The sequence below is a fragment of the Streptomyces sp. NPDC006197 genome, assembly GCF_040613865.1.
GTDB lineage: Bacteria > Actinomycetota > Actinomycetes > Streptomycetales > Streptomycetaceae > Streptomyces.
On record NZ_JBEXSZ010000061.1, the window covers coordinates 1 to 44,577 of the forward strand.

Here is a 44,577-nt window from a genome sequence, read left to right on the forward strand (position 1 = left end):
GCCGAGCGGTACTACACGGCCGAGCGCGACCTGGCCGACGCCATGCTCGCGGACATCGAGGAGTTGCCGTCGCCCAGGCCCGCGACGGGCGCGACCGCTGGACCGGCACCGCCGGCGAGCGGAAGGGCAACGACCGCTACCGGGTCGGCTCCATCACCAAGACGTTCACCGCCACCGTCCTCCTCCAGCTCCAGGCGGAGGGCCGCATCGACCTCGACGACCGGGTCGAGAAGTGGCTCCCCGGCGTAGTCCGGGGCAACGGCCACGACGGCCGGAAGATCACCGTCCGTCAGCTCCTCAACCACACCAGCGGCATCTACAGCTACACCGAGGACCCCGCCTTCCAGGAGGAGGTCTTCGGTCCCGGCTTCCTGGAGCACCGCTACGACACCTGGACCCCGCGGCAGCTCGTCTCCGTCGCCATGGCCCACGAGCCGGACTTCGCCCCCGGCGGCGGCTGGAACTACTCCAACACCAACTTCGTCCTCGCCGGCATGGTGATCGAGAAGGTCACCGGCCGCCCCTACGGCAAGGCCGTCGAGAACAGGATCATCAAGCCGCTGAAGCTCCGCGCCACCACCGTCCCCGGGACCCGCTCGGCCATGCCGGAGCCCAGCAGCCCGGCGTACTCCAAGCTCTCCCGGGACGTGAACGCCCCCGTCCACGACGTCTCCGACCTCAACCCGAGCATCGCGGGCGCGGCCGGCGAGATCATCTCCGACTCCCGCGACCTGCAGACCTTCTACAGCGCCCTGCTCAAGGGCCGGCTCCTCACGAAGGACGGCCTGAAGGAGATGACCACCACGGTCGCGATCTCCCCCGAGCTCCCGAACGTCGGCTACGGCCTCGGGCTCATGAAGGAGAAGCTCAGCTGCGGAGTGGAGGTCTGGGGCCACGGCGGCGGCATCCACGGCTCCGTCTCCCTGGCCCACGTGACCCGCGACGGCGAGCACTCCCTCGCCGGCAACTTCAACGCCGACTGGACGGGCGGCGGCCAGAAGGTCATCGAGGCCGAGTTCTGCGGCACCGCCCCGAAGGGGTAGCGCTCACCGGGGCAGGACGACGACGTACGCGGCGGGCTGCCGGTCCGCCGCGGCCATCAGGGCCGTACGGACCACGGTGGCCTGCTGGTCCATCGCCTCGCGCAGCTTGCGCGGGGTGAGGTGGACGACCGTGATGCCGAGCCGCTCCAGGTGCTCCCGCTTGCGGGTGTACTCGGTCCACAGCTCGTCGTCGTCCTGCCGCGGCGCCCGGGTGTCCAGCTCCACGGCGACCGCCTGGTCGGGCCAGTAGGCGTCCACCCCGCCCAGGTGCGGGCCGCCCGGCAGCCGCAGGTCCACGTTCCACAGCGGGTCCGGCAGCGCGAACTCCCGCACCATCTCGTAGAGCCGCTGCTCGGAGAGCGAGCGTCCCTCGGCGAGCAGCGAGTCCACCGCGTCCACCACGTGCGGCCGGGAGAGCAGCCGGGCCCGGCTCAACTCCCGTACCACCGCGCCCGGTTCGCAGTGGCCGCCGCGGACGGCCTCGGTGAGCAGCCGGCGTACTGTCTCCGCGTCCGCGAGGCCCGACACCGCGTCGGCGACGGCGCGGGCGACCGGGGCGACGGGGACGCCCGTGAGCTCCACCGGCTCCGGCGACTCGGGGGCGCGCACCACCCGCACCCAGCCGGTCGAGCGCAGCCGCCGGGTGCGCGGCACCAGGACGTCGATCCGGTCCAGGGCGGTGAGCGGGGGAGCGGAGGAGAAGCGGTGCAGGGTCAGCGCGGCGAGTCCGGTGATCATCGCGTCGGGCCCCTGCGGGGGCACGGCTCCGGTCCTGCGGGCGTAGAGCAGCGCGGCCTTCAGCCGGTCCTCGCTGGTGGGCGGCCCGGGCTGGAGCAGGAAGACGCCGGGGAGCAGCTGCTGCCAGCCGCCGGGCCGGCAGTGCGCGGCGACCTCGGCGGCGGGGACGCCCTGTGCCCTCAACTGGTCGGCGGACGCGAGGCGCTGCGCACGACCGGTGCGGGAGGAGAGGGGGAGGGGGCGGGGGGTGATGGGGGTGTTGTGGTTCATGCCGGGGGTCTTCCGCTTCCGAAGGCTCCCCTAACCCCTGTTACACGTTCGTCGACATTTAGGGACAACCTCGCCCTAAAGTACGCACGTTCGAGTGCCGATGGGGGCCGCGGGCCGAAGCCCGCGACCCCCACCGCGCCGAGGCGTCACGCCACGCGACCGTCACACGCCTGCCCCCGCAGCGCCCGCGCCAGGTCGTCGCGCGCCTCCAGGACGAGGCGGCGCAGCGCCGGCGGGGCCGACTCGTGCTCCGACAGCCAGGCGTCCGTCGCCGCGAGCGTCGTCTCGTCGTCCTGGAGCCCCGGGAACAGGCCCCGGACCACGTCGATGCCGATCTGGATCGACCGCTCCTCCCACAGCCGCTCGATCGCCGCGAAGTACTTCTCCGCGTACGGCGCGATCAGTTCGCGCTGCGAGGGCTGGACAAAGCCCGCGATGACCGCCTCGACCAGCGCGTTCGACAGGGTGTCCGACTCGACGACCTGCGCCCAGGCCTGCGCCTTGACCGCGGCCGAGGGCCGCGAGGCGAGCAGGCGGGTCTGGTGGCGCTTGCCCGTGGCCGTGTCGTCCCGCGCCAGCTCCTCGTCGATCCGGGCCTCGTCCGCGCGGCCGTGGACGGCCAGCGGGGAGAGCAGCGCCCAGCGCAGCTCCTGGTCGACGTCGAGGCCGTCGATCTTCGCCGTGCCGTCGAGCAGCCCCTCCAGGAGCTGGAAGTCGGCCTCGGCGGAGGCGGTCGCCGCGAAGAACCGCGCCCAGGTCAGCTGGTGCTCGCTGCCCGGCTCGGCCAGGCGCAGCTCGCGCAGTCCGCCCTCGGCGAGCAGACGGCCGCCCTCCTCGCGCCACGCGGGCGCCGCGTAGTGGGTGACGGCCGACTTCGTCCAGGCGTGCACCATCTGGAGGACGCCGATGTCGGTCTCGCGGCCGGCGAAGGCGAGCGCGACGGAGACGAAGTCCCGGGCGGGCATGAGCCCGTCGCGGGTCAGGTTCCACAGCGCCGACCAGCACAGGGCGCGGGCCAGGGGGTCGGTGATGTCGCCGAGGTGCGCCCGGAGGGTCGCGAGCGAGCCCTCGTCGAAGCGGATCTTGCAGTAGGTCAGGTCGTCGTCGTTGACCAGCACCAGGTCGGGCTTCTCCTCGCCCGCGAGCCCGTCGACGACGGTCCGGACGCCGGTGATGTCGGCCTCGGCCCGCGCGTACCGCACGAGCTCCCCGCCGGAGAGCCGGTAGAGGCCGACGGCGGCGCGGTGCGGGCGGAGCTCGTCGCCCTCCTGGAGGACGGCGAGCTCGGTGATCCGGCCCTCCGCGTCGTAGGTGACGGCCGGGGTCAGGCTGTTGACGCCGGAGGTCTGGAGCCAGGACTTCGCCCAGACCTTCATGTCCCGCCCGGAGGTCTCCTCCAGGATCGAGAGGAGGTCCGCCAGGCGCGTGTTCCCGTAGGCGTGGCGCTTGAAGTAGCGGCGCGCGCCCTCCAGGAACGCGTCCCGCCCGGCGTACGCGACGAGCTGCTTGAGCACCGAGGCGCCCTTGGCGTACGTGATGCCGTCGAAGTTGAGCTTGGCGTCCTCCAGGTCACGGATGTCGGCCGTGATCGGGTGCGTGGACGGCAGCTGGTCGGCGCGGTAGGCCCAGGACTTCCGGTTGTTGGCGAAGGTCACCCAGCTGTTGGTGAAGCGGGTGGCCTCGGCGTTCACGAACGAGCCCATGAAGTCCGCGAAGGACTCCTTCAGCCACAGGTCGTCCCACCACACCATGGTGACCAGGTCGCCGAACCACATGTGCGCCATCTCGTGCAGGATGACGTTGGCCCGGCTCTCGTACGCGGCCTGAGTGACCTTGCCCCGGTAGATGTACTCCTCGCGGAAGGTCACCAGGCCCGGGTTCTCCATCGCGCCGAGGTTGTACTCGGGGACGAAGGCCTGGTCGTACTTCCCGAAGGGGTACGGGTAGTCGAAGTTGTCGTGGAAGAAGTCGAAGCCCTGCTTGGTGATCAGGAAGACGTCGTCGGCGTCGAAGTGCTTCGCGAGCGACTTGCGGCACATCGCGCCGAGCGGGATCTCCAGCTCGCCGCGCGTGTAGCTGTCGGTCACGTAGTGGTAGGGACCCGCCACGACGCACGTGATGTACGTGGAGATCGGCGCCGTCTCCGCGAACCGCCAGACGCCCCCGGCGTCCTGCTCGCCCGCGCCGTTCGACCAGACCGTCCAGCCCTCCGGCGCGGTCACCGCGAAGCGGTACGGCGCCTTGAGGTCGGGCTGCTCGAAGTTGGCGTACACCCGGCGGGCGTCGGCCGGCTCGTACTGCGTGTAGAGGTAGACCTCGCCGTCCTCCGGGTCGACGAAGCGGTGCATGCCCTCGCCGGTGCGGCTGTAGGCGCACTGCGCGTCCACCACGAGCGTGTTCTCGTCGGCGAGGCCGTCGAGCGCGATCCGCGCGCCGTCGAAGACCACCGCGGGGTCGAGGGAGCGGCCGTTGAGCGTGACCGCGTTCACCGAGGGGGCGATCAGGTCGACGAACGTGCTCGTGCCCTCGCCGGTGCGGCGGAACCGGATCGTCGTCCGTGAGCGGAAGGTGCGCACCGCCTCGGCGGACTCGCCGACCGCCGACCGCAGGTCGAGGACGACCTCGTACCCGTCGACGGACAGCAGCGCGGCCCGCTCGTGGGCCTCGTCGCGGGACAGATTCTCACCGGGCACGGTCACTCCTTCGTGGCGCGTTCGAAACAGCACCGATCCTCCCATGTGCCACTGTCACGCGGCACACGGCGATCCCGACGTGGCGGGAATGGGACCGGGCCCCGGTGGCGTTGCCTCCTTTCGGCGCACCACCCGCATCACGGCCTTACCGAGGAGTGACATGTCCGAGAGCAGGACCACCGCCGACTTCTACTTCGACCCGCTGTGCCCGTGGGCCTGGATGACCTCCCGGTGGATGCTGGAGGTGGAGCAGGTGCGCCCGGTCGACGTGCGCTGGAAGGTCATGAGCCTGGCGGTGCTCAACGAGAACCGGCTCGACGAGCTCCCCGCCGAGTACCGCGACATGCTGGAGACCAAGGCCTGGGGCCCGGTCCGCGTGGTGATCGCCGCCCAGCAGCTGCACGGCGACGAGGTCGTCGGCAAGCTCTACACGGCGCTCGGCACCCGCTTCCACAACAACAACGAGGGCCCGACCCGCGAGGCGATCGTCGGCGCCCTGAAGGACGTCGGCCTGCCCGAGGACCTGGTGGACTTCGCCGACAAGGACACGTACGACACCGAGCTCCGCGCCTCCCACGAGGAGGGCATCGGGAAGGTCGGCCAGGACGTCGGCACCCCGGTCATCTCGGTGCCGGGCCCGACGGGCGACGAGGTCGCCTTCTTCGGCCCCGTCGTCACCCCGACCCCGCGCGGCGAGGCGGCGGCCCGGCTGTGGGACGGCACGCTGCTCGTGGCGTCGACGCCGGGCTTCTACGAGATCAAGCGCACCCGCACGGCGGCGCCGAGCTTCGAGTAGTCGCCCGCGTACGGCAGACGGCCCCCGCGATTCACGTCATCGCGGGGGCCGTCCTCTTTTCCGCCTGCCCGGTGAAGGTTGAGAAGACGATCACGAGCAGGAGCCGGGGGTCAGAAGGAGATCAGCGGAACGCTCGCCTTCGCCGACAGGTAGCGCCGGTGCACGTCCTGCCAGTTGACGACCTGCCACATGGCCTCGATGAAGTCGACCTTCTGGTTCTTGTACTGCAGGTAGAAGGCGTGCTCCCAGGCGTCGAAGACCAGGATCGGGACCGAGCCCTGGCCGACGTTGCCCTGGTGGTCGTAGACCTGCTCGACGATGAGCCGGCCGCTGATCGGCTCGTACGCGAGGACGCCCCAGCCGGAGCCCTGGGTGGTCGCGGAGGCCTTGGTCAGCTGGGCCTTGAACTTCGCGAAGGAGCCGAAGGACTCGGTGATCGCGTCCGCGAGCTCGCCGACGCCGTCGGCGGCGAGCGGCTCGCCGCCGCCCCCGTCCTTCGGGCTGTTCATGTTGTTCCAGTAGATGGAGTGGAGGATGTGCCCGGAGAGGTGGAACGCGAGGTTCTTCTCCAGGCCGTTGATCGCACCCCACTGGTCCTTGTCGCGCGCCTCTTCCAGCTGCTCCAGGGTGTCGTTCGCACCCTTGACGTAGGCGGCGTGGTGCTTGTCGTGGTGCAGCTCGATGATCTGCGGATTGATCACCGGCTCCAGCGCCGCGTAGTCGTACGGCAGCTCCGGAAGTGTGTAGATCGCCATGTGCCCGAGCCCTTCGACGGCTTATTGCAACCTCTATGCAAGTGCAGGCTAGCAGCAGGTGTGGGGGAAGTTGATCAGCCCTTCGTCCTAGGTCCCGCGCCCCGGCTTCCTCCGGGCATGACGAGACCCCCGGACCGAGCGGTGGTCCGGGGGTCTCGTCGTACGGGGGAGGGCTCAGGAAGCCCGGTCGGCCGCCGTCTTCTGGCGCACGAAGCCGACCACGGCCAGCAGCAGCGTCAGACCGCCCGTCCAGTACAGCTGCACCCGGGTGCCCTCCTCGCGCGCCATCAGGACGAAGATCGCCGCCATGCCGGCCAGCGCCACCCACGTCAGCGCCGGGAAGGCCCACATCCGCACGACCAGCTTCTCGGGCGCCTCGCGCTCGGTGCGGCGGCGCAGCACCAGCTGGGAGGCGGCGATGAAGAACCAGACGACCAGGATGATCGCGCCGATGGTGTTGAGCAGCCAGATGAACGCCTTGTCCGGCGACCAGTAGCTCAGCAGCACACAGCCGAAGCCGACGACGGAGGAGACGAGCACGGCCGGGCGCGGCACCCCGGCGTACAGCCTGCCCAGCGCCTTCGGGCCCTGGCCGCGCGCGACCAGCGAGCCGGCCATGCGGGAGGCGCCGTAGATGTTGGCGTTCATCGCCGAGAGCAGGGCGACGAGCACGACCACGTTCATGATCTGGCCGGCCGCCGGGATGCCCAGGTGGTCGAGGGTGGCGACGTACGGGCCCTTCTCGACGACCGCCTCGTCGCCCCACGGGACGAGGGTGACGATGACCGCCATGGAGCCGATGTAGAAGAGCGCGATCCGCCACATCGCCGTACGGACGGCCTTGGCGACGCCCTGCACCGGGTGCTCCGACTCGGCCGCCGCGATGGTGACCGTCTCCAGGCCGCCGTACGCGAAGACGGAGGCCAGCAGGCCCACGATCAGGCCCTCGGAGCCGTGCGGGAAGAAGCCGCCGTCGCCGCTGAGGTTCGCGGTGCCGGGCGCGTCCGTGCCGGGCAGGACGCCGACGATGGCGAGGACGCCGATGCCGAGGAAGAGGACGATCGCGCCGACCTTGAGCGCCGCGAACCAGAACTCGAACTCGCCGAAGTTCTTCACCGCCGCCAGGTTGGTGGCGCAGAAGACCACCATGAAGAGCGCGACCCAGGCCCACTCGGGACTGCCCGGGAACCAGCCCGTCATGATCTTCGCGGCGCCGATGCCCTCCAGGCCGACGGCGACGCAGAGCAGGAACCAGAAGGCCCAGCCCGAGGTGAAGCCCGCCCAGGAGCCGAAGGCCCGCTCGGCGTGGACGGAGAAGGAGCCGGAGGCCGGGTTCGCGGCCGACATCTCGCCGAGCATCCGCATCACGAGCATGACGAGCACGCCCGAGATCGCGTAGGCGATGACGATCGAGGGCCCGGCGGCGGCGATGCCCGCGCCGGAGCCGACGAAGAGCCCGGCGCCGATGACCCCGCCGAGGGCGATCATCGAGAGATGGCGCTGCTTGAGGCCGTGCGAGAGGCCCTCGGCAGCTGCGGTCGCGCCGTCCTTGCGGTCGGCCGGCGCGGGCGCGGTGGTCCGAGACATGGGCGAACCCTGTTCACTAGCTGAGACGGGGAGGAAGCCCACAGTGTGGGTGGGCGCGCCGCTCAGAGGGAACCGGAGTCCGCTATACGGGCACGACCTTCACACAAGGTGAAGATTCAGTTCCCGTTCGTGCGCAGCTCCCGCGCCCACGCCACGAGGAGGACGACCCCGGTCGCCCCCGCCGACCACAGCACCTGCGGCCGCGCCCCGTCGTCGAACAGCATCAGGACGACCACCGCGCCCATCGCGGCGAGCGCCACCCACGTCAGCCACGGGAAGCCCCACATCCGCAGGGACAGCGTCTCCGGCGCCTCCCGCTCGATCCGGCGCCGCAGCCGCAGCTCCGAGACCGCGATGAGCGCCCAGACGAAGAGGAGCACCGCCCCGACCGCGTTGAGCATGTACAGGAAGACGGAATCCGGCCACTTGAGATTCAGCAGGACGGAGACGAAGCCGAAGGCCACGGAGGCGAGCACCGCCCGGCGCGGCACGCCCCCGCGGTCCACCGTGAGCAGCCCCTTCGGCGCCTCCCCGCGCTCCGCCAGCGAGAACACCATCCGGGACGAGCCGTACAGGTTCGCGTTGAGCGCCGAGAGCAGCGCCACGAACACCACCACGTTCATGATCTGGCCCGCCGCCGGCACCCCGAGCGCGTCCAGGACCGCCACGTACGGCGACTCGCCCGGCTTCATCGAGGTCCACGGCAGCAGCGTCACGATGACCAGCATCGAGCCCACGTAGAAGAGCAGGATCCGCCAGACCGCGCTGCGCACCGCCCGCGCCACGTTCCGCGCCGGGTCGTCGGACTCGGCCGCCGCGATGGTGACGACCTCCAGGCCGCCGAAGGCGAAGACGACCGCCAGGACCCCGGAGACCACCCCCGACCAGCCGTTCGGCAGGAACCCGCCCTGGCCGGTCAGGTTCGCGAGCCCCACCGGATCCCCAGAGGAAATGGACGCCGCGGGCAGCCAGCCCGCGATCGCGAGCACGCCGAGCACCAGGAAGAGGACGATCGCGCCGACCTTGAGCGCCGCGAACCAGAACTCGAACTCGCCGAAGTTCTTCACCGCCGCCAGGTTGGCCAGGGTGAACACGATCATGAAGACCAGCACCCAGCCCCACTGCGGCACCCCCGGCACCCAGCCGTGCGCGATCCGCGCCGCGCCCGTCGCCTCCACGGCGAGGACGACGACCAGCAGGAACCAGTACAGCCAGCCCACCGAGAAGCCCGCCCAGCGGCCGAGCGCGCGCTCCGCGTGCACCGAGAACGCGCCCGAGGCGGGCATCGCCGCCGACATCTCGCCGAGCATCCGCATGACCAGCATCGCGAGCGCGCCGGCGATCAGGTACGAGACCACGATGCCGGGCCCGGCGACGGCGATGCCGGCGCCCGAGCCGACGAAGAGCCCGGCGCCGATCACACCGCCGAGCCCCAGCATCGTCAGATGACGCTGCTTCAGGCCGTGGGAGAGGGGCTCCGGTTCGGGAGCGAGGGGGTCGTGCATGTGGGGGCTCGTGCTCTCTGGCGGTTTATGGAGACCCCACAGTCTCTCCAGTGAACATCCCCCGGTGCAAAAGGGACCTCCGCGCACGAGTTCCAAGTGACAAGCGTCACGTGGCACGAGGTGTGATCGGCGCGGTTTGTTCGATCTCCACGAAGCGCTCGACCGACGCTTTGTCGGCGGCTGACGGTGATCGGCCGTTCACACCTGGCATACCGTCAACCTGTCCCTCCCACCCTCACCCTCCGCGGAGTACCGATGAGCACCGCCGCCGCCCCCGTCCGCACCCTCCGGGCGGGCACCGTCCTCGCCGACCTCGTCCCGGCGAGCCGCGCCCGCGACATCGCCCTGGTCGTCGGCGGCGCCGCCCTCACCGGCCTCGCCGCGCAGATCTCGGTCCCGGTCCCCGGCTCCCCGGTCCCGGTCTCCGGCCAGACCTTCGCCGCCCTGCTCGTCGGCACCGCGCTCGGCGCCCGCCGCGGCTTCCTCGCCCTCGCCCTGTACGCGGTCGCGGGCATGGCGGGCGTCCCGTGGTTCGCCGAGGCCTCCTCCGGCTACGCCATGCCGACCTTCGGCTACATCCTCGGCATGCTCCTCGCCTCGACCGTCGTCGGCGCCCTCGCCCGCCGCGGCGCCGACCGCTCCGTGCTGCGCACGGCCGGCGCCATGGTGCTGGGCTCCGCGATCATCTACGCGGTCGGCGTGCCGTACCTGGCCCTCGCCACCGGCATGACCCTCGGCAAGGCCGTCGCCCTCGGCCTCACCCCGTTCCTCGTCGGCGACGCCCTCAAGGCCGCGCTCGCCATGGGCGTCCTGCCGGCCGCCTGGAAGCTCGTCGGCCGCAAGGGCTGAACGACGGCCGACGTACGCGAAGGGCCCTGCCGCTCGGGGGAGCGGCAGGGCCCTTTCGTACGCCTGGGGGGAACTACACGCGCTCGAGCTCCTCGGCGCCGGTGTTCCTGCCGAGCCGCTGGCGGACCACGGCGATCGCCATCACGAGCGCGGCCACGAGCAGGGACAGCACGACCTGCTCGCGGTTGCTGCCGCCGTCGTAGACCATGTAGCCGAGGACGGCGACGATCATGGCGATGGTCGCCCAGGTCAGGTACGGGAAGAGCCACATCCGGACGACCAGCTTCTCCGGCGACTCCCGCAGGATGATCCCGCGCATCCGCAGCTGGGTCACGCAGATGACCAGCCAGACGAAGAGCGCGACGGCGCCGGAGGAGTTGAGCAGGAAGGCGAAGACGGTGTCCGGCCACTTGTAGTTGAAGAAGACCGCGACGAAGCCGAAGACCACCGAGGACAGGATCGCGGCCGTCGGCACGCCCCGCGCGTTGGTCTTCGCGAAGGCCTTCGGCGCGTCACCGCGCTGCCCGAGCGAGAAGGCCATGCGGGAGGCCGTGTAGAGGCCCGAGTTGAGGCAGGACAGGACGGCCGTCAGGACGATCACGTTCATGATCTGGCCGGCGTGCGGGATGCCGATGGAGTCGAGGGCGGCGACGTACGAGCCCTTGTCGACGATCGACTTGTCGTTCCACGGCAGCAGCGTCAGGACCACGAAGATCGAGCCCAGGTAGAAGACGCCGATCCGCCAGATCACGCTGTTGGTGGCCTTGGTCACGGCGCGCTGCGGGTCCTCGGACTCGCCGGCGGCCAGGGTGACGATCTCGCTGCCCATGAAGGAGAAGACGACCATCAGGACACCGGTGAGGACCGCGCCCGCGCCCATCGGGAAGAAGCCCCCGGCGTCCGTGAGGTGCGCGAATCCGGCACCCGGGTTGTCCGAGCCGGGCAGCACGCCGAAGACGGCGAGCAGGCCGATGACGACGAAGGCGGAGATGGCGACGACCTTGATGCCGGCGAACCAGAACTCGAACTCGCCGTACGAGGCGACGGAGCCCAGGTTGGTCGCGGTCAGCACCACCATCACGATGAGCGCCCAGCCCCACTGCGGCACGGCCGGGATCCAGCCCTCCAGGATCTTGGCGCCCGCGGTCGCCTCGACGGCGAGGACGACGACCCAGAAGAACCAGTACAGCCAGCCGATCGTGAAACCGGCCCAGCGGCCGAGCGCCCGGTCGGCGTAGGCCGAGAAGGAACCGGAGGACGGCCGGGCGGCGGCCATCTCGCCCAGCATCCGCATCACGAAGACGACCATGGCGCCGACGAGTGCGTACGAGAGGAGGATCGCGGGGCCGGCGGCGGCGATGCCGGAGCCGGAGCCGACGAAGAGGCCGGCGCCGATGACGCCGCCGATCGCGATCATCGACAGGTGGCGGTTCTTGAGCCCGGCCTTGAGGCCGTCGGAGGACTGCGAGGGCCCGGTGGTGCCGGTCTCCTGGCCGTCCTTCGGCAGGGTCGGTTGCGTGTTCATCGACGCTTCCTCGTGTGTGGGGGGTGCTCGGATCGCGAGCCCGAGCATTCAACCCCGTCAACAGGGATGATCGGAAGACCTCGTTCCGGATCGTTGTACGGGCGACCTCGCGAGAGTCGAAGGTCCGTACCGGGTCGGGTGAAGGTCCCGACCCCGCTGCCTGCTACCCGGCCCCTGACGTGCCACACTCGGCATCATGCGCGTCTATATCGGTTCCGACCACGCCGGCTTTGAACTAAAGAACCACCTCGTCGAGTGGCTCAAGGCCCACGGCCACGAGCCCGTCGACTGCGGCCCCCACATCTACGACGCCCTCGACGACTACCCGCCGTTCTGCCTGCGTGCCGCCGAGAAGACGGCCGCGGACCCGGACAGCCTGGGCATCGTCATCGGCGGCTCCGGCAACGGCGAGCAGATCGCCGCGAACAAGGTGAAGGGGGTGCGCGCCGCCCTCGCCTGGAGCGAGCAGACCGCCGCCCTCGGCCGCGAGCACAACAACGCCAACGTGATCTCCGTCGGCGGCCGGATGCACACCCGGGAAGAGGCGACCAAGTTCGTCGAGATCTTCCTGAACACGCCGTACTCGGGTGACGAGCGTCACACCCGCCGGATCGACATGCTCACCGCGTACGAGAACACCGGCGAGCTCCCCCCGATCCCGGCGCACCACCCGCAGGAGCCGACCGCCTGATGCCCGAAGGGCACACCATCCACCGGCTGGCCGCCGACCACCGCGAGCGGTTCGGCGGCCGGCCCGTGCGCGTCTCCAGCCCGCAGGGCAAGTTCGCCGACTCGGCGGCCCTGCTCGACGGCACCGTCCTGGAGACCGCCGAAGCCCACGGCAAGCACCTCTTCCTCGCCTTCGCGGGCGGGGAATGGATCCACATCCACCTGGGCCTCTTCGGCAAGGTGAACTTCGGCGACGCCCCGGCCCCGCCGCCCACGGACACGGTCCGCCTGCGCATCGCCGACGGGGACGGTTACGTCGATCTGCGCGGCCCGACGACCTGCGCGCTGATCACGGACGCCGAGAAGCAGGCGATACACGACCGGCTCGGCCCGGACCCGCTCCGGGAGGACGACGACCCGGCGAAGGCCTGGCACCGGATCTCGAAGTCCCGCACGACGATCGCCGCCCTCCTCATGGACCAGAAGGTCATCGCGGGCGTCGGCAACGTCTACCGCGCCGAGGTCCTCTTCCGGCACGGCATCGACCCGTACCGCGCGGGCAAGGACCTCACCGCGGGGGAGTGGGCCGTGATCTGGGAGGACCTGGCGGTCCTCATGCGCGAGGGCGTCCGCCTGAACCGCATCGACACGGTCCGCCCCGAACACACCCCCGAGGCCATGGGCCGCCCGCCCCGCGTGGACGACCACGGCGGCGAGGTCTACGTCTACCGCCGCGCGAACATGCCGTGCCACGTCTGCGGGGACGAGATCCGCACGGCGGACCTGGCCGCCCGCAACCTCTTCTGGTGCCCAGGCTGCCAAAAGGCCTAGTTGCGGGCCGCCGCCCGCTGATCCCGTTGTGGGCATACGTTCCGCCGGGGCGAGGGGGTCCCCCTGCTCGAGCGAAGCCGAGAGCTTGGGGGAGGGTGGGCACAACGCCCCAGGGCGCTGCCCGCCCCCGTCACGCCCACCCCCAGGACCCGCTCCTAGAACCCGTGCGGCAGCCAAGGCGCGACGGGAGACCCGAACGCGACGGACGCCTCCACGAGCGCCCCCTCCCGAAGCTCCCGCACCCTCCCGGCGGAGGCGAGGGACACCAACGAGGTCCCACCCAGATACGCGGCCCCCAACTCCCGCACGGACAGCGCGAGATCCGCAGGATCGGAGGTACGGACACAGGCCGCCCCCTTCGCGTCCCCCGTCAACCTCCACCGCCCCTCGTTCCAGGGACAGAACGCGTCCGCGACCTCGAACACCACGTCCACCGGCGCCTGGTACGTCCGCGCCTCCAGCGCCGCGCCCACCTCCACGAGCCGCACGTGCATGGCGTCCCGCAGCGTCGGCTCGCACCGCCGCACGTCGCTCACCAGGTGCTGCCAGCCGTCGTCCACGGGCCGGCTGCGGAGCCGTACCCGCGAGGTCAGGTCCACCGAGCAGAGGAACCGCCACAGCGCCGCCTCGGCCGCCGGGTCGAGTCCCATCAGCTGGTGCACGGTCACGGAACCCTCGGCCCCGGCGGGCGACCAGTCCGGCTTGATCGCGTAGTGCGCGAACCCCACGACCTCCCCGCCCCGCTCCGCGAGCACGCCGAGCAGCGGCGAAGCCCCCTCCCGCTCGTCCGGCGGGTCGAGCAGCGGCTTCCGCTCCCACTCCGGCCGCCGCGCGAGCATGCCGGGCCGCGCCGGCACCAGCTTCGCGTAGACCGCCTCGCACACCGCGGAGGACTCCGTCGGGTCGGCCGTGCGCAGGGAGACCCCGTCGGTGCCCTCCGGCACCGTGAGCCGCACCCGGGTCGTGTCGATCGTCGCGTGCACCGCGTACGCGCCGACGCCGTAACCGAACCGCCCGTAGATCTCCGGCTCCGACGCCGTCAGCACGGCCAGCGACTCGCCCGCCGCCCGCAGGTCGTCCAGCTGCCGCCGCATCATCGACGTCAGGATCCCGCGCCGCCGGTGCGTCCCGGCCACGCTCACCAGCGTCACCCCGCCCGCCGGGACCGACGCCCCGCCCGGCACCGTGAGCCGGAACGTGAACGCCCCCGCCGTCCCCACGCACAGGTCACCGTCCCAGGCACCCAGGAAACGGTCGAACTCGGTCAGATCGCGCCACAGCTGCCGCGCCTCCGGGGCCTCCGGCACACCCCCGAACGCGAGTTCAAACACCCCGAACCAGCGATCCCACTCCGACGGGTCGAGAACCCGCAGTTCAGTCGTCATATGCCATCGATATCAGCGCCGCACGCCCGGGGCGACCCGTTTTCAGGCACATTGTCACAGGGGTGCCCCTGCACGATGTCCGACGGGATGGATAGGGTCCAGGCCAATGGGACAGCGCGCCGGAATGAACACGTACGCGGCCCGGACACGCAGGCGCGTGCGCCGGGCCCGCGTCGCGCTGCGCAGATCCGCCGTCGACTACTTCCGCGGCGACGGCGCGGACTGGCTCGCCTTCGCCGGACTCCTCCTGATGATCCCCGCCATCGCCTGGGGAACCCTCGTCGACCCCGTCTGGTGCGCGCCCGCCGCGCTCGCCCTGCCCATCGTGGCCGGCGGCCTGCTGCTGCGCCCCGCCAGCCTGCTCGCCCTGTACGCGGCCGCCGCGGGCGCCCTCATCGTCGAGTCCGTCGTCCTCGGCCCGTACACCCAGGGCCCGGCCCGGGTCACCCCCGGCACCGTCCTGGTCGTCGCCGCCTGCGGACTCTTCGGGCTGCTCATCGCCCAGTTCCGCGCCCGGGTCGGCGTGCCCTGGCGGCGCGGCGGCACCATGCTCTTCGACCTGCGCGAGCGCATCCGCGTCCAGAGCGCGCTGCCCCGGCTCCCCCAGGGCTGGCACCGCGAGATGGCGCTGCGCCCGGCCGGCGGCCAGTCCTTCTCGGGCGACTTCGTCGTCGCCGCCCGCACCCACGGCGGGCGCACCCTGGAGGTCGTCCTCACCGACGTCTCCGGCAAGGGCATGGACGCGGCCTCCCGCTCCCTGCTGCTCTCCGGCGCCTTCGGCGGACTCCTCGGCTCGCTGCCGCCGCACGGCTTCCTCCCGGCGGCCAACGGCTACCTGCTCCGGCAGAACTGGGACGAGGGCTTCGCCACCTCGATCCACCTCGTCCTCGACCTGGAGTCCGGCGACTACGAGCTCTTCTCGGCCGGCCACCTGCCCGCCCTCCAGCTCCACGCCGGCAGCGGCCGCTGGGAGGAGAAGGCCGCCGACGGCCCCCTCCTCGGCGTGTACGACGGGGCCGAGTTCCACCCGGTCAAGGGCTCGCTGCGCCCCGGCGACGTCCTCATGCTCTTCACGGACGGGCTGGTCGAGGCCGCCGACCGGGACATCGCCGAGGGCATCGACCGCCTCACCGGCGAGGCCGACCGCTGTGTCGCCGAAGGCTTCGAGGGCGTCGCCTGGCACCTGATCGAGGCCGTCGCCAAGGACGTCAACGACGACCGGGCCCTGCTGCTCCTCTCCCGCCCCGCCTGACCGCCCGCCCGCCCGCTACGTGATCTTCTGCACGACGGTTCGTCACCGGGCAGCGAGGGCAAGGGGGTTGATGGCACGATGGAGACAGCGGGGGGTGTTCCGAGACAGGGGCTCCCTGGTGGGCAAGGCGGGACCGACCGAGGGTGTGATCAGTTGTGGCCATTTCACTGTCTGTGGTGTTGCTGTTGGCGATCATCATGGTGGTGCTGATCCGCGGGGGAAGCCTCAAGGGCGGACCGGCCGTGGTCGCGGTCCTCTTCGGCTTCTTCCTCGCCTCCACCGGCATGGCCGACGACATCCAGCGCTTCCTGGACTCGATAACGCAGACGGTGGCCTCCATCAAGTTCTGACCACCCGGGAAACGACTCAGGGCCGGTCCGGAGAAGCTCTCCGGACCGGCCCTGACCTGCGTGGAGCGGGTGACGGGAATCGAACCCGCGTAGCTAGTTTGGAAGACTAGTGCTCTACCATTGAGCTACACCCGCACAGCGTCGCGCCGCAGGTCACGAGGACCGCGGCACGAGGAGCATGGTAGCCGGTCGGGGGGCTTTCGCGCACACCCGGAAAACAGGGGGCGCCGCACAGTCTCCGTCCATGTACCCTACGTGTCGCACCGACGGGGTGTGGCGCAGCTTGGTAGCGCGTCCGCTTTGGGAGCGGAAGGCCGTGGGTTCAAATCCCGCCACCCCGACCATGACGATCACGCGCCCACCTCGCGCGTCCTTGATCACGTTGTGGGCGTCATCCCGCTTGCGGTTACTATGCAAGCTGCGTGCCCGTGTGTCTTTCTGACCGGGCCGACCTGCCGGTACCGCTGCACGCGGCCCCGGTGGATTCCAGGAATCAGCCACAAGGAGACCGAACCGTGAAGAGCGCCGTGGAGACCCTGAACCCGACCCGGGTTCGGCTCACTGTCGAGGTGCCCTTCGAGGAGCTCAAGGACAGCCTCGACGCGGCGTACAAGAAGATCAACCAGCAGGTCACGGTCAAGGGCTTCCGCAAGGGCAAGATCCCGGCTCGCGTGATCGACCAGCGGTTCGGCCGCGGCGCCGTGCTGGAGGAGGCCGTCAACGACGCGCTCCCGAAGTTCTACACCGAGGCCGTCAACGAGGCCGAGGTCAACCCGCTGGGCCAGCCCGAGGTCGACATCACCGAGCTGAAGGACGGCGAGCTGCTGGCCTTCACCGCCGAGGTCGACATCCGCCCGACGATCGAGATCCCGGACTACTCCGGCATCGAGGTCACCGTCGACGCGGTCGAGGTCACCGACGAGGACGTCGAGAAGTCCGTGGAGCAGCTCCGCGAGCGCTTCGCCTCGACCTCCCCGGTCGAGCGCGCCGCCCAGGACGGCGACGTCGTCACCATCGACCTCGAGGCCAAGGTCGACGGCGAGGTCCTGCCCGACGGTGTCGCCCAGGACGTCTCGTACACCATCGGCTCCGGCGAGCTGCTCGACGGCATCGACGAGGCCGTCAAGGGCCTGGAGGCCGGCGGCGAGGCCACCTTCACCTCCCAGCTGAAGGGCGGCTCCGCCGAGGGCAAGGACGCGGAGGTCACCGTCAAGGTCAAGACCGTCGCCGCCCGTGAGCTCCCCGAGCTCGACGACGAGTTCGCGCAGATGGCGTCGGAGTTCGACACCCTCGACGAGCTCAAGGCCGACAGCCGCAAGCGCCTCGAGAACATGAAGCAGTTCGACCAGGCCACCCAGGCCCAGGAGCGCGTCCTCGACGAGCTCCTCAAGCTGGTCGAGGTCCCGATGCCCGAGAAGCTTCTCGAGGACGAGATCAACACCCGCAAGCACAACCTGGAGCACCACCAGCTCGGCCAGATGGGCCTCGACCTCGCGAAGTACCTGGAGATCCAGGGCAAGACCGAGGAGGAGTTCCTGGCCGAGACCAAGGAGCAGGCCGAGAAGGGCATCAAGACGCAGTTCATCCTCGATGAGCTCGTCAACAAGGAGAAGCTCGACGTCTCCCGCGAGGAGCTCACCGAGCACCTGTTCCGCCGTGCCGCCTCCTCCGGCATGAGCCCCGACCAGTTCGCCCAGGCCGTGGCCCAGGGCGGCCAGGTGCCGATGCTCGTCGGCGAGGTCGCCCGCGGCAAGGCCCTCGCGGTCGTCGTCGAGGCCGCCAAGGTCGTCGACACCAACGGCGAGGTCGTCGACCTCTCCGACGACGAGGACGAGGTCGAGGCCGCCGCCGAGGCCGTCGAGGCCGTCACCGGCGAGGCCGAGGTCTCCGAGGACAAGTAAGGGCCCCCGCCCCCGGCGGACCCCGTTCCACGGGCCCGTACGCACAGCTGTGCGTACGGGCCCGTGGACGTACCCGGACCCGCTCACACGCCTCCAACTACCTTGCGCTCCCAGCGAACAGTTCGGGAACCGGGATGGCGTTGTCCGACCTGCGCGTTAGGGTCCATGAATACGAGGGCACTGCCCTCAGAACAAGACGCTGAGACGGCTTGGGGCCGTCGGAGACGAGCAGGTGGATACGTGACGAATCTGAAGCCTTACGCCGCGGGTGAGCCGTCCATCGGTGGCGGCCTCGGCGACCATGTCTACAACCGGCTGCTCGGCGAGCGGATCATCTTCCTCGGCCAGCAGGTCGACGACGACATCGCCAACAAGATCACCGCGCAGATGCTCCTCCTGGCCGCCGAGCCGGACAAGGACATCTTCCTGTACATCAACAGCCCCGGTGGCTCGGTGACGGCCGGCATGGCCGTCTACGACACCATGCAGTACATCCCGAACGACGTCGTCACCATCGGCATGGGCATGGCGGCCTCCATGGGCCAGTTCCTGCTCACCGGCGGCACCCCCGGCAAGCGCTTCGCGCTGCCGAACACCGACATCCTGATGCACCAGGGATCCGCCGGCATCGGCGGCACCGCCTCCGACATCAAGATCCAGGCCGAGTACCTGCTGCGCACCAAGAAGCGCATGGCCGAGATCACCGCGCACCACTCCGGCCAGACCGTCGAGGCGATCATCCGCGACGGCGACCGCGACCGCTGGTTCACCGCGGAGGAGGCCAAGGGCTACGGCCTCATCGACGACATCATCACGCACGCCGCGGGTGTTCCGGGCGGCGGCGGCACGGGCGCCTGAGCGCCGGCAGCCCGCCGAAGAGCCCCAGCCCCCCGCCGAACGCCACCAGGACGGTGAACCCCCAGATGCAGAACAACCTCTCCCCGAGCGGCCTCTACACCGGCGCGCCGATGGACAACCGCTACGTCGTGCCGCGCTTCGTCGAGCGGACCTCGCAGGGCGTGCGCGAGTACGACCCGTACGCGAAGCTCTTCGAGGAGCGCGTGATCTTCCTCGGCGTGCAGATCGACGACGCCTCCGCCAACGACGTCATGGCGCAGCTCCTGTGCCTGGAGTCGATGGACCCGGACCGCGACATCTCGATCTACATCAACAGCCCGGGCGGCTCCTTCACCGCCCTCACGGCCATCTACGACACGATGCAGTTCGTGAAGCCCGACATCCAGACGGTCTGCATGGGCCAGGCGGCCTCCGCCGCGGCCGTGCTGCTCGCCGCCGGCACCCCCGGCAAGCGGATGGCCCTGCCGAACGCCCGCGTGCTGATCCACCAGCCCTCCGGCGGCACCGGCCGTGAGCAGCTCTCCGACCTGGAGATCGCGGCCAACGAGATCCTGCGGATGCGCAGCCAGCTGGAGGAGATGCTGGCCAAGCACTCCTCGACGCCGATCGAGAAGATCCGCGACGACATCGAGCGCGACAAGATCCTGACGGCCGAGGACGCCCTGGCGTACGGGCTCGTCGACCAGATCGTCTCGACCCGCAAGAGCACGGCCTCCGCGGAGCGCTGACGCCCGACCTTCCCTCGGCACGGTCCGCGCGGTCCGATCGGCCCCTGTGGCCGAATCGCGACCATGTGAACCGTGCCAAGGGGGGCCCGAACGGGGGGCCCGGCAAGGTACCGTCGAATATGAGGCACCAGGAGTCGCTGAACCAAGCGCTCCCAGGCGAAGGGGAAGCACCTCGTGGCACGCATCGGTGATGGCGGCGATCTGCTCAAGTGCTCGTTCTGCGGAAAGAGCCAGAAGCAGGTGAAGAAGCTCATCGCGGGACCCGGTGTGTACATCTGCGACGAGTGCATCGACCTCTGCAACGAGATCATCGAGGAAGAACTCGCGGAGACGAGCGAGGTGCGCTGGGAGGAACTCCCCAAGCCCCGCGAGATCTACGAGTTCCTCGAGGGGTACGTCGTCGGGCAGGAGCCCGCGAAGAAGGCCCTCTCGGTCGCGGTGTACAACCACTACAAGCGCGTCCAGGCCGGCGAGAACGGCGGCGCGCAGGGCCGTGACGACGCCATCGAGCTGGCGAAGTCCAACATCCTGCTGCTCGGCCCCACGGGCTCGGGCAAGACGCTCCTGGCCCAGACCCTGGCCCGCATGCTCAACGTCCCGTTCGCCATCGCCGACGCGACGGCGCTGACGGAGGCCGGCTATGTCGGCGAGGACGTCGAGAACATCCTGCTCAAGCTGATCCAGGCGGCCGACTACGACGTCAAGAAGGCCGAGACCGGGATCATCTACATCGACGAGATCGACAAGGTCGCCCGTAAGAGCGAAAACCCGTCGATCACGCGTGACGTGAGCGGTGAGGGCGTCCAGCAGGCCCTCCTGAAGATCCTGGAGGGCACGACGGCCTCGGTCCCTCCCCAGGGCGGCCGGAAGCACCCGCACCAGGAGTTCATCCAGATCGACACGACGAACGTGCTCTTCATCGTGGGCGGCGCCTTCGCCGGCCTGGAGAAGATCATCGAGTCGCGGGCGGGCGCCAAGGGCATCGGCTTCGGGGCGACCATCCGCTCCAAGCGCGAGATCGAGGCGAGCGACCAGTTCCAGGAGGTCATGCCGGAGGACCTGGTGAAGTTCGGGATGATCCCCGAGTTCATCGGCCGTCTCCCCGTCCTCACCTCCGTCCACAACCTGGATCGCGAGGCGCTCCTCCAGATCCTGGTCGAGCCGCGCAACGCGCTGGTGAAGCAGTACCAGCGCCTCTTCGAACTCGACGGCGTGGAACTGGACTTCGACCGCCCGGCCCTGGAGGCCATCGCCGACCAGGCCATCCTCCGCGGCACCGGCGCGCGCGGCCTGCGCGCCATCATGGAGGAGGTCCTCCAGTCGGTGATGTACGAGGTCCCGTCCCGCAAGGACGTGGCCCGCGTGGTCATCACGGCCGACGTCGTCCGCAACAACGTCAACCCGACGCTGGTCCCGCGGATCGTGAAGAACGACGGCAGGCACGAGAAGTCGGCCTGAGCCGCACGGACATGAAAGGGGCGCCCCGCCGGCCGGTGGGGCGCCCCTTTCGCGTGTGCGCCGCGGATCAGAGCTTGACGCGGACTTCCTTGCGGAGCTTGGCGGTGATGGCGGCGGCGTCCTCGGCGGAGCCGGCCGTGCCCGTCAGCAGCGAGGCGGTGTCGACCGGGAGGACCATGCCCACCGTGCTGTGGTCGGCCCACACGCACATCGTCAGAGTCATCGAGGGAACGCTGGCGGAGGGGTCGCCCTTGGTCTTGAGCTGCTGGCACTTCAGGACCGCGCCGTCGAGCTCGGCCGGCTCGTAGGCCTGCGGGCTGCCGATCAGTTCAGGCGCGTCCTTGTCGCTCTTGTTCTTCTCGGCCTCGGTCTTGCTGTAGGCGAAGATGGCGTCGACGACCTTCTCGGGGTCGTCGATCTCGCCGTAGAGGCCGTTGAGGGAGAGCATCTTGCTCGCGAGCGGGTTGGCCTTGTTCTCCACCTGCCAGGAGGCTTCGACCTCCTTGGCGTTCTTGACGCCGTTCTTCTCGGCCTCCTTCAGGGACTCCTTGTCGGAGGAGCCCCCCTTGTTCGGGGCCTTCTTGTACTCGCCCAGCACCGTCTCCGGCGTGATCAGCTTGTGCGGGCCGTCGTCCGCGACCGAGCCGCCGCCCCCGCCCAGCACGAAGTACGCGCCCACGCCGATCGCCGCGACCACCGCGACCGCGCCGATGATCCAGCCCGCCTTCGACTTCTTGGGGGCCGGGGGGTGGGGCACGTAGCCGCCGGGGCCCTGCGGGGCGCCGTACTGGGGCTGCTGGCCGTAGGGGCCGGGCTGCTGGGGCTGCTGCGGGTAGCCGTAGGGCGGCTGCTGCGGCGGGACGCCCTGCGGGGCCTGCTGGGGGTATCCGTAACCCGGCTGCGGAGCCTGCGGCTGGCCGTACGGGCCCGGCTGCTGCGGCTGCTGGCCGTACGGGCCCGGCTGGCCGTAGGGACCGGGCTGCTGGCCGCCGTACGGGCCCGGCTGGTTGTAGCTCATGGACAGGTTCCCCTCACAGGATGTTTATGTCTGCCGAACATCCTGGCGGAACCGTCGGCCGGTAAGTGCGGCGGGGCCCACACCGTTACCGAACCAAAGCGTTTCAGGACAGGACCGCGACACCCCTAAACTGACCCCGTGACCGAGAACACTCAGCAGCAGACAGCGCCCACCACCGAACTGCCGACCCAGTACGCGCCGGCCGAGGTAGAGGGGCCGCTGTACGAGCGCTGGGTAGAGCGCGGCTACTTCGAGGCGGACGCGAAGAGCGAGAAGCCCCCGTACACCATCGTCATCCCGCCGCCGAACGTCACCGGTTCGCTCCACCTGGGCCACGCCTTCGAGCACACGCTGATCGACGCCCTCACCCGCCGCAAGCGCATGCAGGGCTTCGAGACGCTGTGGCAGCCCGGCATGGACCACGCCGGCATCGCCACCCAGAACGTCGTCGAGCGCGAGCTCGCCAAGGAGGGCAAGTCCCGCCACGACCTGGGCCGCGAGGCGTTCGTCGAGCGCGTCTGGCAGTGGAAGGCCGAGTCCGGCGGCCAGATCTCCGGCCAGATGAAGCGCCTGGGCGACGGCGTCGCCTGGTCCCGCGAGCGCTTCACCATGGACGAGGGGCTCTCCCAGGCCGTCCAGACCATCTTCAAGAAGCTCTACGACGACGAGCTCATCTACCGCGCCGAGCGCATCATCAACTGGTGCCCGCGCTGTCTGACGGCCATCTCGGACATCGAGGTCGAGTACCAGGACGACGAGGGCGAGCTCGTCTCCATCCGCTACGGCGAGGGTGACGACTCCCTGGTCGTCGCCACCACCCGCGCCGAGACGATGCTCGGCGACACGGCCGTCGCCGTCCACCCCGACGACGAGCGCTACAAGCACCTGGTCGGCAAGCAGATCAAGCTGCCGCTGACGGACCGTACGATCCCGGTCGTCGCCGACACGCACGTCGACCCCGAGTTCGGCACCGGCGCCGTCAAGGTGACCCCGGCGCACGACCCGAACGACTTCGAGATCGGCCAGCGCCACAACCTGCCGAACCTCGCCGTCATGGACGAGCGCGCGGTCATCACCGTCCACGGCCCCTTCCAGGGCCTGGACCGCCTGGAGGCCCGCTCCGCCATCGTCGCCGCCCTGCGCGCCGAGGGCCGGATCGTCGCCGAGAAGCGTCCGTACGTCCACTCCGTCGGCCACTGCTCGCGCTGCAAGACCACCATCGAGCCGCGCCTGTCGATGCAGTGGTGGGTCAAGGTCGGCCCGCTCGCGAAGGCCGCCGGTGACGCGGTCCGCGACGGCAAGGTCAAGATCCACCCGCAGGAGATGGAGAAGCGGTACTTCGACTGGGTCGACAACCTGCACGACTGGTGCATCTCGCGCCAGCTGTGGTGGGGCCACCGCATCCCGGTCTGGTACGGCCCGAACGGCGAGGTCGTCTGCGTCGGACCGGACGAGCAGCCGCCGACGGGCGAGGGCTGGCACCAGGACACGGACGTCCTGGACACCTGGTTCTCCTCCGGCCTGTGGCCGTTCTCCACGCTCGGCTGGCCCGAGCGGACCGAGAGCCTCGAGAAGTTCTACCCGAACTCCGTCCTGGTCACCGGCTACGACATCCTCTTCTTCTGGGTCGCCCGGATGATGATGTTCGGTCTGTACGCGATGGACGGCACCCCGCCGTTCCACACCATCGCCCTGCACGGCATGGTCCGTGACCAGAACGGCAAGAAGATGTCGAAGTCCTTCGGCAACGTCGTCAACCCGCTGGACTGGATGGACCAGTACGGCTCCGACGCCGTCCGCTTCACCCTGGCCAACGGCGCCAACCCGGGCGTCGACGTCCCGATCGGCGAGGACTGGGTCAAGGCCTCCCGGAACTTCGCCAACAAGATCTGGAACGCGACCCGCTTCGCCCTGATGAACGGCGCCACGATCGAGGGCGAGCTGCCCCCGGTCGAGCAGCTGTCGGCGACCGACCGCTGGATCCTGTCCCGCCTCAACAAGACCGTCGCCCAGGTCGACGCGTACTACGAGGACTACCAGTTCGCGAAGCTCAGCGACGCGCTCTACCACTTCGCGTGGGACGAGGTCTTCGACTGGTACGTCGAGCTGTCGAAGACCACGTTCTTCGCCGGCGGCGAGCAGGCCAAGGTCTCCGGCCGGGTCCTCGGCGAGGTCCTGGACGTCATGCTGCGGCTGCTGCACCCGATCGTCCCGTTCGTCACCGAGGCCCTGTGGACCACGCTGACCGGGCGCGAGTCGCTCGTCATCGCCGAGTGGCCGAACGACAGCGGCTTCCGCGACGACGCCGCCGAGGCCGAGATCGAGAACCTCCAGCAGGTGGTCACCGAGGTCCGCCGCTTCCGCGCCGACCAGGGCCTCCAGCCCGGCCAGAAGGTCCCCGCCCGCCTGGAGCTCGACGGCACCGCGCTCGCCGCGCACGAGGCCGCCATCCGGCAGCTCCTGCGCCTCCAGCCGGAGGGCGAGGGCTTCTCCGCCACCGCCTCCCTGCCGGTCGCCGGTGCCACCGTCGCGCTCGACCTCTCGGGCACGATCGACGTCGCCGCCGAGCGCAAGCGCCTCGCGAAGGACCTGGCGGCGGCCGAGAAGGAGAAGGCCCAGGCCGAGGGCAAGCTCGGCAACGAGGCCTTCCTCGCCAAGGCCCCGGACAACGTGGTCGACAAGATCCGCACCCGCCTCGCCAAGGCGGACGAGGACATCGCCCGCATCCAGGCCCAGCTGGCGAACCTGCCGCAGGCCTGATCCGTACGGAGGAAGGGGCCCGGAACCGTCTCGCACGGTTCCGGGCCCCTCCCCTTTGTCCGTTTGTGGGTGACATCACGCGACTTGTGACCGAAGTCCAGGAGCCCGGGACCGAAGACCCGGGATGATGGAGGACATGCTCCGCCTCCCCACCCTCCCCGCGCTCCGCCGCCGCGTGGAGCGGTGGGCCGGCTCGCCCCGCGCCCTCGACGTCGTCGCCGCGCTCTTCGCCTTCGGCCTGATGCTCCTGGACGTGCCGGGGCTCGCCCGCGCCGACAACTCCCTCACCGGCGTCACCGCGACCCTCGTCCTCGCGGGCGGGGCGGCCACGCTGGTGCTCCGGCGGCGGCTGCCGTGGCTCCCGTACGCCGTGGCGCTCGGCCTGATGGGCTGGCTGCACGAACTGACCATGATCCAGTTCGCGCTGTACTCGATCGGCCGCTACCGGGGGCGGCGCGCCGCGGTCCTCGCGACCCTGCTGTACGTCGCCGTGGCGTACGGCTACTTCCTGACGCCCGGCTGGCCCGCCGAGCACGGCGAGACCGTCAGCGACTTCCTCAGCCTGGTCGTCCCGATCGGCGTCCTCGCGGCCGGCGTCGGCATCGCCGCCTACCGGCAGGACCTCGTCCGCGCCCTGGAGGCCCAGCGCCGCGAGGCCGCCGCCCGGCAGGCCGTGCAGGAGGAGCGGATCTCCGTCGGCCGGGACGTCCACGACCTGGTCGGCCGCGAGCTCACCGTCCTCGCGGTGCGGGCCGAGGTCCTCGCCGTACGGGCCAGGGGCGAGGCCCATCAGAAGGACTTCGAGGAGCTCGCGGACACCGCCCGGCGCGCCCACCTCATGCTCAACGAGACGATCGTGCGCCGCGCCGACCGGGACGCCTCGACGCCCGGCCTCGAAGGGCTCCCCGAACTCGCCGGGGAGAGCGAGCGCATGGGCGGCCCCGTCGACCTCACGGTCGCCGAGGAGGCCAAGGCGCTGTCCCCGCTCCGGCAGGCCGCCGTCCACCGCGTCGTCCGGGAGTGCCTGACGAACGCCGCCAAGCACGCGCCGGGGCTCCCGGTGAAGGTCGCGATCACGGTCGAGGGGCCCGATCTGCGGATCGAGGTGCGCAACCCGCTGCCGAAGAGCCCGCCGGACCCGGCGCCCGTCTCCACCGGCACCGGTCTGTTCTCGATGGAGGAGCGGGTCACCAGCATGGGCGGCACGCTGCGGGCCCGCCGGGAGGACGGCGCCTACGTGGTGACGGCGCTGCTCCCGACGGGGCGCCGGCGATAGCCCGGCGGACCGAAAGTCCCGAAAGGGGTGGGTCCGCCGTCCTGTCGGCACCGCTCCGTAGACTGGCCTCGTGAGTGAGCCGAGCGACCAGAGCGACGACCAGTTCGACGACATCGTCGACACCGAGACCCAGCGTGACCCCGACCTGGCGGTGATCGAGGCCGGCAGCCGCACCCTGCGCACGCAGGGCGGACCGCCCCAGGGCGACCCCGTGCCCAGCCGTCCCGAGGACCCCGAGCTGGACAAGGCGCTGCGCGAGGTCGAGACCGAGCTGTCCACCCGCTGGGGCGAGACCAAGCTGGAGCCCTCCGTCAAGCGGATCGCGGCCCTGATGGACGTCCTCGGCGAGCCGCAGCGCGCGTACCCCTCGATCCACATCACCGGCACCAACGGCAAGACGTCGACGGCCCGCATGATCGAGGCCCTGCTCGGCGCCTTCGAGCTGCGCACCGGGCGCTACACCTCGCCGCACGTGCAGACCATCACCGAGCGGATCAGCCTGGACGGCGCCCCGATCTCCGCCGAGCGGTTCATCGAGACGTACCAGGACGTCAAGCCGTACGTGGAGCTGGTCGACGCCCGCGAGGAGTACCGCCTCTCCTTCTTCGAGGTCCTCACCGGCATGGCGTACGCCGCCTTCGCGGACGCCCCGGTCGACGTGGCGGTCGTCGAGGTCGGCATGGGCGGCACCTGGGACGCGACGAACGTCATCGACGCCTCCGTCGCCGTCGTCACCCCCATCGACCTCGACCACACCGACCGGCTCGGCGGGACGACCGCCGAGATCGCGAGCGAGAAGTCCGGGATCATCAAGCAGGGCGCGACCGTCATCCTGGCCCAGCAGCCGGTCGACGCGGCCCAGGTCCTGCTGAAGAAGGCCGTCGAGGCGGACGCGACCGTGGCCCGGGAGGGCATGGAGTTCGGCGTCGCCTCCCGCGAGGTCGCGGTCGGCGGCCAGCTCCTCACCCTGCGGGGCCTGGGCGGCGAGTACGACGAGATCTTCCTGCCGCTGCACGGCGCCTACCAGGCGCACAACGCCGCGGTGGCGCTCGCGGCGGTCGAGGCCTTCTTCGGGATCGGCGCCGAGCACGCCAGGACCCTGGACGTCGACACCGTCCGCCGGGCCTTCGCCCAGGTGGCCTCGCCGGGCCGTCTGGAGATCGTCCGCTCCTCGCCGACCGTCATCCTGGACGCCGCGCACAACCCGCACGGCGCGCGGGCGACGGCGGAGGGCATCAGCGAGGCCTTCGGCTTCTCCCGGCTCATCGGCGTGGTCTCCACGAGCGGGGACAAGGACGCCAAGGGTCTCCTGGAGGCCTTCGAGCCGATCTTCGCGGAGGTCGTGATCACCGCGAACTCCAACCCGCGGGCCACCGACGTGGACGCGCTCGCCGCGATCGCGGTCGAGGTCTTCGGCGAGGACCGGGTCGTCGTCGAGCCGCGGCTGCCCGACGCCATCGAGGCGGCCATCACCCTCGCGGAGGAAGAGGCCGAGTACGGTGGCGCGGGTGTCCTCGTGACCGGTTCGATCTTCACGGTCGGCGACGCCCGGCTGCTGCTGCGAAGGGGCTGAACCCGATGCGTGTGCTCTGTTCCTCGACCCTCATCGGCGAGTTCTTCGTGATCGGCTTCGCCGGGCTCGTCGCCATGAAGGACGACGGCCTCGCGACGTCCACCGTCTGGTGGGTCTGCGGCGTGGCCATGGTCGTCTCGGTGCTGCTGTGCGGGATGATCACCCGGCCGGGCGGGGTGCAGCTCGGCTGGGCCCTGCAGGCCGGTCTGATCCTCAGCGGCTTCGTCGTCCCCACCATGTTCTTCCTCGGGGCCGTCTTCGCCGGTCTGTGGTGGGCCTCGGTGCACTACGGGCGGCGGATCGACAAGGTCAAGGCCGACTGGGCCGCGGCACATGCCTCGGCAGGGCCTGACGCTGCGTAATCGCGGGACGTGCGGGCCCTGTAGCCTCGGAGGTCCCGCACACCGCTTTTCCGAAGGAGTTCCCCCGTGAGCCAGCGATCGCTCGTCCTGCTCAAGCCCGACGCCGTCCGCCGTGGCCTGATCGGCGAGATCATCGGCCGCATCGAGCGCAAGGCCGGATGGGCCATCACCGCCCTGGAGCTGCGCGAGCTGGACCAGGACACGCTGGAGCAGCACTACGGCGAGCACAAGGGCAAGCCCTTCTACGAGCCGCTGATGGGGTTCATGCAGTCCGGTCCGGTCGTCGCGCTCGTCGTCGAGGGCGAGCGGGTCATCGAGGGCCTGCGCACGCTCGCCGGCCCGACCGACCCGATCGCCGCCGCGCCGGGTTCGATCCGCGGTGATTTCGGCACCATCGTCCGGGAGAACCTGATCCACGCCTCGGACTCGGAGGAGTCCGCCACGCGCGAGCTGAAGATCTTCTTCCCGGGTCTCGTCTGAGCCGTTCGCTGACCCGGTGTCAGCCGATCGGCACAACCCTGTGGGGCGACCGAAGGAATTCGGTCGCCCCCAGGCATATGAACGCCAATCCCGGGAACGGATCGCCGCGTCCTACCGTCACCAGATACAGAGGTGGACCAACGCGCGGCATCCGCGCGGGCGGCACTACGATGGAAAACTCCACGCCGCACCACTCTCAGCCATGGGAAATCAAGGGGAACTCAATGTCGTTCATCGGCCGTGACATGGCTGTCGACCTCGGGACCGCCAACACGCTGGTGTACGTCAGGGGTCGAGGCATCGTTCTGAACGAGCCGTCAGTCGTCGCCATCAACACCAACACCGGAGGCATCCTCGCGGTCGGCGCCGAGGCGAAGAAGATGATCGGCCGGACCCCCGGCAACATCGTCGCCGTACGCCCGCTCAAGGACGGTGTGATCGCCGACTTCGAGATCACCGAGCGGATGCTCCGCTACTTCATCCTCAAGATCCACAAGCGTCGCTACCTGGCCCGCCCCCGCGTCGTCGTCTGCGTGCCCTCCGGCATCACCGGAGTGGAGCGCCGCGCCGTCATCGAGGCGTCGACCCAGGCCGGCGCCCGCCAGGTGCACATCATCGAGGAGCCCATGGCGGCGGCCATCGGCGCGGGTCTCCCCGTCCACGAGGCCACCGGCAACATGGTCGTCGACATCGGCGGCGGCACCACCGAGGTCGCCGTCATCTCCCTCGGCGGAATCGTCACGGCACAGTCCATCCGGGTCGCCGGCGACGAGCTGGACAACGCGATCATCCAGCACATCAAGAAGGAGTACTCCCTCCTCCTCGGTGAGCGCACCGCCGAGCAGATCAAGATCACCATCGGCTCCGCGTACGACCTCGACAAGGACGAGCACACCGAGATCCGGGGCCGCGACCTGGTCTCCGGCCTGCCCAAGACCGTGGTCATCTCCGCGGCCGAGGTCCGCAAGGCCATCGAGGAGCCGGTCAACGCGATCGTCGACGCCGTGAAGACCACCCTCGACAAGTGCCCGCCGGAGCTCTCCGGTGACGTCATGGACCGCGGCATCGTTCTCACGGGTGGCGGCGCCCTGCTCCGCGGCCTCGACGAGCGCCTCCGGCGCGAGACCGGCATGCCGATCCACATCGCCGAGGACCCGCTGGACTCGGTGGCGCTCGGCTCCGGCAAGTGCGTGGAGGAGTTCGAGGCCCTCCAGCAGGTCCTGGACGCCCAGCCGCGCCGCTAGAACCGCACCACCCGCAGTAGTACAGCCGAACAACCGAACCACGAGGAAAGGCACGGCCGCCGCACGTGAGGGACACACGAGAGAGCCGGCTGCTCCTGGTGCTGCTGATCGCCATCGCGTTCGCACTGATCACGGTGGACATCCGCGGCGGTCAGGAGTCACCCGTCGACGGTGCCCGACAGGCCGCAGCGGCGGTCTTCGGGCCGGTCGAGAACGGTGTGGCGGCCGCCGTCGATCCCGTCGGCAACGCCATAGGCGCGGTACGGGACTCCGGCGAGCGGCACACCCGGATCGCCGCCCTGGAGAAGGAGAACGCCGAACTCAAGGCGAAGCTCGGCAGCGACGACCGCAACCGCAGTCGGCTGCGCGAGCTCGACGCCATGCTCAAGACCGCCGGCGCCGGACAGTACGGCATCAAGGGCGCCCAGGTCATCGCCATAGGAGCGGCCCAGGGCTTCTCCTGGACCGTCACCCTCGACATCGGCGCCCGCGACGGCATCGAGCGCGACATGACCGTGCTCAACGGCTCCGGGCTCGTCGGCCGCGTCACCACCGTCGGCCCCTCCACCTCCACCGTCCTCCTCGCCAACGACCCCGACTTCACCGTCGGCACCCGCATGGAGAAGAGCGACGAACTCGGCTTCGCCACCGGCCAGGGCGACGGCCCCCTCCTGGTCCAGCTCCTCAACGGCAAGGCCAAGGTCAAGCCCGGCGACCGGCTCGTCACCTTCGGCTCGCGCGCCGACAAGCCCTTCGTGCCCGGCGTCCCGGTCGGCGAGGTCGTCCGCGTCGACCCGTCGGGCGGCGGCCTGACCCGCAACGTCTACGTCCGCCCGTACGTCGGCTTCACCAAGCTCGACATCGTCGGCGTCGTCGTCCAGGCCCCGCAGTCCGACCCGCGCGACACGGTCCTGCCGCAGAAGCCCAAGCCCGCCCCGACCGTCACCGTCACGGTCACACCACCGCCACCGGACGGACAGCAGACGAACCAGCAGAAGCCGAACGACGGTCAGGACCAGCAGGCGCAGCAGGACCAGGAGGACGCGACACCGTGAAGCTCAACCGCATCCTCCTCTCCGCCGCCCTGATCGTGGTGGCCCTGGTCGTCCAGGTCTCCGTCCTCGCCCGCCTCCAGCTCCCCGGCGCCGTCCCCGACCTCGTCCTCCTCACCGTCGTCGGCCTGGCCCTCGTCCACGGGCCCGTCAGCGGCTCCCTCGTCGGCTTCACCGCCGGCCTCCTCTCCGACCTCGCCCCGCCCGCCGACCACGCCGCCGGCCGCTACGCCCTCGTGCTCTGCGTCATCGGCTACCTCGTCGGCCTCGCGAAGCCGGACAACGGCCGGCTCACCTCCGCGACCGGCCCCATGGCCGTCGTCGTCGCCGCGGCCATCGGCTCCACGCTCCTCTACGCGGGCGTGGGCGCCCTCGTCGGCGACACCGCCGCCCGCCATGTCGGCCTCGGATTCCTGCTGTTCACCGCGGCCGTGTACGACCTGCTCCTGGCGCCCTTCACGGTGCCGCTCATCATGGCCCTCGCCCGCCGCGCCGAGAACGACCCGCTCGCCGACACCAGCGGCGGCAACGGCGTCGACGTCGCCTCCGGCTGGCTCTCCTCCGGCACCGGCCTGAGGATCGGCGCCCAGCGCGGCGGCCTGCGCGTGAAGGCCGCCCGGAGCCGCGCCTCACGCGCCGGACGCATCAAGGGAGTCAAGCGACTGTGACGACCGGACGCATCAAGGGAGCCGAGCGACCGTGACCGAGGGGGCACCGGCAGTATGAGCAACATCCCCGAGACCGGACGGACCCCCCGGGTCCAGATCAGGCTCGTCGTCATCCAGATCCTCGTCTTCTCCCTGCTCCTCACCCTGGGGGGCCGGCTCTGGTACCTCCAGATCCGCAACGGCAAGGAGTACACGGACGAGGCGAAGAACAACCACGTCCAGCAGGTCGTCCAGCCCGCCGTCCGCGGCTCGCTCCTCGACGCCCGCGGCGTCCCGCTCGCCGACAACGAGACCCGGCTCGTGGTCTCCGCGTCCCGCACCGAGCTGATGAAGATGAAGGACCGGGGCAAGGCCGTCCTCACCCGGCTCGCCGACGTCCTCGACATGAAGCCCGTCGACGTCGTCAACAAGATCCGGCTCTGCGACTCCAAGACGCCCAAGCCCTGCTGGAACGGTTCGCCCTACCAGCCGATCCCCGTCACCGACGAGGCCACCACCCAGCAGGCCCTCCAGATCCGCGAGCGCGCCGAGGACTTCCCCGGCATCACCGCCGAACCCACCGCCGTCCGCCGCTACCCGGCCCCCGGCAAGTCCCGCACCTCCCAGGTCCTCGGCTACCTCTCGCCCGTCACCGACGAGGAGATCGAGAAGGCCAAGGACACCGACTCGCCGTACCTGCGCTCCGACATGGTGGGCCGCTCCGGCCTGGAGCGCACGTACGACAAGGAACTGCGCGGCAAGGCCGGCGTCACCCGCTACGAGGTCGACAACCTCGGCCGCGTCATCGGCCAGGCCAAGAACGACCCCGCCGTGCCCGGCTCCAACGTCGTCACCTCCATCGACGCCCGCGTCCAGGCGGTCGCCGAATGGGAGCTGCACAACGCGATGGTCGAGGCCCGCAAGGTCGTCGACCGCAACACCAGCGAGAACTACAAGGCCGACTCCGGCGCCGTCGTCGTCATGGAGGCCAAGACCGGCCGGATCGTCGCCATGGCCTCGCAGCCCGACTACGACCCCAACGCCTGGGTCGGCGGGATCTCCGCCAAGGACTACGCGGCCCTCACCGGCAAGGACTCCAACTTCCCGCTGCTCAACCGGGCCATCCAGGGCCAGGCCGCCCCCGGCTCCATCTTCAAGGTGGTCTCGACCGCCGCCGCCGTCCAAGCGGGCTACGACTTCGACGGCCGCTACCCGTGCACCAGCTCGTACTCGATCGGCAGCCAGGTCTTCAAGAACTTCGAGTCGCAGAACCACGGCCCCATCAGCCTCGGCCGCGCCCTCGAAGTCTCCTGCGACACCGTCTTCTACGCCCTCGCCCACCAGCAGTGGATCAAGGACGGCGGGATGAAGCCGAAGAAGAACCCGGGCGACTGGTTCTACAAGACGGCCCATCAGTTCGGCCTCGGCGCCGAGACCGGCATCGACCTCCCCAACGAGGTCACCGGCCGCGTCCCCGACCGCCAGTGGAAGCAGAAGTTCTGGGAGGCCAACAAGGACTGGTGGTGCAAGTACGGCAAGAAGGGCGGCACCTACGTCCAGCAGCTCTCGTACGAGAACTGCCTGGAGGGCAACCTGATGCGCGCCGGTGACTCCGTCAACTACTCCATCGGACAGGGCGACACCCTCGTCACCCCCATCCAGATGGCCACCATCTACGCCGCCATCTCCAACGGCGGCACCCTGTGGAACCCCACCGTCGGCAAGGCCGTCATCAGCCCCGACGGCAAGAAGGTGCACGAGATCGCGCCCAAGTCGCACGGCAGGCTCCCCTTCGACGCCGCCACCCGCGACTTGATAGACGAAGCCCTCGCGGGAGTCGCCACCCGCGGTACCGCCGCCTGGCGATTCGCCCAGGTCGGCTGGCCGCAGGACAAGATCCCGATGCACGCCAAGACGGGTACCGCCGAGGTCTACGGCAAGCAGACGACCTCCTGGTTCGCCACGTACACCAAGGACTACGCGATCGTCATGACGATCTCCCAGGGTGGTACCGGCTCCGGCGCCTCCGGCCCCGCCGTGCGCAACATCTACGACGCGATCTACGGACTCGACGACGACGGCAACCAGGACCTCAAGCGGGCCCTGCTGCCGCAGCCGCAGAAGGCCCTGCCGAAGATCGAGGCCGACGGCTCCATCGACGCGCCGAAGATCAAGCCGTACGACCCGGAGGCGCAGAAGGTCGACGAGACCAAGCCGAAGTCCGAGGACACCCAGCCGCCGGCCGACCCCGCGACGCCCACCAGGAAGCCGGACGACGACCAGCAGCTGGCGGGCCCGCCGGCCACCCGCGGGAGGCTCTGAACAGATGACGGCACCCCACGGCTTCTCCGTCTCCCGGTACGCACCCGAGCGCGGCACCCTCGCCAGGCTGACCGCCCGCGACTCGGTGCTCCGCCGGCTCGACTGGCCCATACTGCTCTCGGCGCTCGCCCTCTCCGGCGTCGGCTCGCTGCTCGTCTGGTCCGCCACCCGCGGCCGCACCGAGCTCAACCAGGGCGACCCGTACTACTTCCTCTTCCGGCACCTGCTCAACACCGGCATCGGCCTCGCCCTGATGATCGGCACGATCTGGCTCGGCCACCGCACCCTGCGCGGCGCGGTGCCGATCCTCTATGGCCTGTCGATCGTGCTGATCCTCGCCGTCCTCACCCCGCTCGGCGCCACCATCAACGGCGCCCACGCGTGGATCGTCATCGGCGGCGGCTTCTCCCTCCAGCCCAGCGAGTTCGTGAAGATCACGATCATCCTGGTCATGGCGGTGCTCCTCGCCGCCAAGGTCGACGCCGGCGACCAGCTCCACCCCGACCACCGCACCGTCGCCAAGTCCCTCGCCCTGGCCGCCCTCCCCATGGGCATCGTCATGCTGATGCCCGACCTCGGCTCGGTCATGGTCATGGCGGTCATCGTGCTCGGCGTGCTGCTCGCCTCCGGCGCCTCCAACCGCTGGGTCCTCGGCCTCATCGGCGCCGGCGTCGTCGGCGCGTTCCTCGTCACCGCGCTCGGCATGCTCGACGAGTACCAGATCAACCGCTTCGCCGCCTTCGCCAACCCCGACCTCGACCCCGCCGGCGTCGGCTACAACACCAACCAGGCCCGCATCGCCATCGGCTCCGGCGGCCTCCTCGGCGCGGGCCTCTTCAAGGGCTCGCAGACCACCGGCCAGTTCGTCCCCGAACAGCAGACCGACTTCGTCTTCACGGTGGCCGGCGAGGAACTCGGCTTCGTCGGCGCCGGCCTGATCCTCGTCCTCCTCGGCGTCATCCTCTGGCGCTCCTGCCGGATCGCCCGCGAGACCACCGAGCTCTACGGCACGATCGTCGCGGCCGGCATCATCGCCTGGTTCGCCTTCCAGTCCTTCGAGAACATCGGCATGACGCTCGGCATCATGCCGGTCGCCGGCCTCCCACTGCCGTTCGTCTCCTACGGCGGCTCGTCGATGTTCGCCGTGTGGGTGGCCATCGGACTGCTCCAGTCGATCCGCGTACAACGCCCGATGACGGCGTGACGACGGCTAGATTCGAGGTATGGCCGAGACGAAACGCGAGATCGAGCGGAAGTACGAAGCCACCGGGGAGACCCCGCCACCGGACCTCACCGGCGTCCCCGGGGTCTCCGAGGTCGTGGACCGGGGCGTCATGGAACTCGACGCCGTCTACTACGACACCCCCGACCTCCGGCTGGCGGCCGACGCGGTCACCCTCCGCCGCCGCACCGGCGGAAGCGACGCCGGCTGGCACGTGAAGTTCCCCGTCTCCGCCGGAGTCCGCGACGAGATCAGAGCCCCGCTGAGCGACACCCTGCCCGGTGAGCTCGCGGGGCTCCTGCGCTCCCGCGTCCGCGACGCCGAGATCGTCCCGGCCGTCCGCCTCCGCTCGGCCCGTGACGTCCGCCACCTCCTCGACGCCGACGGCACCCTCCTCGCCGAACTCTCCGTCGACACCGTCCACGCCGAACGCCTGCCCGAAGGCGCGGTGGCCACCTGGACCGAGATCGAGGTCGAACTCGCGGACGACATCGACCCCGCCCTCCTCGACGCCGTCGAGAAACGCCTCCGCAAGGCCGGCATCCGCCCCTCCGCGTCACCGTCCAAACTCGCCCGGGCCCTCGCCGAGACCGGCTCGGAGCCCCAGCCCGCCCCCACCGCCGGGAAGCCCGGCACCGCCGGCGCCGCCGTCCTCGCCTACGTACGCGAACAGGCCGACGCGATCGTCGCGCTCGACCCCGCCGTACGCCGCGACCTGCCCGACGCCGTCCACCAGATGCGCGTCGCCTGCCGCCGGATGCGCAGCGCCTTCAAGACCTACCGCAAGGTCCTCGACCGGAACATCACCGACCCCGTCGGCGACGAGCTGAAATGGCTCGCCGGAGAGCTCGGCGTCGCCCGCGACCAGGAGGTCCTCGACGCACGACTGCGCGCCCGCGTCGCCGACCTCCCACCCGCCCTCATCCTCGGCCCCGTCGAGGCCCGGCTGCGCCGCCGGGACGCCGCCCTCGCCAGGAACGCCCGGCACCAGGCCCTCGCCGCCCTCGACTCCGCCCGCTACCTCACCCTCCTCGACACCCTCGACGCACTCCTCGCCGACCCGCCGCTGCGCAAGGCCGCCCGCCGCGACGCCGGCCCGGTCCTCGCCCGCGCCGTGATCAAGGACCACGACCGCCTCGGCGGCCGGATCGAGCACGCCCTCTCCCTCACCCCCGGCCACGAGCGCGACCTCGCCCTCCACGAGGCCCGCAAGGCCGCCAAACGCGCCCGCTACGCCGCCGACGCCGCCCGCCCCACCCTCGGCAAACCCGCCAAGCGGCTCTCGAAACGCGTCAAGGCCGTCCAGTCCCTCCTCGGCGAACACCAGGACGCCGTCGTCGCCCGCGCCGCCCTCCGGGAATTCGGGATCATGGCCCACGGCGTCGGCGAATCGGCCTTCACCTGGGGACTCCTGTACGGCCGCGAGGAGGCGGCGGCCGACGCGGCCGAGCGGGAACTGCCCGGGGTCTGGGCCCGCGCCTCGGCCCCGGGGCTCACGGCGGCTCCGACCCGCTGAGCACCGGGGTACGCTTGAGAGTCGCCCCCCTGCCAGCTCACGAAGGTTCGAGATGTCTGCTGCCGAGTCTGTCTTCCCGCAGCTCGAAGCTCTGCTCCCGCACGTGCAGAAGCCGATTCAGTACGTCGGTGGAGAGCTGAACTCCACGGTCAAGCCGTGGGAGTCCGCCGACGTCCGCTGGGCGCTGATGTACCCGGACGCGTACGAGGTCGGTCTGCCCAACCAGGGCGTCATGATCCTCTACGAGGTGCTGAACGAGCGCGAGGGCGTCCTCGCCGAGCGCACCTACAGCGTGTGGCCGGACCTCGAGGAGCTGATGCGCGAGCACAACGTGCCGCAGTTCACCGTGGACAGCCACCGCCCCGTCGGCGCGTTCGACGTCTTCGGCCTGAGCTTCTCCACGGAGCTCGGCTACACGAACATGCTCACGGCCCTGGACCTGGCGGGCATCCCGCTGGAGTCGAAGGACCGCACCGTCGACCACCCGATCGTGCTCGCCGGCGGCCACGCCGCCTTCAACCCCGAGCCGATCGCGGACTTCATCGACGCGGCGATCATCGGCGACGGCGAGCAGGCCGTCCTCGACATGACCGAGATCATCCGGCAGTGGAAGGCCGAGGGCCGCCCCGGCGGCCGCGAGGAGGTCCTCCTCCGCCTCGCCAAGACCGGCTCGGTCTACATCCCGGCGTTCTACGACGTGGAGTACCTGCCGGACGGCCGCATCGGCCGCGTCGTGCCGAACAGGTCCGGCGTGCCGTGGCGCGTCTCCAAGCACACCGTCATGGACCTCGACGAGTGGCCCTACCCCAAGCAGCCCCTCGTCCCGCTCGCGGAGACCGTCCACGAGCGCATGTCCGTCGAGATCTTCCGCGGCTGCACCCGCGGCTGCCGCTTCTGCCAGGCCGGCATGATCACGCGCCCCGTGCGGGAGCGAAGCATCACCGGCATCGGCGAGATGGTCGAGAAGGGCCTCAAGGCGACGGGCTTCGAGGAGGTCGGCCTCCTCTCCCTCTCCTCCGCGGACCACAGCGAGATCGCCGACATCGCGAAGGGCCTGGCGGACCGGTACGAGGAGGACAAGGTCGGCCTGTCCCTCCCCTCGACCCGCGTCGACGCGTTCAACGTCGACCTGGCGAACGAGCTCACGAGGAACGGCCGCCGCTCCGGCCTCACCTTCGCCCCCGAGGGCGGCTCCGAGCGCATGCGCAAGGTCATCAACAAGATGGTCTCGGAAGAGGACCTCATCCGCACCGTCTCCACGGCCTACGGCAACGGCTGGCGCCAGGTGAAGCTGTACTTCATGTGCGGCCTGCCGACGGAGACCGACGAGGACGTCCTGCAGATCGCCGACATGGCGATGAACGTGATCGCCGAGGGCCGCAAGGTCTCCGGCCAGAACGACATCCGCTGCACCGTCTCCATCGGCGGTTTCGTCCCCAAGCCGCACACCCCCTTCCAGTGGGCCCCGCAGCTGTCGGCCGAGGAGACGGACGAGCGCCTGCGCAAGCTCCGCGACAAGATCCGCGGCGACAAGAAGTACGGCCGCTCGATCGGCTTCCGCTACCACGACGGCAAGCCCGGCATCGTCGAGGGCCTCCTCTCCCGCGGCGACCGCCGCCTCGGCGCGGTCATCCGCGCGGTGTACGAGGACGGCGGCCGCTTCGACGGCTGGCGCGAGCACTTCTCGTACGACCGCTGGATGGCCTGCGCCGAGAAGACGCTCCCCGACGTCGGCGTGGACGTCGCCTGGTACACCACCCGCGAGCGCACCTACGAGGAGGTCCTGCCCTGGGACCACCTGGACTCGGGCCTCGACAAGGACTGGCTCTGGGAGGACTGGCAGGACGCCCTCGACGAGACCGAGGTCGAGGACTGCCGCTGGACCCCGTGCTTCGACTGCGGCGTGTGCCCGCAGATGGACACGCACATCCAGATCGGCCCGACGGGCAAGAAGCTGCTGCCGCTGACGGTCGTGAATCAGTAACGCTTGAATGACGGCCCGGCGAAAGGGAAACCCTTCGCCGGGCCGTCGCGTCATTTTCGGCATGAACACGGAGAACGCCAGGTCGCAGCCCCCGAACGAGCCCGCGGGCTGTCTCACGGGGGTGGTGCGGGCCATCGCCCTGGTGATCGTCCTGCCCGTCCGGCTGGTCTGGGACGCCCTGGCCTACTGCCTCAAGCAGCTGTGGCGCTGGGTCCTCGCTCCGCTCGGGCGGGCCCTCGGCTGGCTGATCCACCACCTCGTCGTCATCCCGCTGCGGTTCCTGTGGGAGTGGGTCCTCGCCCCGGTCGGCCGGGCCCTCTGGTGGGTGATCGACCTGCTGGTCGTCACGCCCCTGAAGTGGCTCGGGCGCTGGGTCCTCCTCCCCGTCGCCAAAGCCGTCTGGTGGGTCGTCGACCTGCTGCTCGTCACCCCGCTGACCTGGCTCTGGCGGTACGTGCTCGCCCCCGTCGGCCGGGCGGTCGGCGCCGCGGTCGCCTGGGCCTGGCGGATCGGGGGCCGGATCTCCCGGGCCCTCGGGCGCGCCGTCGGCTGGGTGCTGTGGAACGCGATCGGACGCCCCCTCGCCTGGACGTACCGGGTGGTCCTCACGCCCCTCGGCCACTGGCTGCGCACCTGGGTGTGGGAGCCCCTCGCCTCCGTCGGGCGGGCCGTCCGCGCCGCGGCCCGCGAGGTGCGTCTCGCCCTCTTCGGCGGGTCCCGCTGACCGAGTCCGGAGAACCGGAGGCGGCGGGGGCGCGTACCCTGGGCAGTACGACGAACGTCCCCGGTGCGGCGCCCGCCCCGAGATCTCCCCGCAGGACGCGGGGGTGATCCGGGCGGGCCGCCCAGGGGGCGTCCCCCGAGCTTCCGGGCGGAGCGCCACCCGCGCCCGCCCCGCACCGAGGAGAAGAACCACTGGGCAAGCGACAGCCCGAAGGCCCGCCGCCCGCACCGGCGGTGCAGCGCATCCGACTGCGCTACACCAAGCGCGGCCGCCTCCGGTTCACCAGCCACCGTGACTTCCAGCGCGCCTTCGAGCGTGCACTGCGCCGTGCCGAGGTGCCCATGGCGTACTCGGCGGGCTTCACCCCGCACCCCAAGGTGTCGTACGCCAACGCCGCCCCGACGGGCACGGGCTCCGAGGCCGAGTACCTGGAGATCGCGCTCACCGAGGCGCGCGACCCGGAGACCCTGCGGGCCCTGCTCGACGAGTCCCTCCCGGCCGGCCTCGACATCACCGACGCCGTCGAGGCCCGGACCTCGGGTCTCGCCGACCGGCTCACCGCCTCCGTGTGGGAGCTGCGCCTGGAGGGCGTCGCCGTCGAGGACGCGGAGAAGGCCGTCGAGGCGTTTCTCGCGGCCGAGACCGTGGAAGTACAGCGCAAGACCAAGAACGGAGTCCGCACCTTCGACGCCCGTTCCGCCGTCACCGAGCTGACGGCAGCCCGTCACCAGGGCGATCCCCAGGGTGATAGGCCGCTGGACAGCGCCTGTGCGATACTGCGCCTGGTTGTTCGGCACGTGACACCTGCCGTGCGACCCGACGACGTCCTGTCCGGTCTCCGAGCTGTGGCCGACCTGGCGCCGCCGGTCCCCGCTGCGGTGACCAGGCTGGCGCAGGGGCTCTTCGACGAGGAGTCCGGCACGGTGACCGACCCGCTCGCGCCCGACCGCGAGGCAGTCACGGCCGCTTCACCCACGGCCGCCGCGACCGCCCCGGCGACGGCGCCGGGTGCCGGTACCGCGTAGGGAGCGGTCGTCGTAGCGCCGCCCTGGTACTCGGGAGCCACCTGGGTCGGGCAGCGCACTGACCAGGAGACTTTCGCCAGGCCGTCCGCACAGGGCGTACGGAACCGGCGAGCCAGACACATAAGCTCCCGTGCGGCGCCCGCGCCCCGGACGGCGGCACCGCGCCACAGGCGCGATCGTGCCGCCGGACCGGAACCAGGCGCGGCGCCCGGGAGCGTGACGGGAGAACCCCGCATGCTCGAGTCCAACGAAGACACCAACGCCCCCGGTGACAAGCTGCCGCCGCGCCGCAGGCGCCGCGCCGCTTCCCGCCCCGCCGGTCCGCCGGTGACGGGCGCGACCGCCGACGCCGCCGAGACCACGGTGGCCGCCGAGGCCCCGGCCGTAGAGGCCCCCGCCGTGGAGGCCGCCCCCGCCGAGGCCGCCTCCGCGCCGCGCACCCGCCGCCGGGCCACCCGCAAAGCCACTGCGCCCGCCGTGGAGGCCGCGGCCGAGCCGGTCGTCGAGCCGGTCGTCGAGACCCCCGCGGCCGAGGCCGTCGAGGAGGCCCCCGAGGCCGCCCCCGCCCGCCCGCGCCGCCGTGCCACCCGTAAGGCCACCTCGCCGGTGACCTCCCCGGCCGCCGCCGAGGAGACCGCGGCGCCCGCCGCCGAGCCGGTCGCCGAGGCCGCCGCCGCTCCGGTCGCCGAGGCCGTGGAGGAGGCCGCGCCGCCGGCCCGTACCCGCCGCCGTGCCACCCGTAAGGCCACCGCTCCGGCCGGCCCCCCGGCCGCCGCCGAGGAGACCGTGGTCGTGGCCCCGGTCGCCGAGCCGGTCGTCGAGACCGCCGCCGCTCCGGTCGCCGAGGCCGTGGAGGAGGCCGCGCCGCCGGCCCGTACCCGCCGCCGTGCCACCCGCAAGGCCACCTCGCCCGAGCCGGCCGCCGAGCCGGCCGCCACCGGCGAGTCGCTGCCCCAGTCCACCGTCGAGCAGATCACCGCCGACGAGGCCGAGGTCGCCGCCGCCGAGACCGCCGCCACCCGTGGCCGCGGCCGCCGCCGCGCCACCTCGCCGCAGTTCACCTCCGAGCCGGCCCCGGCCCGCGAGCCGCGCCGCGCCGCGCGCCCCGCCGTCCCCGTCTTCCAGGCCCCGGTCTTCGCCGAGCCGATGTTCCAGACCCCGGAGACCGCCGCCGCGGCCGCCGCCGCCTACGCGGAGGAGCCGGAGGAGGACGAGGCCGTCGAGACGGCCGAGGTGGTGGAGGCCGTCGAGCCCGCCGAGACCGAGACCGCCGAGCGGGCCGAGTCCGGCTCCCGCCGTCGCCGTCGCCGCCGTGGCGAGCCCGTCGCCGTCGAGCCCGTCCCGGCCACCGTCGCCGACGAGCCCGAGGTCGAGGCCGCCGCCGACGAGATCGAGGAGACCTTCGAGGCCGGGGAGCCCGAGGAGACGGACGAGTACGAGGACCGTCCGTCCCGCCGTCGCCGCCGTGGCGGCCGTCGCCGCCGTCGCGGCGAGCTCACCGAGGTCGAGGAGGCCGAGGAGGGCGAGGAGCCGCACGCCGAGGACGAGACCGAGGAGACCGACGAGGGCGAGGAGGAGCCGGAGGAGGCCGAGGCCTACGCCGGCGGCTCCAGCAGCTCCCGTCGCCGCCGTCGTCGCCGCCGTCGCAGCGGGGACGGCTCCGTCGACGTCGAGGCGGGCGAGGAGGACGGCGTCCGTACGGTCGTCAAGGTCCGCGAGCCCCGCCCGGCCCGCGAGAAGGCCGAGCCGTCCGACGAGGTCCAGTCCATCAAGGGCTCGACCCGCCTGGAGGCCAAGAAGCAGCGCCGCCGCGAAGGCCGCGAGCAGGGCCGCCGCCGCGTCCCGATCATCACCGAGGCCGAGTTCCTCGCCCGCCGCGAGGCCGTCGAGCGCGTCATGGTCGTCCGCCAGAACGGCGAGCGCACCCAGATCGGCGTCCTGGAAGACAACGTGCTCGTCGAGCACTACGTCAACAAGGAGCAGGCCACCTCGTACGTCGGCAACGTCTACCTGGGCAAGGTCCAGAACGTGCTGCCGTCCATGGAGGCCGCCTTCGTCGACATCGGCAAGGGCCGCAACGCCGTCCTGTACGCCGGTGAGGTCAACTTCGAGGCGCTCGGCATGGCCAACGGGCCGCGCCGCATCGAGTCCGCCCTCAAGTCCGGCCAGTCGGTCCTCGTGCAGGTCACGAAGGACCCGATCGGCCACAAGGGCGCGCGTCTGACCAGTCAGGTCTCCCTCCCGGGCCGCTACCTCGTGTACGTCCCCGAGGGCTCGATGACCGGCATCAGCCGCAAGCTCCCGGACACCGAGCGCGCCCGTCTGAAGACCATCCTCAAGAAGATCGTCCCCGAGGACGCGGGCGTCATCGTGCGCACCGCCGCCGAGGGCGCGAGCGAGGACGAGCTGCGCCGTGACGTCGAGCGCCTGCAGGCGCAGTGGGCCGACATCCAGAAGAAGGCCAACCAGATCTCGACGTCCGCGCCGAGCCTGCTCTACGGCGAGCCGGACATGACCGTCCGGGTCGTCCGCGACATCTTCAACGAGGACTTCTCGAAGGTCATCGTCAGCGGCGACGACGCGTGGGAGACCATCCACGGGTACGTCTCGCACGTCGCGCCCGACCTGGCCGACCGCCTGTCCAAGTGGACCAGCGAGGTCGACGTCTTCGCGACGTACCGGATCGACGAGCAGCTGATGAAGGCGCTGGACCGCAAGGTCTGGCTGCCGAGCGGCGGCTCGCTGGTGATCGACAAGACCGAGGCGATGATCGTCGTCGACGTCAACACCGGCAAGTTCACCGGCCAGGGCGGCAACCTCGAAGAGACCGTGACGAGGAACAACCTCGAAGCGGCCGAGGAGATCGTGCGCCAGCTGCGCCTGCGCGACCTGGGCGGCATCGTCGTCATCGACTTCATCGACATGGTCCTGGAGTCCAACCGCGACCTGGTGCTGCGCCGCCTCCTGGAGTGCCTGGGCCGGGACCGCACCAAGCACCAGGTGGCCGAGGTCACCTCGCTCGGCCTGGTCCAGATGACCCGCAAGCGGGTCGGCCAGGGCCTCCTGGAGTCCTTCTCCGAGACCTGCGTCCACTGCAACGGCCGCGGTGTCATCGTGCACATGGAGCAGCCGGCCACCGCCGGTGGCGGTGGCGGCGGCAAGCGCTCGAAGAAGCGCGGCCGCGGCGGCGCCGAGCACGTCCACGAGCACGAGCACGCCGAGGCGGTGGAGACGGCGGAGGCCGAGGTCGAGACCGAGGCCGAGGTCGCCGCGGAGCTGGCCGCCCCGGTGGCCGTGCCGGTGCCGATCGCCCCGGACGAGGAGCTGTACGGCTCCGCCGCCGAGGCGGAGGCCGCCGCCACGCGCGGTCGTGGCCGTCGTCGCGCCACCCGCCGGGTGTCCGCCCCGGTCGTCTCGACGCCGGTCGCCCCGGCGCCGGTCGTGGAGACCGAGGCCGTGGACTTCGAGCCGGCGCCCGCCGCCGAGCCCGTCGCCCCCGCCGCCGAGCCCGAGCCGGTCGTGGAGGCCGAGCCGGTGGTCGAGGAGACCGCCGCCCCGGCCCCGCGCGGCCGTCGCCGTGCCACCCGTCGGGTGACGTCCCCGGTCGTCTCGACCGCGGACACGGCCGCCGAGGTCGTCACCGAGCCGGTCGCCGAGCCTGCTCCGGAGCCGGAGCCCGTCGTGGCGCCGGAGCCGGTGGCCGAGCCCGTCGTCGAGGAGGCCCCCGTGGCCGCCCCGCCGCGTGCCCGGCGCCGGGTGGTCCGCAAGGCCACCGCTCCCGCCGGTTCGCCCGCGGGCGCCGAGGAGGCGGCCGTCGTCGTGGTGACCACGGCTCCGGCCGAGGCCGCCGAGGCGCCGGCCGAGCCCGAGGCGGAGGCCGCGCCGGCCAAGAAGACGGCCGCGCGCAAGACCGCGAAGAAGGCCACGGCCAAGAAGGCCGCCACCAAGAAGACGGCGGCGACCAAGAAGACCGCGGCGAAGAAGACCACCGCCAAGAAGACCACGGCCAAGAAGGCGGCGGAGAAGACCGCCGCCCCGGCCCAGGACTGACCGGCCGGTGCGGGCCGCCTCCCCCGTCCGGGGGCGCAGGACTTCAACGTCAACGAGTCGTACGTCATCGAGGAGGGCGTCCGGGAGGGCAACGTCTGGGCGCTCGACCTGCTCACCGAGTACGGCTCC

Annotated in this window: 34 protein-coding genes and 2 tRNA genes; 27 read left to right on the forward strand and 9 right to left on the reverse strand. The window is 71.1% G+C overall.

The features are described 5' to 3' along the window. Positions 1-1,043, forward strand: a 1,043-nt coding sequence (locus tag ABZ318_RS20145; protein WP_356903827.1) for a serine hydrolase domain-containing protein, incomplete at its 5' end; no start/stop codon positions are given. A gap of 3 nt (positions 1,044-1,046) precedes the next feature. On the opposite strand, the gene ABZ318_RS20150 is transcribed toward ABZ318_RS20145, so the two are convergent. Next, positions 1,047-2,051 carry a hypothetical protein gene (locus tag ABZ318_RS20150; RefSeq protein ID WP_356903828.1) on the reverse strand — a complete coding sequence of 335 codons (1,005 nt, stop codon included), beginning with the start codon at positions 2,049-2,051 and terminating at the stop codon, positions 1,047-1,049. A gap of 146 nt (positions 2,052-2,197) precedes the next feature. After that, positions 2,198-4,744, reverse strand: coding sequence for an aminopeptidase N (gene pepN, locus ABZ318_RS20155; RefSeq protein ID WP_356903829.1), 2,547 nt, complete (start codon positions 4,742-4,744; stop codon positions 2,198-2,200). 160 nt (positions 4,745-4,904) lie between these two features. On the opposite strand from pepN, the gene ABZ318_RS20160 reads away from it, so the two are divergent. Next, positions 4,905-5,540 carry a DsbA family protein gene (locus tag ABZ318_RS20160; protein ID WP_356903830.1) on the forward strand — a complete coding sequence of 212 codons (636 nt, stop codon included), beginning with the start codon at positions 4,905-4,907 and terminating at the stop codon, positions 5,538-5,540. Positions 5,541-5,650: 110 nt separating this feature from the next. Here ABZ318_RS20160 and ABZ318_RS20165 read toward each other — a convergent pair whose 3' ends face one another. The 3 genes from ABZ318_RS20165 to ABZ318_RS20175 form a co-directional block, all read right to left on the reverse strand. Then, positions 5,651-6,295, reverse strand: coding sequence for a superoxide dismutase (locus ABZ318_RS20165; protein ID WP_356903831.1), 645 nt, complete (start codon positions 6,293-6,295; stop codon positions 5,651-5,653). A 174-nt stretch (positions 6,296-6,469) separates the two neighbouring features. Next, positions 6,470-7,882, reverse strand: a complete 1,413-nt coding sequence (locus ABZ318_RS20170; protein ID WP_356903832.1) for an amino acid permease — start codon at positions 7,880-7,882, stop codon at positions 6,470-6,472. A gap of 116 nt (positions 7,883-7,998) precedes the next feature. Then, positions 7,999-9,387: an amino acid permease gene (locus tag ABZ318_RS20175; RefSeq protein ID WP_356903833.1), complete on the reverse strand. Its 1,389-nt coding sequence runs from the start codon at positions 9,385-9,387 to the stop codon at positions 7,999-8,001. Positions 9,388-9,642: 255 nt separating this feature from the next. Here ABZ318_RS20175 and ABZ318_RS20180 point away from each other — a divergent pair, with 255 nt between their 5' ends. After that, positions 9,643-10,236: a biotin transporter BioY gene (locus ABZ318_RS20180; protein ID WP_356903834.1), complete on the forward strand. Its 594-nt coding sequence runs from the start codon at positions 9,643-9,645 to the stop codon at positions 10,234-10,236. 73 nt (positions 10,237-10,309) lie between these two features. On the opposite strand, the gene ABZ318_RS20185 is transcribed toward ABZ318_RS20180, so the two are convergent. Continuing rightward, on the reverse strand, positions 10,310-11,761 hold the full coding sequence (locus tag ABZ318_RS20185; RefSeq protein ID WP_356903835.1) for an amino acid permease: 1,452 nt from the start codon (positions 11,759-11,761) through the stop codon (positions 10,310-10,312). A gap of 196 nt (positions 11,762-11,957) precedes the next feature. On the opposite strand from ABZ318_RS20185, the gene ABZ318_RS20190 reads away from it, so the two are divergent. Next, entirely contained in the window at positions 11,958-12,452 is a 495-nt protein-coding gene (locus tag ABZ318_RS20190) for a ribose-5-phosphate isomerase (protein ID WP_123452310.1), read from the forward strand. Next, positions 12,452-13,261, forward strand: a complete 810-nt coding sequence (locus ABZ318_RS20195) for a DNA-formamidopyrimidine glycosylase family protein (RefSeq protein ID WP_356903836.1) — start codon at positions 12,452-12,454, stop codon at positions 13,259-13,261. The genes ABZ318_RS20190 and ABZ318_RS20195 overlap by 1 nt, the downstream gene beginning before the upstream one ends. Before the next feature lie 155 nt (positions 13,262-13,416). Here the strand turns inward: ABZ318_RS20195 and ABZ318_RS20200 are convergent, their stop codons facing one another. Beyond that, positions 13,417-14,646: a GNAT family N-acetyltransferase gene (locus ABZ318_RS20200; RefSeq protein WP_356903837.1), complete on the reverse strand. Its 1,230-nt coding sequence runs from the start codon at positions 14,644-14,646 to the stop codon at positions 13,417-13,419. A gap of 106 nt (positions 14,647-14,752) precedes the next feature. On the opposite strand from ABZ318_RS20200, the gene ABZ318_RS20205 reads away from it, so the two are divergent. Both ABZ318_RS20205 and ABZ318_RS20210 read left to right on the forward strand, forming a co-directional pair. Continuing rightward, positions 14,753-15,898 carry a PP2C family protein-serine/threonine phosphatase gene (locus tag ABZ318_RS20205; RefSeq protein ID WP_356903838.1) on the forward strand — a complete coding sequence of 382 codons (1,146 nt, stop codon included), beginning with the start codon at positions 14,753-14,755 and terminating at the stop codon, positions 15,896-15,898. A 155-nt stretch (positions 15,899-16,053) separates the two neighbouring features. Next, on the forward strand, positions 16,054-16,248 hold the full coding sequence (locus ABZ318_RS20210) for a hypothetical protein (protein ID WP_190156661.1): 195 nt from the start codon (positions 16,054-16,056) through the stop codon (positions 16,246-16,248). 61 nt (positions 16,249-16,309) lie between these two features. Here ABZ318_RS20210 and ABZ318_RS20215 read toward each other — a convergent pair. After that, positions 16,310-16,383: transfer RNA gene (locus ABZ318_RS20215), tRNA-Gly, on the reverse strand. A 132-nt stretch (positions 16,384-16,515) separates the two neighbouring features. Between ABZ318_RS20215 and ABZ318_RS20220 the strand changes: the two genes are divergently transcribed. From ABZ318_RS20220 to clpX, 5 genes are all read left to right on the forward strand, one after another. Beyond that, positions 16,516-16,592: transfer RNA gene (locus ABZ318_RS20220), tRNA-Pro, on the forward strand. Between the two features lie 171 nt (positions 16,593-16,763). Beyond that, positions 16,764-18,149 carry a trigger factor gene (gene tig, locus ABZ318_RS20225; protein ID WP_356903839.1) on the forward strand — a complete coding sequence of 462 codons (1,386 nt, stop codon included), beginning with the start codon at positions 16,764-16,766 and terminating at the stop codon, positions 18,147-18,149. A gap of 240 nt (positions 18,150-18,389) precedes the next feature. After that, a complete protein-coding gene (locus ABZ318_RS20230; RefSeq protein ID WP_356903840.1) occupies positions 18,390-19,007 on the forward strand; it encodes an ATP-dependent Clp protease proteolytic subunit in 618 nt (205 codons plus the stop codon). A gap of 65 nt (positions 19,008-19,072) precedes the next feature. Next, a complete protein-coding gene (locus tag ABZ318_RS20235; RefSeq protein ID WP_352017587.1) occupies positions 19,073-19,735 on the forward strand; it encodes an ATP-dependent Clp protease proteolytic subunit in 663 nt (220 codons plus the stop codon). Positions 19,736-19,909: 174 nt separating this feature from the next. Further along, positions 19,910-21,193 carry an ATP-dependent Clp protease ATP-binding subunit ClpX gene (gene clpX, locus ABZ318_RS20240; RefSeq protein ID WP_015033605.1) on the forward strand — a complete coding sequence of 428 codons (1,284 nt, stop codon included), beginning with the start codon at positions 19,910-19,912 and terminating at the stop codon, positions 21,191-21,193. A gap of 67 nt (positions 21,194-21,260) precedes the next feature. Here clpX and ABZ318_RS20245 read toward each other — a convergent pair whose 3' ends face one another. Continuing rightward, positions 21,261-22,211: a hypothetical protein gene (locus tag ABZ318_RS20245; protein WP_356903841.1), complete on the reverse strand. Its 951-nt coding sequence runs from the start codon at positions 22,209-22,211 to the stop codon at positions 21,261-21,263. Positions 22,212-22,349: 138 nt separating this feature from the next. On the opposite strand from ABZ318_RS20245, the gene ABZ318_RS20250 reads away from it, so the two are divergent. The 15 genes from ABZ318_RS20250 (at position 22,350) to ABZ318_RS20320 (ending at position 44,448) form a co-directional block, all read left to right on the forward strand. Then, a complete protein-coding gene (locus ABZ318_RS20250; RefSeq protein ID WP_356903842.1) occupies positions 22,350-24,971 on the forward strand; it encodes a valine--tRNA ligase in 2,622 nt (873 codons plus the stop codon). A 136-nt stretch (positions 24,972-25,107) separates the two neighbouring features. Then, positions 25,108-26,247: an ATP-binding protein gene (locus ABZ318_RS20255; RefSeq protein ID WP_356903843.1), complete on the forward strand. Its 1,140-nt coding sequence runs from the start codon at positions 25,108-25,110 to the stop codon at positions 26,245-26,247. Positions 26,248-26,317: 70 nt separating this feature from the next. Beyond that, positions 26,318-27,820 carry a folylpolyglutamate synthase/dihydrofolate synthase family protein gene (locus ABZ318_RS20260; RefSeq protein WP_356903844.1) on the forward strand — a complete coding sequence of 501 codons (1,503 nt, stop codon included), beginning with the start codon at positions 26,318-26,320 and terminating at the stop codon, positions 27,818-27,820. Positions 27,821-27,825: 5 nt separating this feature from the next. Next, complete coding sequence (locus ABZ318_RS20265) at positions 27,826-28,182, forward strand: DUF4233 domain-containing protein (protein ID WP_356903845.1); 357 nt, start codon at positions 27,826-27,828, stop codon at positions 28,180-28,182. 66 nt (positions 28,183-28,248) lie between these two features. Beyond that, entirely contained in the window at positions 28,249-28,662 is a 414-nt protein-coding gene (gene ndk / locus ABZ318_RS20270) for a nucleoside-diphosphate kinase (protein WP_356903846.1), read from the forward strand. A 224-nt stretch (positions 28,663-28,886) separates the two neighbouring features. Beyond that, a complete protein-coding gene (locus tag ABZ318_RS20275; RefSeq protein ID WP_093876113.1) occupies positions 28,887-29,906 on the forward strand; it encodes a rod shape-determining protein in 1,020 nt (339 codons plus the stop codon). Positions 29,907-29,971: 65 nt separating this feature from the next. Further along, a complete protein-coding gene (mreC, locus tag ABZ318_RS20280) occupies positions 29,972-30,961 on the forward strand; it encodes a rod shape-determining protein MreC (protein ID WP_356903847.1) in 990 nt (329 codons plus the stop codon). Beyond that, a complete protein-coding gene (gene mreD / locus ABZ318_RS20285) occupies positions 30,958-31,626 on the forward strand; it encodes a rod shape-determining protein MreD (protein WP_356903848.1) in 669 nt (222 codons plus the stop codon). Before mreC ends, mreD begins: the two co-directional genes overlap by 4 nt. A gap of 54 nt (positions 31,627-31,680) precedes the next feature. Further along, positions 31,681-33,927: a penicillin-binding protein 2 gene (mrdA, locus tag ABZ318_RS20290; protein WP_356903849.1), complete on the forward strand. Its 2,247-nt coding sequence runs from the start codon at positions 31,681-31,683 to the stop codon at positions 33,925-33,927. A gap of 4 nt (positions 33,928-33,931) precedes the next feature. Further along, positions 33,932-35,131 carry a rod shape-determining protein RodA gene (gene rodA / locus ABZ318_RS20295; protein WP_356903850.1) on the forward strand — a complete coding sequence of 400 codons (1,200 nt, stop codon included), beginning with the start codon at positions 33,932-33,934 and terminating at the stop codon, positions 35,129-35,131. A gap of 19 nt (positions 35,132-35,150) precedes the next feature. Beyond that, positions 35,151-36,665 (forward strand): CYTH and CHAD domain-containing protein, encoded by a 1,515-nt coding sequence (locus ABZ318_RS20300; RefSeq protein WP_356903851.1) that lies wholly within the window; start codon positions 35,151-35,153, stop codon positions 36,663-36,665. 52 nt (positions 36,666-36,717) lie between these two features. Then, positions 36,718-38,649: a TIGR03960 family B12-binding radical SAM protein gene (locus ABZ318_RS20305; RefSeq protein ID WP_356903852.1), complete on the forward strand. Its 1,932-nt coding sequence runs from the start codon at positions 36,718-36,720 to the stop codon at positions 38,647-38,649. A 61-nt stretch (positions 38,650-38,710) separates the two neighbouring features. Beyond that, positions 38,711-39,373, forward strand: a complete 663-nt coding sequence (locus ABZ318_RS20310) for a hypothetical protein (protein ID WP_356903853.1) — start codon at positions 38,711-38,713, stop codon at positions 39,371-39,373. A gap of 233 nt (positions 39,374-39,606) precedes the next feature. Continuing rightward, complete coding sequence (locus ABZ318_RS20315) at positions 39,607-40,398, forward strand: TIGR03936 family radical SAM-associated protein (protein ID WP_356903854.1); 792 nt, start codon at positions 39,607-39,609, stop codon at positions 40,396-40,398. 234 nt (positions 40,399-40,632) lie between these two features. Further along, positions 40,633-44,448 (forward strand): Rne/Rng family ribonuclease, encoded by a 3,816-nt coding sequence (locus ABZ318_RS20320; protein ID WP_356903855.1) that lies wholly within the window; start codon positions 40,633-40,635, stop codon positions 44,446-44,448. Positions 44,449-44,577: the final 129 nt, after the last annotated feature.

Excerpts from the sequence above, each read along its gene's own strand:
- ABZ318_RS20305 (WP_356903852.1), top strand. The coding sequence starts at position 36,718 with ATGTCTGCTGCCGAGTCTGTCTTCCCGCAGCTCGAAGCTCTGCTCCCG.
- ABZ318_RS20200 (WP_356903837.1), bottom strand. The coding sequence starts at position 14,646 with ATGACGACTGAACTGCGGGTTCTCGACCCGTCGGAGTGGGATCGCTGG.
- rodA (WP_356903850.1), top strand. The coding sequence starts at position 33,932 with ATGACGGCACCCCACGGCTTCTCCGTCTCCCGGTACGCACCCGAGCGC.
- ABZ318_RS20150 (WP_356903828.1), bottom strand. The coding sequence starts at position 2,051 with ATGAACCACAACACCCCCATCACCCCCCGCCCCCTCCCCCTCTCCTCC.
- ABZ318_RS20195 (WP_356903836.1), top strand. The coding sequence starts at position 12,452 with ATGCCCGAAGGGCACACCATCCACCGGCTGGCCGCCGACCACCGCGAG.
- mrdA (WP_356903849.1), top strand. The coding sequence starts at position 31,681 with ATGAGCAACATCCCCGAGACCGGACGGACCCCCCGGGTCCAGATCAGG.
- ABZ318_RS20265 (WP_356903845.1), top strand. The coding sequence starts at position 27,826 with ATGCGTGTGCTCTGTTCCTCGACCCTCATCGGCGAGTTCTTCGTGATC.
- ABZ318_RS20310 (WP_356903853.1), top strand. The coding sequence starts at position 38,711 with ATGAACACGGAGAACGCCAGGTCGCAGCCCCCGAACGAGCCCGCGGGC.
- ABZ318_RS20160 (WP_356903830.1), top strand. The coding sequence starts at position 4,905 with ATGTCCGAGAGCAGGACCACCGCCGACTTCTACTTCGACCCGCTGTGC.
- ABZ318_RS20180 (WP_356903834.1), top strand. The coding sequence starts at position 9,643 with ATGAGCACCGCCGCCGCCCCCGTCCGCACCCTCCGGGCGGGCACCGTC.
- ABZ318_RS20165 (WP_356903831.1), bottom strand. The coding sequence starts at position 6,295 with ATGGCGATCTACACACTTCCGGAGCTGCCGTACGACTACGCGGCGCTG.
- ABZ318_RS20190 (WP_123452310.1), top strand. The coding sequence starts at position 11,958 with ATGCGCGTCTATATCGGTTCCGACCACGCCGGCTTTGAACTAAAGAAC.
- ABZ318_RS20320 (WP_356903855.1), top strand. The coding sequence starts at position 40,633 with ATGCTCGAGTCCAACGAAGACACCAACGCCCCCGGTGACAAGCTGCCG.
- ABZ318_RS20235 (WP_352017587.1), top strand. The coding sequence starts at position 19,073 with ATGCAGAACAACCTCTCCCCGAGCGGCCTCTACACCGGCGCGCCGATG.
- ABZ318_RS20175 (WP_356903833.1), bottom strand. The coding sequence starts at position 9,387 with ATGCACGACCCCCTCGCTCCCGAACCGGAGCCCCTCTCCCACGGCCTG.
- ABZ318_RS20275 (WP_093876113.1), top strand. The coding sequence starts at position 28,887 with ATGTCGTTCATCGGCCGTGACATGGCTGTCGACCTCGGGACCGCCAAC.
- ABZ318_RS20205 (WP_356903838.1), top strand. The coding sequence starts at position 14,753 with ATGGGACAGCGCGCCGGAATGAACACGTACGCGGCCCGGACACGCAGG.
- ABZ318_RS20185 (WP_356903835.1), bottom strand. The coding sequence starts at position 11,761 with ATGAACACGCAACCGACCCTGCCGAAGGACGGCCAGGAGACCGGCACC.
- ABZ318_RS20170 (WP_356903832.1), bottom strand. The coding sequence starts at position 7,882 with ATGTCTCGGACCACCGCGCCCGCGCCGGCCGACCGCAAGGACGGCGCG.
- ABZ318_RS20255 (WP_356903843.1), top strand. The coding sequence starts at position 25,108 with ATGCTCCGCCTCCCCACCCTCCCCGCGCTCCGCCGCCGCGTGGAGCGG.
- ABZ318_RS20245 (WP_356903841.1), bottom strand. The coding sequence starts at position 22,211 with ATGAGCTACAACCAGCCGGGCCCGTACGGCGGCCAGCAGCCCGGTCCC.
- ABZ318_RS20300 (WP_356903851.1), top strand. The coding sequence starts at position 35,151 with ATGGCCGAGACGAAACGCGAGATCGAGCGGAAGTACGAAGCCACCGGG.